General features: G+C 37.1%; 58 protein-coding genes and 4 pseudogenes (1 of these 62 running past the window's edge). 11 read left to right on the top strand and 51 right to left on the bottom strand.

Annotated elements, in window-relative coordinates; translation table 11 throughout:
- From ACFINU_RS02165 to ACFINU_RS02155, 3 genes are all read left to right on the top strand, one after another.
- Positions 1–212, top strand: partial view of a DMT family transporter gene (locus ACFINU_RS02165; RefSeq protein ID WP_375617754.1) — the 3' portion only. It extends 493 nt beyond the left edge of the window; 212 of the gene's 705 nt are visible here — the last part of the coding sequence; its start codon lies beyond the left edge, outside the window; the stop codon is at positions 210–212.
- 236 nt (positions 213–448) lie between these two features.
- A complete protein-coding gene (locus ACFINU_RS02160; protein WP_375667330.1) occupies positions 449–1,171 on the top strand; it encodes an acetyl-CoA carboxylase biotin carboxylase subunit family protein in 723 nt (240 codons plus the stop codon).
- Positions 1,172–1,236: 65 nt separating this feature from the next.
- Complete coding sequence (locus ACFINU_RS02155) at positions 1,237–1,698, top strand: hypothetical protein (RefSeq protein ID WP_375617752.1); 462 nt, start codon at positions 1,237–1,239, stop codon at positions 1,696–1,698.
- 270 nt (positions 1,699–1,968) lie between these two features.
- Here ACFINU_RS02155 and ACFINU_RS02150 read toward each other — a convergent pair whose 3' ends face one another.
- From ACFINU_RS02150 to ACFINU_RS02100, 11 genes and pseudogenes are all read right to left on the bottom strand, one after another.
- Positions 1,969–4,722: an autotransporter outer membrane beta-barrel domain-containing protein gene (locus ACFINU_RS02150; protein WP_375617751.1), complete on the bottom strand. Its 2,754-nt coding sequence runs from the start codon at positions 4,720–4,722 to the stop codon at positions 1,969–1,971.
- Positions 4,723–5,671: 949 nt separating this feature from the next.
- On the bottom strand, positions 5,672–6,121 hold the full coding sequence (locus tag ACFINU_RS02145) for a hypothetical protein (RefSeq protein ID WP_375617750.1): 450 nt from the start codon (positions 6,119–6,121) through the stop codon (positions 5,672–5,674).
- 163 nt (positions 6,122–6,284) lie between these two features.
- The gene (locus tag ACFINU_RS02140; RefSeq protein ID WP_375617749.1) at positions 6,285–6,686 is read right to left on the bottom strand and encodes a hypothetical protein; all 402 of its coding nucleotides are present in this window, start codon (positions 6,684–6,686) and stop codon (positions 6,285–6,287) included.
- A 363-nt stretch (positions 6,687–7,049) separates the two neighbouring features.
- Positions 7,050–7,450 (bottom strand): annotated as a pseudogene (locus tag ACFINU_RS02135) (hypothetical protein).
- The gene (locus ACFINU_RS02130; protein WP_375667328.1) at positions 7,447–8,190 is read right to left on the bottom strand and encodes a filamentous hemagglutinin; all 744 of its coding nucleotides are present in this window, start codon (positions 8,188–8,190) and stop codon (positions 7,447–7,449) included. Before ACFINU_RS02130 ends, ACFINU_RS02135 begins: the two are co-directional and overlap by 4 nt.
- 36 nt (positions 8,191–8,226) lie before the next feature.
- A pseudogene (locus ACFINU_RS02125) lies at positions 8,227–8,626 on the bottom strand (hypothetical protein).
- A gap of 113 nt (positions 8,627–8,739) precedes the next feature.
- On the bottom strand, positions 8,740–8,901 hold the full coding sequence (locus ACFINU_RS02120; RefSeq protein WP_375617748.1) for a hypothetical protein: 162 nt from the start codon (positions 8,899–8,901) through the stop codon (positions 8,740–8,742).
- A gap of 952 nt (positions 8,902–9,853) precedes the next feature.
- Entirely contained in the window at positions 9,854–11,236 is a 1,383-nt protein-coding gene (locus tag ACFINU_RS02115; RefSeq protein WP_375613124.1) for an amino acid permease, read from the bottom strand.
- Between the two features lie 448 nt (positions 11,237–11,684).
- Positions 11,685–12,044, bottom strand: a complete 360-nt coding sequence (locus ACFINU_RS02110; protein WP_375617747.1) for a hypothetical protein — start codon at positions 12,042–12,044, stop codon at positions 11,685–11,687.
- 398 nt (positions 12,045–12,442) lie between these two features.
- Entirely contained in the window at positions 12,443–13,981 is a 1,539-nt protein-coding gene (hutH, locus tag ACFINU_RS02105; protein ID WP_375617746.1) for a histidine ammonia-lyase, read from the bottom strand.
- Positions 13,982–15,282: 1,301 nt separating this feature from the next.
- Positions 15,283–16,059, bottom strand: coding sequence for a class I SAM-dependent methyltransferase (locus ACFINU_RS02100; RefSeq protein WP_375617745.1), 777 nt, complete (start codon positions 16,057–16,059; stop codon positions 15,283–15,285).
- Between the two features lie 418 nt (positions 16,060–16,477).
- Between ACFINU_RS02100 and ACFINU_RS02095 the strand changes: the two genes are divergently transcribed.
- The 4 genes from ACFINU_RS02095 (at position 16,478) to parE (ending at position 20,987) form a co-directional block, all read left to right on the top strand.
- Positions 16,478–17,104 carry a LemA family protein gene (locus tag ACFINU_RS02095; RefSeq protein ID WP_375617744.1) on the top strand — a complete coding sequence of 209 codons (627 nt, stop codon included), beginning with the start codon at positions 16,478–16,480 and terminating at the stop codon, positions 17,102–17,104.
- Complete coding sequence (locus tag ACFINU_RS02090) at positions 17,104–17,955, top strand: TPM domain-containing protein (RefSeq protein WP_375617743.1); 852 nt, start codon at positions 17,104–17,106, stop codon at positions 17,953–17,955. Before ACFINU_RS02095 ends, ACFINU_RS02090 begins: the two co-directional genes overlap by 1 nt.
- A gap of 146 nt (positions 17,956–18,101) precedes the next feature.
- Positions 18,102–18,839, top strand: a complete 738-nt coding sequence (lipB, locus tag ACFINU_RS02085; protein WP_375617742.1) for a lipoyl(octanoyl) transferase LipB — start codon at positions 18,102–18,104, stop codon at positions 18,837–18,839.
- Positions 18,840–18,920: 81 nt separating this feature from the next.
- Positions 18,921–20,987: a DNA topoisomerase IV subunit B gene (parE, locus tag ACFINU_RS02080; RefSeq protein WP_375617741.1), complete on the top strand. Its 2,067-nt coding sequence runs from the start codon at positions 18,921–18,923 to the stop codon at positions 20,985–20,987.
- Positions 20,988–21,004: 17 nt separating this feature from the next.
- On the opposite strand, the gene recJ is transcribed toward parE, so the two are convergent.
- Entirely contained in the window at positions 21,005–22,789 is a 1,785-nt protein-coding gene (gene recJ, locus ACFINU_RS02075) for a single-stranded-DNA-specific exonuclease RecJ (RefSeq protein WP_375617740.1), read from the bottom strand.
- Positions 22,790–23,084: 295 nt separating this feature from the next.
- Between recJ and rplM the strand changes: the two genes are divergently transcribed.
- The 3 genes from rplM to ACFINU_RS02060 all read left to right on the top strand — a co-directional run bounded on the left by rplM (position 23,085) and on the right by ACFINU_RS02060 (position 24,270).
- Positions 23,085–23,549, top strand: coding sequence for a 50S ribosomal protein L13 (gene rplM, locus ACFINU_RS02070; RefSeq protein ID WP_375617739.1), 465 nt, complete (start codon positions 23,085–23,087; stop codon positions 23,547–23,549).
- Positions 23,550–23,551: 2 nt separating this feature from the next.
- Complete coding sequence (gene rpsI / locus ACFINU_RS02065) at positions 23,552–24,037, top strand: 30S ribosomal protein S9 (protein WP_015856545.1); 486 nt, start codon at positions 23,552–23,554, stop codon at positions 24,035–24,037.
- A 155-nt stretch (positions 24,038–24,192) separates the two neighbouring features.
- The gene (locus tag ACFINU_RS02060) at positions 24,193–24,270 is read left to right on the top strand and encodes a hypothetical protein (protein ID WP_375606729.1); all 78 of its coding nucleotides are present in this window, start codon (positions 24,193–24,195) and stop codon (positions 24,268–24,270) included.
- A 77-nt stretch (positions 24,271–24,347) separates the two neighbouring features.
- On the opposite strand, the gene ACFINU_RS02055 is transcribed toward ACFINU_RS02060, so the two are convergent.
- The 7 genes and pseudogenes from ACFINU_RS02055 to ACFINU_RS02025 form a co-directional block, all read right to left on the bottom strand.
- Complete coding sequence (locus ACFINU_RS02055) at positions 24,348–24,713, bottom strand: response regulator (protein WP_273724078.1); 366 nt, start codon at positions 24,711–24,713, stop codon at positions 24,348–24,350.
- A gap of 543 nt (positions 24,714–25,256) precedes the next feature.
- On the bottom strand, positions 25,257–25,616 hold the full coding sequence (locus ACFINU_RS02050; RefSeq protein WP_375617800.1) for a hypothetical protein: 360 nt from the start codon (positions 25,614–25,616) through the stop codon (positions 25,257–25,259).
- A gap of 2,136 nt (positions 25,617–27,752) precedes the next feature.
- A pseudogene (locus ACFINU_RS02045) lies at positions 27,753–28,541 on the bottom strand (ABC-2 family transporter protein).
- Positions 28,525–28,857 carry a hypothetical protein gene (locus ACFINU_RS02040; protein ID WP_375617738.1) on the bottom strand — a complete coding sequence of 111 codons (333 nt, stop codon included), beginning with the start codon at positions 28,855–28,857 and terminating at the stop codon, positions 28,525–28,527. The pseudogene ACFINU_RS02045 and the gene ACFINU_RS02040 overlap by 17 nt, the downstream one beginning before the upstream one ends.
- Entirely contained in the window at positions 28,842–29,348 is a 507-nt protein-coding gene (locus tag ACFINU_RS02035; protein ID WP_375617737.1) for an ABC-2 family transporter protein, read from the bottom strand. The genes ACFINU_RS02040 and ACFINU_RS02035 overlap by 16 nt, the downstream gene beginning before the upstream one ends.
- Positions 29,323–30,342, bottom strand: coding sequence for an ATP-binding cassette domain-containing protein (locus tag ACFINU_RS02030; RefSeq protein WP_375617736.1), 1,020 nt, complete (start codon positions 30,340–30,342; stop codon positions 29,323–29,325). Before ACFINU_RS02030 ends, ACFINU_RS02035 begins: the two co-directional genes overlap by 26 nt.
- A 797-nt stretch (positions 30,343–31,139) precedes the next feature.
- Entirely contained in the window at positions 31,140–32,123 is a 984-nt protein-coding gene (locus tag ACFINU_RS02025; RefSeq protein WP_375617735.1) for an RluA family pseudouridine synthase, read from the bottom strand.
- Positions 32,124–32,329: 206 nt separating this feature from the next.
- On the opposite strand from ACFINU_RS02025, the gene ACFINU_RS02020 reads away from it, so the two are divergent.
- Positions 32,330–34,111 (top strand): glucan ABC transporter ATP-binding protein/ permease, encoded by a 1,782-nt coding sequence (locus ACFINU_RS02020; RefSeq protein WP_375617734.1) that lies wholly within the window; start codon positions 32,330–32,332, stop codon positions 34,109–34,111.
- Positions 34,112–35,351: 1,240 nt separating this feature from the next.
- Here ACFINU_RS02020 and alaS read toward each other — a convergent pair.
- The 32 genes and pseudogenes from alaS to ACFINU_RS01860 form a co-directional block, all read right to left on the bottom strand.
- Positions 35,352–38,018: an alanine--tRNA ligase gene (gene alaS / locus ACFINU_RS02015; RefSeq protein ID WP_375617733.1), complete on the bottom strand. Its 2,667-nt coding sequence runs from the start codon at positions 38,016–38,018 to the stop codon at positions 35,352–35,354.
- A 205-nt stretch (positions 38,019–38,223) separates the two neighbouring features.
- Positions 38,224–39,267, bottom strand: a complete 1,044-nt coding sequence (gene recA / locus ACFINU_RS02010) for a recombinase RecA (protein ID WP_273791424.1) — start codon at positions 39,265–39,267, stop codon at positions 38,224–38,226.
- A gap of 966 nt (positions 39,268–40,233) precedes the next feature.
- Entirely contained in the window at positions 40,234–41,559 is a 1,326-nt protein-coding gene (locus ACFINU_RS02005; RefSeq protein ID WP_375617732.1) for a replication-associated recombination protein A, read from the bottom strand.
- Positions 41,560–41,567: 8 nt separating this feature from the next.
- On the bottom strand, positions 41,568–42,962 hold the full coding sequence (locus ACFINU_RS02000; protein ID WP_375617731.1) for a DegQ family serine endoprotease: 1,395 nt from the start codon (positions 42,960–42,962) through the stop codon (positions 41,568–41,570).
- A 267-nt stretch (positions 42,963–43,229) separates the two neighbouring features.
- Positions 43,230–43,658: a 50S ribosomal protein L17 gene (gene rplQ / locus ACFINU_RS01995; protein WP_273791421.1), complete on the bottom strand. Its 429-nt coding sequence runs from the start codon at positions 43,656–43,658 to the stop codon at positions 43,230–43,232.
- A 24-nt stretch (positions 43,659–43,682) separates the two neighbouring features.
- Entirely contained in the window at positions 43,683–44,696 is a 1,014-nt protein-coding gene (locus ACFINU_RS01990; RefSeq protein WP_375611485.1) for a DNA-directed RNA polymerase subunit alpha, read from the bottom strand.
- A gap of 94 nt (positions 44,697–44,790) precedes the next feature.
- Positions 44,791–45,180 carry a 30S ribosomal protein S11 gene (gene rpsK, locus ACFINU_RS01985; protein ID WP_007347762.1) on the bottom strand — a complete coding sequence of 130 codons (390 nt, stop codon included), beginning with the start codon at positions 45,178–45,180 and terminating at the stop codon, positions 44,791–44,793.
- A gap of 113 nt (positions 45,181–45,293) precedes the next feature.
- On the bottom strand, positions 45,294–45,662 hold the full coding sequence (gene rpsM / locus ACFINU_RS01980) for a 30S ribosomal protein S13 (RefSeq protein ID WP_026500557.1): 369 nt from the start codon (positions 45,660–45,662) through the stop codon (positions 45,294–45,296).
- Positions 45,663–45,844: 182 nt separating this feature from the next.
- On the bottom strand, positions 45,845–46,423 hold the full coding sequence (locus tag ACFINU_RS01975; RefSeq protein WP_375617730.1) for an adenylate kinase: 579 nt from the start codon (positions 46,421–46,423) through the stop codon (positions 45,845–45,847).
- Positions 46,420–47,766 carry a preprotein translocase subunit SecY gene (secY, locus tag ACFINU_RS01970; RefSeq protein ID WP_375617729.1) on the bottom strand — a complete coding sequence of 449 codons (1,347 nt, stop codon included), beginning with the start codon at positions 47,764–47,766 and terminating at the stop codon, positions 46,420–46,422. Before secY ends, ACFINU_RS01975 begins: the two co-directional genes overlap by 4 nt.
- A 161-nt stretch (positions 47,767–47,927) precedes the next feature.
- Positions 47,928–48,395 (bottom strand): 50S ribosomal protein L15, encoded by a 468-nt coding sequence (gene rplO / locus ACFINU_RS01965; protein ID WP_375617728.1) that lies wholly within the window; start codon positions 48,393–48,395, stop codon positions 47,928–47,930.
- Positions 48,396–48,415: 20 nt separating this feature from the next.
- Complete coding sequence (rpmD, locus tag ACFINU_RS01960) at positions 48,416–48,622, bottom strand: 50S ribosomal protein L30 (protein ID WP_375611481.1); 207 nt, start codon at positions 48,620–48,622, stop codon at positions 48,416–48,418.
- Positions 48,623–48,653: 31 nt separating this feature from the next.
- On the bottom strand, positions 48,654–49,202 hold the full coding sequence (gene rpsE, locus ACFINU_RS01955) for a 30S ribosomal protein S5 (protein ID WP_375617727.1): 549 nt from the start codon (positions 49,200–49,202) through the stop codon (positions 48,654–48,656).
- A gap of 111 nt (positions 49,203–49,313) precedes the next feature.
- A complete protein-coding gene (rplR, locus tag ACFINU_RS01950) occupies positions 49,314–49,676 on the bottom strand; it encodes a 50S ribosomal protein L18 (RefSeq protein WP_273791414.1) in 363 nt (120 codons plus the stop codon).
- Between the two features lie 12 nt (positions 49,677–49,688).
- Positions 49,689–50,222: a 50S ribosomal protein L6 gene (gene rplF, locus ACFINU_RS01945; protein WP_375617726.1), complete on the bottom strand. Its 534-nt coding sequence runs from the start codon at positions 50,220–50,222 to the stop codon at positions 49,689–49,691.
- Positions 50,223–50,261: 39 nt separating this feature from the next.
- Positions 50,262–50,660: a 30S ribosomal protein S8 gene (gene rpsH / locus ACFINU_RS01940; RefSeq protein WP_375617725.1), complete on the bottom strand. Its 399-nt coding sequence runs from the start codon at positions 50,658–50,660 to the stop codon at positions 50,262–50,264.
- A gap of 14 nt (positions 50,661–50,674) precedes the next feature.
- Positions 50,675–50,980 (bottom strand): 30S ribosomal protein S14, encoded by a 306-nt coding sequence (rpsN, locus tag ACFINU_RS01935; protein WP_375617724.1) that lies wholly within the window; start codon positions 50,978–50,980, stop codon positions 50,675–50,677.
- 24 nt (positions 50,981–51,004) lie between these two features.
- Positions 51,005–51,562 (bottom strand): 50S ribosomal protein L5, encoded by a 558-nt coding sequence (rplE, locus tag ACFINU_RS01930; RefSeq protein ID WP_375617723.1) that lies wholly within the window; start codon positions 51,560–51,562, stop codon positions 51,005–51,007.
- Positions 51,555–51,869: a 50S ribosomal protein L24 gene (gene rplX / locus ACFINU_RS01925; RefSeq protein WP_375617722.1), complete on the bottom strand. Its 315-nt coding sequence runs from the start codon at positions 51,867–51,869 to the stop codon at positions 51,555–51,557. The genes rplE and rplX overlap by 8 nt, the downstream gene beginning before the upstream one ends.
- A gap of 12 nt (positions 51,870–51,881) precedes the next feature.
- A complete protein-coding gene (gene rplN, locus ACFINU_RS01920; protein WP_004855715.1) occupies positions 51,882–52,250 on the bottom strand; it encodes a 50S ribosomal protein L14 in 369 nt (122 codons plus the stop codon).
- A 144-nt stretch (positions 52,251–52,394) separates the two neighbouring features.
- The gene (gene rpsQ / locus ACFINU_RS01915) at positions 52,395–52,634 is read right to left on the bottom strand and encodes a 30S ribosomal protein S17 (protein WP_375617721.1); all 240 of its coding nucleotides are present in this window, start codon (positions 52,632–52,634) and stop codon (positions 52,395–52,397) included.
- Positions 52,635–52,645: 11 nt separating this feature from the next.
- The gene (gene rpmC, locus ACFINU_RS01910; protein ID WP_375606714.1) at positions 52,646–52,846 is read right to left on the bottom strand and encodes a 50S ribosomal protein L29; all 201 of its coding nucleotides are present in this window, start codon (positions 52,844–52,846) and stop codon (positions 52,646–52,648) included.
- 12 nt (positions 52,847–52,858) lie between these two features.
- On the bottom strand, positions 52,859–53,272 hold the full coding sequence (gene rplP / locus ACFINU_RS01905) for a 50S ribosomal protein L16 (protein WP_375611475.1): 414 nt from the start codon (positions 53,270–53,272) through the stop codon (positions 52,859–52,861).
- 36 nt (positions 53,273–53,308) lie between these two features.
- Complete coding sequence (gene rpsC, locus ACFINU_RS01900) at positions 53,309–54,019, bottom strand: 30S ribosomal protein S3 (protein WP_375617720.1); 711 nt, start codon at positions 54,017–54,019, stop codon at positions 53,309–53,311.
- Entirely contained in the window at positions 54,019–54,408 is a 390-nt protein-coding gene (gene rplV / locus ACFINU_RS01895) for a 50S ribosomal protein L22 (protein WP_273791407.1), read from the bottom strand. Before rplV ends, rpsC begins: the two co-directional genes overlap by 1 nt.
- A gap of 2 nt (positions 54,409–54,410) precedes the next feature.
- Complete coding sequence (rpsS, locus tag ACFINU_RS01890; protein WP_375617719.1) at positions 54,411–54,689, bottom strand: 30S ribosomal protein S19; 279 nt, start codon at positions 54,687–54,689, stop codon at positions 54,411–54,413.
- 15 nt (positions 54,690–54,704) lie between these two features.
- Positions 54,705–55,538, bottom strand: a complete 834-nt coding sequence (gene rplB, locus ACFINU_RS01885; RefSeq protein ID WP_375617718.1) for a 50S ribosomal protein L2 — start codon at positions 55,536–55,538, stop codon at positions 54,705–54,707.
- Between the two features lie 20 nt (positions 55,539–55,558).
- Positions 55,559–55,852, bottom strand: coding sequence for a 50S ribosomal protein L23 (locus tag ACFINU_RS01880; protein ID WP_273723987.1), 294 nt, complete (start codon positions 55,850–55,852; stop codon positions 55,559–55,561).
- On the bottom strand, positions 55,849–56,469 hold the full coding sequence (rplD, locus tag ACFINU_RS01875; protein WP_375617717.1) for a 50S ribosomal protein L4: 621 nt from the start codon (positions 56,467–56,469) through the stop codon (positions 55,849–55,851). Before rplD ends, ACFINU_RS01880 begins: the two co-directional genes overlap by 4 nt.
- A 2-nt stretch (positions 56,470–56,471) precedes the next feature.
- Positions 56,472–57,209 (bottom strand): 50S ribosomal protein L3, encoded by a 738-nt coding sequence (rplC, locus tag ACFINU_RS01870; RefSeq protein ID WP_273791404.1) that lies wholly within the window; start codon positions 57,207–57,209, stop codon positions 56,472–56,474.
- Between the two features lie 27 nt (positions 57,210–57,236).
- Positions 57,237–57,545 (bottom strand): 30S ribosomal protein S10, encoded by a 309-nt coding sequence (gene rpsJ / locus ACFINU_RS01865; protein WP_005773267.1) that lies wholly within the window; start codon positions 57,543–57,545, stop codon positions 57,237–57,239.
- 61 nt (positions 57,546–57,606) lie between these two features.
- A pseudogene (locus ACFINU_RS01860) lies at positions 57,607–57,671 on the bottom strand (elongation factor Tu); the annotation flags it as partial.

The following is a 57,671-nucleotide window of genomic DNA, read 5'->3' as shown; positions in this document are numbered from 1 at the left end:
CTTACTCTGCTTATGGCTTATTGTCTAAACGTTATCTTAAAAATTTACCTTTGCTTACCTCACTGGCTTGGATCACGACAATTTCTGCAGCATCATTTATGCCATTATTTATTTTTGATCCTGCCCCACTCTTATATCTTAAGTTAGAAGATATATTTAAAATATTGATTTTAGGAACTGTTTGCTCGGCACCAGTTTACGTATTACACTGAAAAGTTTTAGCCGAAGGAGGCGTATTATACGCCAATATTATCGGCGTATTATCCCCTTTTGCAGTGGTTGCATGTGAATGGATAATCGACTCGAGCCCTTCCCTCAACATTATCAAAATAATTGCTATGATGATGGCTGTTATAGGAATGACACTCTTATTTATAGATGCATCAAAGGTATCTACATGGCAACATAAACGCCATTCTCAAAACTCCAAATTTAATAAGGAAACAAAATGAAAAAACTCGCGTTAGTTTGCCAGCGCAATGCAAAATTACCATTTATATTTGAAGCAGCACAAGAAGCTAATATCGAATTAATAATGATCTATGATATCGCTGAAAGTGCTCCCACTCAACACCCCGCAGCAGTCACTTCAACTTGGCAACTTCCTGTTTTTGATAACCCAGAGCTAGCTCTAGACACTTTTGCAACAGGAGCAAAAGAACGCAATATTGCTGGGGTTATAACCCTTCGCGAAGAAGCTATCCTATGGACAGCTTTGGCTGCAAAAAAAATCAATACTCCAAGTATTGAACCAGAAGTAGCAGCATTAACCAGAAATAAATATCTCATGCGTCAAGCTTTTGCTAAAGCAGACTTAAGAACACCAGGATTCCTTTATATAGATAATCCAGAAGACCTATCACAAACACAAGCCTTGGATTATCCACTCGTTATTAAACCCGTCTCTGGATGGGCAAGTGCAGGCGTCATGTTAGCTAAAAATTCTGCCGAACTTCCTGATCTCATTAAAGCCGTATGGAATGTTCAGCATAAAGACGTGGCACGTTTTAATGATAAAAATAAACCTGTAGGTTTAGTCGTAGAACAGTATTTGCCAGGAAAAGAGTTTATCGTAGAATGCTTTGTTGATACAGCAGATGTACACGTTCTAAGGGACAGCCTGAGGGACCATGGTTTGAAGAAACAATTTATCGTCAACGCTGTGATATAGATGATCCTTTAATTATTGCTTTATGTGAGGCTGCATGCTCTGGAGTTAAAGCTCTTGGTATAAATATGGGAGCTGCTCATGTAGAACTACGCTTAGATGCCAATAACTTACCCTATATCATTGAGATCGGCACTCGTATAGGTGGATCAGGTGTCTCCCATTTTATTGTAGAACAAGGTACAGGAATTTCATTTGCAAAACTCTGTATGAATGCCGCTTTAGCTGAACAAAATTTAGATCTTCCTGATGTCCTCCCAGCTAAAAAAGTGGCTGCAAATTATATTATTCCTCTTCATGGGTATGGACGCTTCTCTGGATTTTTAGGTCTAGATAAGGTTGCACAGCATCCTCAAACCGCCAGAACTATCATTTTTTTTGAAACCAATCACATTTCACCACCTCCACCAGCATTTGGTGGATATCCTGGTTTTATTTTCTCTGTTCATAACTCAAACGAAGAAGCACGCAATTACCATAAATGGCTCGATGATACCTTAAGCATCATATGGCAAAATACTGATTTATAATGATAATTTAGCGTTATTCATATTGAACGAGAACCCCAATATCGTAGGATTTTCTCATTTTAAATCTGTTTATCAGATGGACAAATTTTTTAAAGCATTTGAAAAATGCTATAGTAGATAAAAATAAATCAACACGATATTTTCATATTTATTAAAACACATGATATCATTATTAAAAGAAGCAATTAAAATTCTGCACAAACAATGGTTTTAATTCCGATAGTAGAACAAGACTTTGAAAATCACATTTATTGTTTTTTAAAAAATTTATTAAAAATGATAGCGCAAACCACCAGAAAAATGAACTCCAGAAAAACCAGCCTTGGTTAACCTATGCTGATAGCTAAAATCACTGTGAAGTGTAACTTTAGAAGAAAACTGCGCATTGATACCCAAACCTGTTTCTAAGGAAGAACCGAAAGCACTCAACTGAAAAACATCTTTAAAATGAACAAATTGTTCTTTACCAAAACAATGAGCAAGATGAATATTGCCATAAAAAGAAGTGATACGATCCTTATCAGAGGCTGTAAATGTTTTACTTAAACGCCCACCAACACGCACAAACCATTGACTCATTTTTTTCATCTTAACATCAAATCCATCAATATCATGAAACTTATCAAATTGAAGATGTTGATAAATAAGCTGAAGTTGCGGATCAAAAATAAGATCTTTATATGCTGTCATAAACGTTTTACCAGCAGAAAACGAAACGTTCAAAGGATTTGCTTTTAATGTCGCCGTCTTACCCCAAACATGGCTACGCACATCCCCTTTAAACAAACCATAAGATAAAAGACCATCTACATAAAAACCAGTGTTGTGTTTCATACTACCGTATGACGTAAATGACCATTTATTAAACGTACTCTTTTGGCTTCGTTCCACGTTACGAGGTTGTAAAGAAAGCTTTCCATAGGTTCCCATAATCCCAAAAGATGTCGTACTATATGCGCGCTCTATTGTTTTGAGCAAAATATCTGTTTTTATAGCGTTATAATCAACATGACCATCGTACCCATATTTAAGTGTAGAAAGATCTGAGACATAACGATAACTCCCACCATAACCGTGGACAGATAAAGCAAAGTTCCCTTCAACTTTTAATAATTTACGAGGAATAGACCGCGTAGCTTGCAACTGCTTTTGTTGATGACCAATATCCATGAGCCCAACATGAAATAAAGCATTTGGTAACAAAAGATAAGTTGGAACTTGTGGAACAACCTCTCTGACCTTTAACTCGGAAGGGGGAATAGCAGACACCTCTAAAGCAGGCTGAATATATTTACTTTCAAGGCGAAAATCCCAAAAATCTCCATCTCCTTCAACCAATCTTTGAGAAGTTTGTGCATTTCCAAGAGCAGAAGCTGGACCATAAGCATGAAGATAATATTGGTAAGGCAAACCCTCTAATGCGATATAAGCACGATTTAACTGAAAAGAATCCTCTGCCGCTTTTCCAGAAACCTGAATAAGTGAAATACTATGAGCATTTTCACCGGTTGCTATCTCACCCTGATTTCCTGCAACAAATTGCACATAAACTGTTGTTTTTCCAGAAACATCACCATGTATTAAAAGCCGATCAGTTTTTTTATTATCGAGCAAACCATCACTACTGAGATGCGTATTGAGATAAATATCTGCCCTATCTTGCGCACTATAAACTTCTTTTTCTCCCTTCCCAATATGAAGTGTCTGATACTCCTGAAACATTGGAGTCTCAAAAGCAATAAAACTATCAGAAACTTTCACAAATGAAATAGACGAACTTGTACGGTTTGCAACTTGCAAATCGATCTCTCTTCTTTTTGTCAAAAACCATTTTGATCCCCCTGTTAAATAAAGCTCAGCAATAGAATCATCGGCAACACGAGTCCCTCCTATCAATGAAGAAGAATTAGCCAAAATCGCTACACTCCCCCCCTTTTCAACTGTTAATAATAAGTCACCAAAAATTTTTGTACCTTCTGTTACTCCAATATAACTACGACTGTTATTACTATGAACAGCTGTCCCATCTGGAACCTCAAAAATCGTCCTTTTCAAAAAGACAAGCCCCTGTTCATACGCGTCATTTTCCCCATCCCTCTCAAAATACATACCATGTTTGTTACCTATTGCTTTAATTGTTGAATCTTCAATATTAACCCGCGAAATTAAAATATTTCCTTCCCTGCCGTTATTGGATGGCGTGTTAGAATCTTGTCCAACTGTTAAAACATGAACATCCGTAGAAATAATATTCGTATTTTTTACATAAACAGAACCCTGATGTTTTACATTGAAAACTGTATGTGTACTTTTTTCATTTGTATTTTCTTTGTCTTCTGTTTTTTGATATTTTGAAGCAATGGTAACACCATCTAAAGTCGCACTCCCCCCTCTCCCCACATAAAGCGCAGCAGCATCATTCACATCAATAAATCCACTTTTCATCTGAATACCCGCATCAGCACTAACGAAAAGAGCACTCTCTTGACCGATACCCAAACCTTCCACTTTAATTTTTGTATTCGTTAACGTAACAGATGCTCCTCGCTTCTCTGCATAAGCAGCAATCTGAGAAGCCTCAATTGTTCCACGATTAACCTCAATCATTCCACTATCAGCTTTAAGACCTATTGATACATTTTTAAAAGCTGAATCGCTCAAAACAATTTTTCCCCCTCGTGATACAAAAACACCATAAATATCTTCTATACTCGCAGTAGCTTCAACCTCTACACGCGTTGCCTGAATAACTGTATTTGGCTCCTGCACTACTATAGCAGCAGGTAACATGAGAGAACGACCCTCCCCATTCTTTTCTTTAACAGGCGCCGTGAATTTATATACTTTATCACTAATTGTATGCTTTGAACCATCACTGCATCCGTAAGGTAATTTGTTTTCATCACATGACAGTGATGTATATGAATGAGAATGTGCCTCAATATTTATATTTAACAAAAAAGAAAAAATAGCTGCTGTAAAAAAGCACGAATACAAGTGATTGTTAGATACCTTGACTATCATTGTTTCTCAAAACTTTCTTTTTTCAACAAAAACAAAAAATGCTGGAAAAAAAATAAACCACAAATTAAACACAATAAGAGCAAAACAAACAAAATTATTTTATTTTTTTATGATAAAATCATAGCGTTCAATAATATGTTTTGTGTTTTATGTAAAGAAAGAACAAAAAGTTTAAAAATACCATTTAGGATGAAAATCCCTTTAAAGAAGGAATCTCAAAAACCGCTGAAAACTGTAATTACAAAAGTCCCAAAAACCAATCTTAAAAAAACGTGAAAAAATGCGAATTTTGAAGAGATATAATATTCAATTTATCTCACCACAAAAAAATAAAAATACAACAACATGAGAATAACTTTTAAGATTAAACGATTAAAACGTTTTAATAAAACACAGCACAAAAAGATACAATATACGAAATCTATAACCGCATCATCTCTTCAACCACAACAAAAAAACAAGAAATTGCACACTAATGTATAAGCTAATGTACACAATTTCTATATTAAAAATGCTAAATATCTAACAAAGAAATTTGAATAAATAAAAAACTTCTCCTAATACCCTATCATCAATGATTTGAATTAATAAATGTAATATTTTAGATCTTTTGATAAAATCTAAAATACAGTAAAACACTCACTATTCTGAACTTAAAAAACACCAAAATAAAATTTCATCAAAATTAGCTCTATGAAAGCTATCTGTTTATTATCGTTAAAGCAGATATTTTAGCAAAGCTATTATTTGCCATTCTTTATATTGAATAAATTTCTCTAAACAACAACTCACTATCCTCCGCTAGCATCATCTGACAACAACACTATTGCCAATCTCGTAGCTGATGAATATAACTACATTGGAGACAAAAGAGCTATATTTCTCTCTTCTCCCGTTTAATATTTTTATTTAATTATTGCTAGAAAAATCAACATTCTACTGTTTATGATCACTTATGCAAAGCTTTTTTTATTTTCTGGCGCTTTTTATCATTTTCAAAACGTAACATCAAATCTCGCTCTTGTTGTGTCGAATTGGTTACACCAAAAGTATCATTGTCCATAACCTGCTGATACCCTGCTACCATTAAATTAACTAAAAATGAATCACTTCGCGGCGTTGATGAAAAATAGATTCCCTTTGAAACTTGTAATTTGTACCGATAACCTGCTTTAGTCATGCACTCATAAACTGCTGCAAAATCACTTGCACGCGAATCCATATTTTTAGAAAAAGCGTAGATTGGTTTCCAACCACATTTTGACAGTGCTTGTTGGACCATAGACTTACTGACACCAGACTTTTCCCATAATTCTAACGTCGATGGGGGAGGTTTGCTAATACACCCAGCAGAGCTTAATAAAATTATAGCACTCAATAATTTCAATGTTTTTTTCATTTCCCCCCTCCGTCAATATTTACGATAGAAAGACTGATAAGTCTTCTAATATTTACTCACACGCAAAATGACTTTTGTTAGCATATAGATTATTGAAGAAACAATCCCACCCCCCATGGAAAAACAAGAATGTAAGGATTTTTGATTACAGCAGCCTCAATACTTAAGGTTGACATTCAGGTTGTTCTTTATGCTCTTGACAATGAGGACTATTCAAACGCCTCTCTACACTTCGCTGAGGAATAACTGCATCAGGCTGACAAATTGGAAGATTTTTATATTTCTCACACCACTTCATTCTTCCCAATTTATCTTGGAAACCTGCTTGGATCATACATGCATTCACAGACTCCTCAGCATTGAATTTCTCATCCGTACTTGTTTCTGTATCAAGACGACCATCAAAATGCTGTATTCCACATTCTAACAGAGCTTTTTTGATCTCAAGCTGATCAGTACCGGATTTTTCCCATGCATCTACAGCTGTTCGAGAAGGCTGCTCAGGGTAGCATCCAGCCATAACAAATAAGGTTATCCCGCTTAATAATTTTAAAATCTGCTTCATTTTCCTATCCTTGAGTAATTTTGAGATTACGAAACAATCTATAAATTATTTTACATGCTGTTTTTTATTTCCAAAACAATGATGAACATTATCAACCTATATTATTTTTATCTTTCTGAAGATTATGCCATAATTATTATATCAAAAATACGGTAAAATTATTACTAAAATCATATATCTATCAACGATATGCTTATAATTATTATCAATATTTTGATTACAACCAAAATAGATATTTTATATTATTGCGCCAACAGTTGTGGTACCCATAAATAAATAGCATTGACATGCTGAATTAAGCCCCCCGCGTACGGGTATGAGAAACATGAAGGTAGGGATTGTGATCGTCACAAACAGCAAAACTTAAGGTTGGCATTTGCGACTATTTTTATACTTTTTACAAAAAGGGCTGTTCACGCGCTTCTTGACACTGCGCCTCGGGATGACAGCGCCTGGACGACAAATGGGCAAGTTTTCGGCTCTATGATTCTCGCACCAAGTCCCCCCACTTTATCACGGAAACCTGATTGGAACATACAAGCTTCTATGGTTGCTATTGCATTGTAGCTGAGCTTTCTGCTTTCTGGATCAACATCATAAGGCGTTGGCATACCACATTCTAACAAGGCTTTTCCTACCTCTGTAAAATCAGTAACACCATTTTTCTCCCACGTAGCCACCTCTCCTGGAGGAGGTTTATCGATATTACATCCAGTTATAATTAACAAAGTTACAGTGCTTAATAATTTTAGAGTTTGTTTCATTTTTTACTCCTTGATTTACTTAAAGGAAATTGTTCACGATGAGATGTGCCATAAAACTTTTGGCATTTATAACCCACATCTCCAAGACAAGTATGGAAGCTTATGGGATTCATGATCACTCTCCTCCATTCTTTCCAAACGTTACTACCAGCAGGTATCGTCTCGTAGGTATAGCCATTACCGCCAATAATTCTGCTTACAAAGTCAAATCTATTCCCATCAAAACCAATAATGGTTTGTTTGCCATCACTCACATAACCTAACAGACCGTATGCAACTAAAACATTAAAGGCTGGTCCATAGAAATTGATATTCGTGTTGTCGGCTATCCCGCGAACACCTTCTTGTTTGAAATAATACAGCATATTCCCCAATGTTATGGTACCGCGGCTATGTCCATAAAGTTCCAACCCTGTAATACCATGGCTATACATCAAGTCTTTTGCTTCTTGTGTGGAATTAGTCAAACCCCAAAAGTTATTTTCCATAAACTTCTGGTATCCCGCGACCAGAAGTTCTGAGATAGCAGAATCGGCTTCTGGGAACACAACAAAATAAAGCGGATTATTTTTATCCTTCGCATGTTGCTCTGTATAAACAGCGGCTTCCTCTGGTGGAGTAAAGATGCCATTAAAGGACACATGCACCTTGCCATCAGAACCTTCTTGCAAATGCTGCTTTTCTTCATCCGTTAAATAATGAAAGAGAGGGAACAATCCCGCCATTCCAAGCGAAGGCAAGGATAGCGGATTGTTGCTTATCACTAGCTGCAAGATTTAAGGATAGCATTCATATTGTTCTGGATGCTTTTTACAAAAAGGGCTGTTTAAGCGCTTCTTGACACTGCGCCTCGGGATGACAGCGCCTGGACGACAAATCGGCAAGTTTTCGGCTTTATGATTTCCACACCAGCCCCCCTATCATATTTATCATGGAAACCAGCTTGAATCATACAAGCTTCTATGGTTGCCCATGCATTGTTGCTTAAATTTCTGTTTTCCGGAAACACATCATAAAGAGCTGGCATTCCACATTCTAAAAGTGCTTTTTTACCTCAAACCGATCCGCTCCTGATTTCTCCCACACCGTGAAGTATTCTTCAGGAGGTTTATTAAACTGGCATCCCATTATAACTAATAAAGCTATGCAACTCAATAATTTTAAACTTTGTTTCATTTTTTCCTCCTTAAAGGGACTTGTACTCGATTGAATGAGCCATGAACATACCGACATGCTTGGCTCGCATCTCCAAGGCAAGTATGGGGATTTATGGGATTTGTAGCCACTCTCTACCATTCTATCCAAACGTTACTGCCAGCAGGTATCGTCTCGTAGGTATAGCCATTACCGCTAATAATTCTGCTTACAAAGTCAAATCTATTCCCATCAAAACCTGTTTCACGCGTCTGTGAATGGCTGCTATGATGGTCTGTCATGCCAACAATCGTCATACTTTCTCCCATTACATTGATATCTTGACCGGAAATCAGATGAGAAGCAATAATCGTAGCATCTCATTGTACATCCATATCAACATTGCCTGTTGCCTCAAGGATAGAGAGAATTGTTGTTGTGTGTGTTTCAGAGCTATTGGAAGATTTCTCGTGTAAAAAGCCATTTTCCGATGATTGTTTTTGCTAGTCGTAGTGTTCTTGAGCACCTTTTATGGTAATATTGAATAATTTTGCACCGAAATACAGTTGCGGAGTGCATTTTGTCCGCCTCCACTTGTAATAAAAATTACTCTTGTATCAATATTAAAAAAATAAGTTTGATCCTTCCTCTTCTGAAAGCAATAACAATAAGAATCGTAAAACTGTCACACGTTCATTGTTCTCTTTAATTTACTCTTCTATGAGATTTTATTGTAATACCTTGCTGCTGTTTATTAAAGTTTTTGTAAAAACGATGACACAATGCCTCCTGTAACTTTGTTATCCACTATTTTCTACCAACGCCAATCCTCTTTGAGAAAAAATACATAAAGAACTTTATCTTCGCTTCTAAAAGCAATAGTAATTTTCTAAACAACAAAATTTAAACAACCAATTTTTTAAAGAGCTTAAAAAACAATTCTTACAATAACTTCTCTTGTGAAACAGAACTTCATTAATACGTTTAGAAAAAGATATCTGCCTATAATCATGTATCTGGTAAAATCTATTTGCACTGTTAGGCATTTTAACCTGAAAGACTTATATTGATGGCACAGTTCACCATCAAAAAAACGCCTAATATTTATATGATTTTGTCGTTACCGTAAGCAATGGCTCACAAAAACTTCCAAAGCAAAATAATAACGAGCAGATTTTTTCAATCTAGATTGTTCTAACCTTTAGAGAAAACAATCAAACACCTGTTCTCCTGATGACATCAGCTATTTGTTTTGAGTTTTTTCTCTATTCACATTTTATTCAGCTTCTTTTGCTTAAAATTATAAAGTTTAAGTGCATAGAAACAAATAACAAGCCAAGCAATCCAAATAACACCTATAATTAAAACTGGTCGTGTCTCATCAAAGTACCATAGGAGAATAAAAATAAAAACCATAAATAAAATAGAAAAAATCGATCCTATTGGCCAAAATGGAATGGGAAATTTTAAACCATTCTGAGCTTCTTTAGGCATCTTAATTCGCATAAAAAATTGTGAAAGTAGAATCATCATCCAAACAAAAACTGTCGCAAATGTTGCCATTGCAGCAATAAGAAAAAAAAGCTTTTCATGATAAAAATAATTAAGGACAGCACCAAGAAGAAAAATACCAAAGATCATCAAAATAACAAAAACTGGTATACCGTTTTTTGATAAATATTGAAACTTTTTTAAAGCATAACCTTCCTGCGATAAACCATGGATCATACGACAAGCACCATACATTCCACTATTCATTGCTGAAATAGCCGCTGTAACAACAACAATATTTAAAATATTTGCTGCATATGAAATCCCAAGATTTTCAAAAATGGATACAAAAGGGCTATCCATGAGACCAATCTCATTCCAAGGATAAAGAGACATTAAAATAGCTAACGTCATGACGTAAAAAAGCAAAATACGAACTGGAGTAGAATTAATTGCCTTTGAAATCGTTTGATGAGGGTTTTGAACTTCCATGACTGCCATGCCAATGATTTCTATGCCACCAAAAGCAAAAACAACAACACTAAAGCAAGCTAAAAAACCAAACCAACCATTGGGAAAAAGTCCACCATTTTTCCATAAATTATGAACAGTAACGGTAGAAAAATCTGCACCTTCACCCCACCCCCAAAAAATAATTGCTATTCCTAAAATAATCATCGCAATGATAGCGATAACTTTAATAGAAGATAGCCAAAACTCTAGTTCACCATAGACTTCTACAGCAGCTAAATTAATACCTGTGATGATTAATGTAATACTCAGTGCCCATACCCAAGGAGCAACATCAGGATACCAAAACCCCATATAAGTCGCAAAAGCTGTAATATCAGCCAAACCAACAAGAATCATCTCAAATACATATGTCCATCCCGTTAAAAAACCTGCTAATGGTGATATGTAATTTGCCGCATAACGAGCAAAAGAACCAGGCAATGGATTATGAAGTATCATCTCTCCTAGAGCCCGCATAACCATAAAAATAGCTAAACCAGCAATACAATAGGCAATCAAAACACTGGGACCCGCAAGCTTAATTGCCTGTGCAGACCCATAAAAAAGTCCTGTTCCAATAGCAGAACCAAGAGCTAAAAAAATAACTTGGCGCTTACTCATCCCTCTTTTCAGTTCATTTATTGCCATTTCTTTCCTTACTTTTTGAAATGCTGACAATCCACACCACGATAACAGCTCTATGAGAAATAAAACCTCATGTTTCTTTCACAAATATATTTCAAAAAACATCGAAGACCAGCCAGTCTAACACTTTGCTCTAAACAATGAAAAAATACTTTTATTGCGAATTATTCAGCTTTTATAGCCTGCAATTTCGTATTATTTTATTCAAATAAAATGATAATGAATTTTTTCATAATTGTCATTTAATTCATTTCGTATTCTCTAGTTTTTTACAGAGAAAATTAACCTTAATGTAATCTAAACTTTTAGGCTTCTATTTCAGTGTACTGAAATAGAAGCCTAAAAATTCATAACAAACACATTAACTATGCATACAATTAATTTTTTGTTACTTTAAGCTAACTTTCTTTGAGCTTATAAAAAAACTTTTTACGCCAATTGAATAGCTCAATTAATGATAATACGAATCTCGCAAGTTTTCAAAAGCATGAGAAAATCTATCTACAACCCATCTTTTAAGGACTCCAGCTGCCTTAACGACAAGCTTTCCAATGAAAAAAAAATATACGGTAAAAAGAGCATCTTTGATTGTTGGTCCGATGATAGCGTTCTCCTTACCTCTGGAAATTTGCCCTGAGATAGCAATAAAATCTTTGTTTTTCGCTGAAATAAGAGGCTCTTTCTCTTGGTCAACTATCATAATGAAAACTTCCTCTGGAAAGCTAACTCTCCTAAAATTTGCATGAATCTCAAGAATTTGAGAAAAAAAAAGAACTGTTATTGAAACACATAATTTAGCACTTTTAAACATTCCTTTCTCCTTTTTTATTATAAATATCAAAAATGAACTATAAAATTCATAAAGTATTAACAAATAAGAAGAATATAAAATAAAACTTTTATTTTTACTCTATACAATACATATATTATAATTTATATTTATATAAATATAATATCAAGAATATATAATTAGTGGATATTATTTAACTTATATTAAAATTTCTGATATAAATCAGAAAATATAGGTGCTTTAAGTTTATAGTTTCTATAAAATAACAAAATATCTAGTTAACTACAAAAATCAGATATATACAGTAAAAAATATATAATTTATTAAATAATTCAAATATAGTATCGCTACTCTATATTTTCATATGAGGAAGTTTTAAAATTCAATATCCGCCCTTCACATTGACCTTAAAACAAATACTATTGAAAACTTAATGAAGGAAAAATTGTTTCTGGTAAAATAGATAATAAGTGCCCTTCACGCACAAGTATATGTGCTTGATGAAGATCTGGAGCCAGATAGCGATCTTCCTTAAGAGAAGCAACATTTTTTCGTAGACATTCCATAACAGATTGCAAAAAAGTACTTGTTTTTAAAGGTGCACGATATTCAATTCCTTGTGCTGCAACAAGCGTTTCAATGCCAATAAGTGTAAAAAGATTTTCGCTCATTACCAATAACCGACGCGCTCCATGGCAAGCCATTGAAACATGATCTTCTTGATTGGCAGAAGTTGGGGTTGAATCAACGGAAGCAGGATGGGCCATTTGCTTATTTTCAGACATTAAAGCTGCCGCTGTTACTTCAGCAATCATAAAACCTGAATTAAGACCCGCATTATGTGCTAAAAAAGCTGGAAGTCCATAAGAAACTGCTGGATCAACCATAAGAGCAATACGCCGTTGAGAAATAGATCCTATTTCACATAAAGCAAGAGCAATCTGATCAGCAGCAAACGCTACAGGTTCAGCATGAAAATTCCCACCTGATACAACTTCACCATTCCTTAAAATCAATGGATTATCTGTAACAGCATTTGCTTCAATAATCAGTGTTTTTGCTGCTGCCAGCAAAATATCAAAACATGCCCCCATGACCTGTGGCTGGCAACGTATACAATAAGGATCTTGTACACGCTCATCCCCCCGTAAATGTGCTGCACGAATTTCTGAATCCTCTACAAGCTTTTCTAATGTTTTCGATACAGCAATCTGCCCATAATGTCCTCGTAAAATATGGATATCAGGATGAAATGGCGCCGTTGATCCCATGATGGCATCTGTCGTCAAAGCCCCTGCCAACAATCCACCACACAATGCCCGATAACCTCGAAAAAGACCAGCAAGTGCAAGGGCTGTTGATGTTTGAGTCCCATTAATAAGAGCTAGACCTTCCTTTGCCTCTAAAATAATAGGGGACAATCCCGCTTTCTCTAATGCAACCGCCCCACTCATACGAATATTTTGAAAAAATGCTTCTCCTTCTCCCATCATAACAGCCGCCATGTGAGCAAGTGGAGCTAGATCACCTGAAGCACCAACAGACCCTTTTTCAGGGATGACAGGAATGACGCCCTTTGCAAGCATATTTTCCAACAAATTTACCAATTCTAGACGAACTCCTGAAGCCCCTCTTCCTAAAGAGATAAGCTTTAAGCTCATTATCAAACGCACAATATTTTCAGCTAAAGGCTCTCCTACCCCACAACAATGGGACAAAATAAGGTTTCTCTGTAAAACAGCGACATCGTCCGCATCAATTTTAATGGAAGCCAACTTCCCAAAACCAGTATTAATACCGTACACAGGCTCACTTCCAGCAGCAATTTCAGCAATGCGCTGAGCCCCTTTCTCGATAGCTAAATGCGTGTCATTATGAAGTTTACTCACTTCACCATTAAAATAAATAGCTGCAAGCTCACTAAGCGTCACCTCGCTCGGTTTCAGTATAATAGCCATAATTTACTTTCTTTTTTTATCAAAGTATAACGTTTAGCATTATTGATCCTTCTATAAAACAAAAAAAACTATAACGACTCTTTAAAGCGAGAATGCTTTCTTAAAGGTATTCCTTACAATGGAGTTATTATCACGATAAATGAAAATGAAATATTGACAAGCTCAACCAAGGTCATGGATTTCAAAAATAGACAACACATTAATTTATAATCATAATCTAGCATTATTAATATTAAATGAGAGAGCGGAATATCTTAAGACTCTTTCATTCCAAATCTGTGTATGTTGAATCAATCAAAACCATTCGCTTGCACGTCATAAGCGAGATTGTCGTATGGATAAAACTGTACAAAAAAGGACTAAAAACTCCTCTTATAAACCATGTCAAGGGCTGTCGCAACACTGGGAAATGACAAAGTGTGTGATGGTGCAGGCTTATTCTTTTATGAAGCGTAAAGATGGAGAACTCAATGGATTTATCATCAAGCTATTCCTACTAAACTTATAAAAACCTTAAATAGATAGCTGCCACAATCTATCATGATTGCAAAAATTAAACTCTATAGAAAATTAAAAAACTTATTCAACACATCACAACAGAGAAAAAATTGAGCTTATTTGCCACTTCTAAAATTGTATTTAAAGCGCCAGATTAAACCTTGAAAAACACATCTTCAATAAAACCACATAAGACTCGGACTAACCCGTTATTTAAAATAGAAAATAAAAGAAGTTTTCTTATATCAAAAAAATTAATTAATATATTGTTTTTATATTATATCTTCTAAAAAGAGAAATGCTTCATATAGCATATTTATATTTTACTTTTTATTATATTCAATCTGAATTTAGAGATAATTTCAAAATGAGTTGTTTTTTTAAGGTTCTTCCAAGCCATTACCTTTTTTACTACAAATTTCTGATTATGATAATTTTTTGTACTTTTTCAGTTATTTTTGTCAAAATTTATTAAAAACACTCTCATTTAATAATAAAAAGCAATCATAAAAACAAAGAATTATAAAACATTTCTATTCAATCTACCTCTTTCCATTTTATAAAATAATCTGTTGTTAAACTGCAGTAAAGAAAGCGCTTCGATGCTATAATGCAGTGCATAAATTTTCTATTTAAACTCTCTCATATTAAATGAACAATGAAAATCAGCGGTAATAAGATGTCGATGTGAATGCTGAAGAAAAAAACTTTCCCCCTTAAAGTCTGCCTTAATAATGCGTTAATTTCCTGAATACCGCCTACTCAGATGTGCTAAAAGAGCAAAAGTAATCATCGATATCGGATTATCCTGCATACATATAGAGCTCACTTCGATACAAAAGCTCCAAATTGCCTTGCACTTCATATTTCTTTATCAATGCGACCAATTGCCGCAAATATTCTTCCCCATAGAAAGCAATAGCGCGTTGCGCTTGCGTTGAAGAGCGGCTCATTCCAATAAAAGCTTCAGATGGGATCATCATCGTCCAATTGTGCGTATGAAAAAAAATCTTTTCTGGATCTACCCCAAAGCCATCACTCATTTCCTGTAAAAAATCAAAATTACGATAATACCGAGAATAGTTCGGACTCATTTTCTCTAACAATGTCTCATAAGCCTCTAGAAATTCGCTATGCTGGAAATCGCGATTATTTTGAATAACCGCCATGACACCATTGACCCGAAGTTGATCTGAAACAGAACAAAGCAACTTAGAACGATCCATCCACTGAAAAGCTTGCGCTGCAATGACAAGATCAACCTCGCCAATTTGAGGCAATAGGTCTTCGGCACGGCCCTGATACCACTGCACCGTAGGAAATTTTTTTCGCCCCTGCTTAATCATATCTGCCGATACATCGATAGCATGATATTGGTGCTCATTTCCTAAAAATTTAACAATTCCCTCTAATGCGATGCCTGTCCCAGCACCCACATCCACAATGGACAAATACTTTTTGTTCTTAAAAGGATGGAGCATGGTTTTAAATAAAGTAAGGGGATAGCGAGGACGATAACGATCATAATCATTAGCCAATCCATCAAACTTTTCACTTTGCCGCTGAACACTTTCTATCATAGGACTTTCACCCTCCTTCTCAATTACTACCATACATAATAAAAAAGCCTTTTTTATCCAATGTATTAAAACTTCTAAAGGAGGAAAATAAGAACTGCCCTGACCTTCTATCTTTCCATAAGATTGATACTTACATTTTTCTCTTTTCCAATTGTTATCTGCACGTTGCGAAATCCAAAACTCCTACGAAAATAATATAATTTTCTGTAATAATAATTGATATAAATATTATTGATCTTTTATAAGATGACATCTATATTACTATTATTATTTTAATATCAACAAGTCACTTAAGCGTACCTAAAACGCATAGAGATATCAATTTATTGATAAATACGCCTGTTTATAAAGTTCAAAATACTTTCCACCAAGAAAATAAACCCTATATAATACATAAAATATCTGTGGAGACATCTTTATGTTAAATGTACAAACTTCTTCAATGTTTAAAATATTAAAAAAATTTCCAATCGTGATTTTTTTGGCATGGTTAGTGCCATTTTTAAGTGGGTGCGGATTTAATACGATACCAACAAATGAAGAAAAAGCACATGCAGCATGGAGTGAAGTGCTCAATCAATATCAACGTCGTACAGATCTCATTCCCAATCTTGTAGAAACAGTTAAAGCTTACGCAGCTCATGAACAAAGCGTTTTCACAAATGTAATTGAAGCACGCGCCAAAGCAACGCAAGTCAACATTAATGCAGATATGTTGAATAATCCAGAAGTTATGCAGCAATATCTCAAAAATCAAGCAAATTTATCAAGTGCACTTTCGCGGCTTATGGCTGTTGTTGAAAACTATCCGGATCTTAAAGCAAACCAAAACTTTCTTGCTCTTCAATCACAATTAGAAGGAACAGAAAACCGTATTTCCGTTGCACGCCGCGATTATATTGAAACAGTACGTGCCTACAATACTGCACTCAAAACAATGCCGACGATGATTTGGGCAAAATTCTGGTTTCGTGATGCTAAACCTATGCCAACTTTTACCATCGATACTGATAGCCAACAAACACCAAAGGTTAATTTTAATTAATGAAATCATTTCGATACTCTTTGCAACGTATTGTATTTCCAAAATTATGGGCTTTTATCTGCTCTCTGTATTTAGTTGCTGCATTGGGAAGTATCGCTTGTTCGCAAATAAAATTTCCTCATTTAACAGGTTATGTTAATGATGTGGCTCATTTGCTCGATAATGCAACCAAGGAAGACTTGACAAAAAAACTGGCAGCACTCGAAGAGAAAACGGGAGATCAAATTGTTCTTGTGACACTCCCTACTCTTTCGGGCAATGATATAGAAACATACAGCAATTCTCTTTTTCGTACATGGGGATTAGGCCAAAAGAAGATCAATAATGGTGTATTACTGGTCATTGCACCGAATGAACGCACAGCACGTATCGAAGTTGGATATGGTTTGGAAGGAGAGCTAACAGATGCTCTTTCCTCTGTCATTATTAATAGCTTCATGATTCCTAATTTTCGTGAAGGAAATTATCAAAAAGGAATTGCTGAAGCAGTTGATGCAATTATCAAAGTTATTACAGAAAGTGATTCTGATTTTACTTTTCGCATCAAAGAAAAAGCTAAAATCGTTGAAGAACAACGTAAACAAGCTGAAAAAGAAGAAATGATTATAAATATAATCATGTTTCTCATTCTCTTTATAGTCGTTGGTTTGCCCATTCTTGCAATGATTTTTGGTAAAAAAGTGGGTCCACAAAAGTATCTCTGGCTGGGGATCATCTTCACACCTTGGTTTCTTAACTTAAGTGCCGGTGGCAGATATCCTGGTGGAAGGTTCGGTGGTCCTCGAGGTGGAGGGGGATTTAGGGGTGGTGGTGGATCATCAGGTGGTGGTGGTGCAACAGGAAGATGGTAAAAGGAACGTCGATTTTTAAGCGTAGCAAATCTTCTTAAGATAAAATTTATGAACGTATTCTCTTTTATTCAACAATTCTATACCTTACTCTGTAATCACTTTTATTGATTACAAAATAAACTCAAACATCAAGATAAATATTACCAATGACATTTGAATTGAAACATACGGATCGTAATCACTTATCACATCATTTTAATGCAATTCTAGGAAATCCACCCGTTGAATGGAAGATAAGTGATCATCTAGTTGAGTATCCTAAAGCTCTGCGTTATATGCAAGAACGTGTAGAAAAAATTCTTGCAAAAACCGCGCATGAACAAGTTTGGCTTCTTGAACACCCTTCCCTTTATACAGCGGGAACGAGTGCAAATAAAAAAGATCTTTTGGCGCCTAATTTATTCCCTGTTTATGAAGCAGGACGTGGAGGTGAATTTACATATCACGGTCCAGGACAGCGTATTGCTTATATCATGCTTGATCTTAAACGCCGGAAACAAGACATTCGTGCTTTCATTAGTGCATTAGAAGAATGGATCATACAGATGCTTGCCAACTTTAATATTAAAGGCGAACGCAGAGAAGATCGCGTTGGTGTCTGGGTTAAACAGTCTCATTGCCCATCAAAACAAAATGATCTTTCTTCCGAAGATAAAATTGCAGCCATTGGCATTCGAGTGCGCAAATGGATAAGTTTTCATGGAGTTTCTATCAATGTTAATCCTAACTTAGCCCATTATTCAGGAATTGTTCCTTGTGGAATTACAAACCACGGTGTCACAAGCTTTCTTAATCTCGGTTGCCCTGTAGCAATGCATGATATTGATATTGCTCTCAAACACGCTTTTGAACAAATTTTTGGCCCAACAATCGATGTTTCCTAAGTGCATTGATTTTTAAACAAAAAACAGGCATAAAATTATTTTAATAAATATTTTATTTTATGAGGTGGATAGTTAAACGCTATGAGCGATAACAAAAAGGATCTTTTTAGTGTTTTTAATAAAGCCCAATCTCGGGTAAATACAAAAGAAAACACTCTGCAGTCTTCAATGAAATCAAACGCGATGATTTCAAGAAAAAGTGCAAAAGATACGCAAGAAGATGACTATAATGCCCTCTCTATTCGAGTTCTTGAGGGTTTAGAGCCCGTACGTTTACGCCCTGGAATGTATATTGGTGGAACAGACAGTAAAGCGCTTCATCATTTATTTTCCGAAATTATTGATAACGCGATGGATGAAGCTGTTGCGGGTTATGCAGATTCTATTGAGGTCTCATTAGATAGGAACGGTTATATAACCGTTACAGATAATGGACGCGGTATTCCTATCGAAAATCATCCTCAAATGCCTGAGAAATCGACTCTTGAAGTTATTATGACACAACTCCACTCAGGGGGAAAATTTGATGGAAAGGCTTATCAAACTGCAGGTGGACTTCATGGAGTAGGAATTTCTGTCGTCAATGCTCTTTCTGATGATATGGAAGTTGAAGTTGCACGAGAACGAAAACTTTACCGCCAACGTTTCTCACGTGGTATTCCTCAATCTGGATTGGAAGATCTGGGAGATGTTTATAATCGTCGTGGTACGCGCGTTCGTTTTCATCCTGATCATGAAATTTTTGGTGAAAAAGCAGCTTTTGATCCAGAAAAAATCTATAAGATGACATGCTCCAAAGCCTATCTTTTTGGTGGCGTAAAAATTCGCTGGTCTTGTGATCCCGTCATACTTGAAGGCGCAAAAAATATTCCTGAAAAAGCTGTTTTTCATTTTCCCGATGGGCTTAAAGACTATTTACTTTCGTCACTAAAAGATAAATCTCGAGTAACGTCAGAAATTTTTTCTGGCAAAACACAACACAATAATGGCCATGGCTCCGTTGAGTGGGCTATCGCTTGGCATGGTGGTGATTCTTGTGTGCAATCTTACTGCAATACGATTCCTACAGGAGAAGGCGGAACACATGAAATAGGATTACGTCAAGCTCTTTTGCGTGGATTGAAATCCTACGCTGAGTTAATAGGAAACAAGCGCGCAACGATTATTACGTCTGACGATATTATGATTTCAACAGCCGCAATACTTTCAGTCTTTATCAGTAACCCTGAATTTGTTGGACAAACAAAAGATCGATTAGCAACCATTGAAGCACAGCGTATCGTTGAGAATGCAATCCGCGATCCTTTTGATCATTGGTTAGCAAATTCCCCACAAGAAGCAACAAAACTTCTCGATTGGGTTATTGAACGTGCTGAAGAACGTGTTAAACGACGCCAAGATAGAGAAATAAGTCGAAAAACTGCTGTCCGTAAATTACGTCTGCCCGGTAAACTTGCAGATTGTAGCCAGAACCATGCTGTGGGTGCTGAACTATTCATTGTTGAAGGAGATTCTGCAGGAGGATCTGCTAAACAAGCAAGAAATAGAGCAAACCAAGCAATTTTACCTCTTCGTGGTAAAATCTTAAATGTCGCCAGTGCTGCACATGAAAAAATGAACTCAAGCCAAACAATTAGCGATCTTATCCTTGCTCTTGGATGTGGAACACGCTCCAAGTATCGTGAAAAAGATCTCAGATATGAACGTATTATCATCATGACAGATGCTGATGTTGATGGTGCTCATATTGCGTCACTGCTCATTACCTTCTTCTTTCAAGAAATGCCTGACCTTATTCATCAGGGACATTTATATCTTGCCGTCCCCCCCCTTTATAGAATATCACAAGGAGGAAAAGTTGCTTATGCTCGTGACGACATTCATAAGGATGAATTGCTCAAAACTGAATTTACTGGAAAAGCTAAAATCGAAATCGGGCGTTTTAAAGGGCTGGGTGAAATGCGCGCAGAACAACTTAAAGAAACGACTATGCATCCTCAAAAACGTACATTGCTTCGTGTTTCTATTGATGCCGTGGAAATGCAAGAAACGAAAAAGACTGTAGAAAGTCTCATGGGAACAAAACCAGAAGCACGATTTCGTTTCATACAAGAAAATTCTACTTTTGCTTCTAATCTAGACATCTAATGTAAAAAATATCCCTTTCAAGCCACTGCGGCTGCGTCAATCACGCGCAGCTGCGGATTGATCGTTCCATTCCAATAATTCAAACTAAGATGACCAGCTAAATGAATCATTTCACCAATATTTTCAAAAAGAAAATCACCAAGCGATGTCCCTACAGCACGAAAAGCTATTCCTTGTAGTTTTTTTCCTTCAACATTAGATACAATGAGGCGAAGATGTCCTTTACCAACTTCAGATAGATTCACCAGTCGATGAGAGGGAAGAACAAAAACAGGTGTTGCATTCCCTGCCCCAAATGGCCCTGCTTTTTCAAGCAATTCAAACAGCGCTTCATTAATACCAGAAGCAGAAAGAGAACCATCTATACTAAGAGATTTTTTTGCACGCAACTGTGAAACCATTAAAGAAACTTTTTCTTCTAGCCATTTTCGAAAAATTTCAATTTTTGTTGATTGAATTGTAATTCCTGCTGCCATACTATGTCCCCCTCCTTTTTCTAATAAATTTAATGTAACAGCTTCACGAACGAGTGCTCCTAAATCTATACCATTAATTGAGCGTCCCGACCCTACGCCATTTCCATCTTCTTTCAAAGCAATAGCAAAAACAGGGCAAAAAAAACGCTCTTTGAGACGGGAAGCAAGAATACCAATAATTCCCGGATGCCATTCTTTATGAGAAATCACAAGTGACAATGGTATTTCTTGATCTTGATAAAGAGAAGAAATGTAAGATTCCGCTTGTGCTAATTGAATGTTCTCCATTTCTTGGCGTTCTTGATTAAGCCGATCTAATTGTTCTGCTATTCTGTCCGCTTCATCTTTATTCTCACAGCTAAGCAAACGTGCTCCCAAAGCTTGATCACCAATGCGCCCTCCTGCATTAATTCTAGGACCTAATAAAAAACCTAAATGAAAACTATTAAGCGGTTCCCCTATTCGTGCAACCTTTGTTAAAGCTGTTATTCCTAGATTATGCATAGAACGAGCAACTTGAAGCCCTTTTATCACAAAAGCACGGTTAACCCCCTGTAATGGAACGACATCACATATGGTTGCCAATGCAACAAGATCAAGCATACTTAAAAGATCAGGCAGCGGTCCTTGGAATTGTTTTTTCCGCAGCAAATGGTGAACCCAAGCTAACGTAACAAAAACAACGCCAGCTGCACATAAATGCCCCTGTTTAGAAAAATCATCAGGACGATTAGGATTGACAAGAGCAACAGCTTCTTGATGAATCTCTGACATTTGATGATGATCTAAAATCACAACATCAGCACCAGCAAGCCTAGCTGCTTTTACGGCATCTGGACTGTTTGCGCCACAATCAACAGTGATAATTAACCGAGCGCCTTCTTGCACAAGCATGCTCATTGCTTGTTCATTCGGACCATAGCCTTCAACAATACGATCAGGAATATAAATTTTGACTTCAATACCAAAATAACGAAAAAAACGCGCTATGAGTGCCGATGAACAAGCACCATCAACATCATAATCACCAAACACAGCAACCTGTTCTTGATTGAGAAGAGCCTTAACAATACGCTCTGCAGCGCATTGCATATCCCTAAAACTTTCTGGATCAGGCATAAGCGTACGCAATGTTGGATTAATAAAAGCAACTGCCTCAGCTTCATCCACATCTCTTGCTGAAAGTACTCGAGCTAACTGATCTGGAAAACCAAATTTTTGAGAAATAGCGCGCGCATTATTTATCCCTTGAACATCAAGGGCATCTAACCAAGCTTGACCACAAGCAGAAGATTCAACATTGAGAAAATAACGAGACCACTGCATTATTACTTATTTTATAATGAAGAACGATAAAATACAATCATGCGTTAAAGATAAAATAGTCTTTTGCAACATTCATTTTAAATTTAAATGGTCCACAAACTTCTTTAATGTGGTATTACAATACCTTTCTCATAACATGTTGTTTTATAAATTTTTTATTTTCTCTTGACGTCAATCAAAAGACATTATACCAGAACAAGTGGTATACGTTAAATATTTCGCTATGGTAACAATTTTCAACGCAAAACAGTAAAAATTCCCTTATATTAAAAGGGTTCTAATAAAGGATACTTCTATGGCAACTTTTTCACAAAAGCCAACTGAAGTGGTGAAAAAATGGGTTATTATTGACGCAGAAAACCTTGTTTTAGGTCGTCTTGCCACATTTGTTGCTAACCGCTTACGTGGCAAACATAAAGCTACATTTACTCCACATGTTGATGATGGTGACAACGTTATTGTCATTAATGCAGATAAAATAGCTCTCACTGGCAAAAAATATACGGATAAAAAATATTATTGGCATACCGGCTATATTGGTGGAATCAAACAACGTACAGCACGTCAACTTCTTGAGGGGCGTTTTCCCGAACGCGTTATTGAAAAAGCGGTAGAGCGTATGATTCCTCGTGGACCTCTTGGTCGCCGTCAATTGAAGAATCTACGTGTTTACGCTGGAAGCCAACATCCACATGAAGCACAACAGCCTGAATCTCTTGACGTTGGTGCTTTAAACCGCAAAAACAAAAGGATTGTTTGATTATGGCTGAAATTAATTCTCTTTCTGAGCTTAGCATAGTAACAAGTATTACAGAAACACATGAAAATGTTGTTCCTGTTCACGTGCAAAAGCTTGATTCACAAGGACGTGCTTACGCAACAGGAAAACGTAAAGACGCTGTTGCACGTGTATGGATTAAACCAGGTTCTGGAAAAATCACGATCAACAATAAGGAATTTGACAAATATTTTGCTCGTCCTGTTCTTAGAATGATTCTTCGTCAACCAATTGTTGCAACAAATAGGGATACCCAGTTTGATATTATTGCAACCGTTGCAGGCGGTGGTCTTTCCGGACAAGCCGGTGCAGTGCGCCATGGCATTTCCAAAGCTTTAACCTATTACGAACCAGAACTTCGCTCAATCTTGAAAAAAGGTGGGTTTCTTACCCGTGATAGTCGTGTTGTTGAACGTAAAAAATACGGTAAAGCAAAAGCACGTCGTTCTTTCCAATTCTCAAAGCGTTAATTTCAATTTTTGCAATGCATAAAGCCTCGGACAAAAACGGGGCTTTTTTAAACTGCTAAAACAGACTTTTAGATGAATGTAGGAACAAATCTATACCGATTAAAAAAAACAAGAATGCAGAACAACCTCTTCTCTTAAGATAAAAGGCAAGAAAAATAGACCGAAAAAATTCAAAACTTCAGTTTCAATTTTTAAAATCTGTTTTACTAACTTGTAATATATCGACGTGCTAAAGCACAAAAATATTTACGCGACAACTTTAGCAATCTTATAAGCTTTTCAATATTTTTCTATCATCACTTAACAAGCTTTAGTCCAAGAAATGCTTTACCATTGTAATAAAATGAGGGACAGAAATAGGCTTTGACATATATTCTTCACATCCACTGGCACGAATTCGCTCCTCATCGCCTTTCATAGCAAAAGCTGTTACAGCAACAACGGGGATTGATCGAAGTTCTTCATCTTCTTTTAATTGTTTAATAACATCTATTCCAGAGACTTCTGGCAACTGGATATCCACAAGGATAAGAGATGGCATTGATGAACGCGCCAAATCTAATGCCATAAGACCATTACGCGTTTCAACGGTTTCATAACCACTCGCTTCTACAAGATCGCGAAATAACTTCATATTAAGCTCATTATCTTCCACGATCATGACTTTTTTTGACATTCGTATAACTCCACCCTTCTCAGATAAAATAGAGAAATAGAAATGAATCCACATTCTCTTTGCTTAAGATAAAATGATAAAATGAATTGTAAACCACAAAGAGATTAAAAGATTCCAATAAAAGCATTTTTGCAAATATTTGTAAGACGCATCGCTATACTTATTCAGTTCATCAACATAAAACCCACAAATAGTCGTAAGATTGTGTGACCTTGTATTTTTTGAATTGATATACAAAGTTTATGGATATCTCAATTAATGCATTCGCGTTTTCATCATAAAAAAATATCAACCACAAACTTAGCTCAAACGCGTATTTTGAAGAGGAAAAAATTTAAGTAAATTTAAAAAGCAACTGATTCGCTGAATTTAATGCGCCATATACTGGCATCCACAAAACAATATCTTAATGATATAAAAAGATAAACTTATCAATGTTATTAAGAGTAAAAAATAAATAAACCGTGATTAAATAACACGGTTTATTTAATATAAAACATTCAAATAACAGAATAATTCAAATTTGATCAAGGATAATATCTTTTAATTCAAAGCCCATGAACTATGAGCAAAAGCATCGAATGTTCTTCCACCTGTCTCTCTGTTAGGACTGGGCGGCTTTCTAGTAAAGAAATATACAAAATATGCGATTAAAGCAAAAATCGCTGTCTCCATCCCCATTAAACCCGCGACTTTTTGGACATTTTTCTCACCCCCTTGTCCTTCAAACTGGCTAATAACCATATCAACAGCTTTAATAACTCTATTTTCCTGTGTCATTACAGAAATAAAACCAGCATTTTGAAATCTACCATTTAAAGAATCAGCATTGGCTCTTAAAATCTGTGAAAAGAAAATCGCTACTGCAACAAAACATACTATACAATGCTTGAATATTTTCATCATAACCACCTAATTACAATATTTAATAAAATAAATTTTCTTTACCGCCCCCTCTAAATAAAAAACATTCCATCATCTATCGATAAAGTATATTTATCTTCTTATAATAAAAATATAATACAAAATTTAATTAATAACTTTATTTTAATTGTTGTTTTTGTATTATATTACACCTATAATATATTCGTTACATGTTTATTTAATAATTGTCAATTATTTTATTTGTACTTTACATTATGTAGTTTAATGATAAAAATATATTAAAATAAAATTATTTTATTGTTTTTATTATAAATTTAGCTTTATTATCATAAATATTATTATGATTTTATAATATAAAAAAATATTAATATGTTGTTTTTTAGTTACACATAATATTTTTATTTTTTGTATAATATAGTAAAATAAATATTTTTATAAAATAATTTTTCCTTAGTATATATTGAGAAAAAATATTTGCCCCAGCTACAATTAGCGTAAGCACCAGCTTAATTCTTTGATTGAAAAAGCTAAATTAGGTAATATAAGGGATAACTTTGGTGAATGCGCTAAATCTAATGCCATAAGCTATTACACATTTCAACGATTTCACAGCCATGCGTTTCTACAAGAACGTGGAATAATTTTAATAAAGTTCATTGTCTTCCACAATTATAACTTTCTAACATTAATATAATTCACGACTTTAAGATAAAATAGAGAAATAAAAATTTAAATAACGTTGATATGGATAGATTATTTGCTAGCAAACAATCTTCTCTATTAAATCAGAGTGTTCACTACTATGATATTGTAATTTCAATCACGACAATACTTCAATAACAGACTAAAATATAGATTCACTATAAGCTTAAAATAAAAATTTTGGAATTGATCATACATACAATGAATGAACCGTAAAATACAAAAGTAATCATAACACTAGAAAGTGAAAAAGCTTATCACTCTTGTTCACTATTCCTTCCTCTCTCATTTTTTCTGTGTTATTTTTAAAGTCTTGTAAAAGATATGAATTACATACAAAAAAATTTAACCCTTTGTAATCTCTACGCCATCAATCACATTAGTTTTATTAATGATAAGCAATAACATCTGTATAGCTCTAAGCTTAAATAGCAACACCAGATTAAAGTATCATTTTTATTTATTGTAAAAGAGTATGTAAAACTTCATTTTACTCTTATCATTGTTAATGAAAAATTGAAAAATGAGCTTATTAATATTTATTAAATAGAAAATAATTTTTTACAAAATAATATTTTATTTAATTACTTTTTAAAATAACCTATTTAAAATAATATAAATATATTATGTTTATATTGCATGCGTTTAAATTGTATATTTTTAATTAAATAATAATATTTATAATAACACTAAAATATTACATAATAATTATCTTTCTATTAAATAGAATAAGGAATTCACAAGAAAATCAAGTATAATTCTATTTGTTTACAAGAACAACAAAGAAATATATTTAATTATGTTATTGAACTCAGTTGCGTTGCCATCGTTTTTTCCTGCTTGGCTTAGTGGATCCTTTTATTTCCAAGCAATTATTAACTGAATTTTGACTGCTCAGCATACTGAAAAATCTCTATGTGATTGTTGTCTTGATAATTGCTATCATGTTGTTTAGCGAAGTTCTTAGCTTTCTATCGGGCAACTTAAAAGCTTTATTCTGTCAATTTTCTTATTGTTTAAGCAAAAACTCATCCATGTAATAATATATTGAATGCACCAACAAAATCCGCACGAATAACCACATTCTGCACATATAAAAATTACCCATCTTTGACAATTTTTTAGTACTATAAACGCAACAAAAATAAATTTTGCTCGGAGGAGAAAGCACTACTAATATTGTACACCATCTTACCATTGGCTTGTGTCATCAAGCAGACATCTAAACTCAAACTAATCTAAAACCAAGAAATTTAACTATCTGATTTTTATTGTAAATTCTTTGCTCATAGCTATAGAAATACAACCGATTTTATGCATGAATATGTCTAATAAAAAATCCTCATGTGTAAATTTTACATGACTTATACCGCCAGCATAAATAACGATATTTTACAGTACGATAGAATTTTCACTCAATTTTTTATTTTTATAATCATGATGACTTTTATATTATCCCCCTAATCCATTAAATTTACGCATTGTTTTCTTATAACTTATGAAAGTCATGACCATGGAAAGAAAAGCGCTCAACAGAAGATATCCAATATTCTATTCGTCTTTACCAAGCAACAATGACACAGGCAAGGAAGCAGAAAAAGCCATGGGAAGCATAAACAAAAGCCATTTTACGATGCTTAAAGGATAAATTCCTATTGGCACAAATGAAAGCTCGTAAATCATTTCATGAAAATATTCGACAGGCATCTTACGGCTAATAATAAATGTTATAAAATTGAACATCATGAAAAAACAAATATTGACGATAAAAACACAAAATATTGCAACAATAAAAGAGATCCATCTTAGCTTAAGATCAGAAATATTCGGTAATGATACAAATAAATAGGCACTAACATAAAGGACAAAGAGCTTGATCAAATTAAGAGGTTTACACCAACCAAACAACATCAACAACCAGATTGAAACGGGCTTTATCAAGTATGGTTCAATTTTACCATCCGCTACTTTTTCAAAAAACGTTTCAATAGAATTAGTAAAAATATTCAAAAATATTCCAAGTAAAACAAAGACAACAAAGATAAAATGGATTTCATCTCTGCTATAGTTACCGATCTTTCCTGAAAAAGAAGATATTCTATCAATAAATATGAATTGAATAAAATAATAGCATAGAGAAAGCATAAACTCCCCAGCCAAATTCTTACCATAAACAATCTGTCGGCGGATATTCAGACTGATAAAATGAAGGATGATTTTCATCTCAACCACCTGCTCCATTATATGCTTTCATCCCTTTATTCCAAGCAATATAAATTAAGAATAAAAAACACAAAATATAAGTAAAACTTCCGAAAATAAACTGCTGAAACAACGCTAAATTTTGCGTCGCGAAAAACTCGGCAGGAGCTGATATCATGAAACGATAAGGATTAAATTGCATAAGCGGAATAAGCCACACCGGCCAAAAAGATGGTGGTAAAAGAACACCCCCAAGAAGCGCTGAACTGAGAATACTGAAAGAAAGTAATATATTGTACTCAATCACCCAAAAGCTTAATAAGGCAATTCCAAAAGAGATTAAAAAACAAAGCAATTGTGATAGAATAACAACCAAAAAAAGAACAGAAAAGCGATGACCAATCCCAGAATATTTTCATAAAATAAAACAAGCTTAACAACAAAAAGAGCCAATAAGGGAATGCTATATAATACACTCTCCCCTAAAAAAGTAAAAAGCATTTGTGTCATATAACTAAAGGGCTTTGTAAGATATACTTCTAATTGACCTTCTTTAACATGATGAGAGAAAAACTTAATCACATTATAACCATTATTTAAGCGACCTAAGACTAAAGCAAAAGCATAATAATACATCATATCATAAAAGCTAAAGCCATTTATGGTGTTGCCCGTATCAGAGAAAAGTGCATTCCATAATAGAAGTTGAATAACAAATGGCGAAAGTGTCCCAATGATAATATCGGTAAAAAACATTGCTCTATCACTTAGAACAGTCAGTAATCCATTCTTGGCAAAAAGAAACATACCAAAGCAGTGGTTAGATAAATTCTTTAAATTTAACACGGAGCATCTCTTCAAGCGAGGGAGTGGATACAGAGAACGTACAGTTCAATTTGGTTGTAATTTCGCGTACAAAACGCGCAAAATCCTCACGGGGCAACGAAACCTCCAGCGAGCATTCTTCAGCGTTAAAGTACTTATCTTTTAAAGGAGTAGATAATTTCAACGCAATCTCATCAATTTTTTCTACAACAGCTGAAGGTGCCGCCAAGTGTTCACAAAAAAGTGTCATTCTCACCAAAGAAGGAATGACATTTTTAAGCGCATGAAGATTACCATGAAACTGTTTCTTTCCTTTATGCAAGAGAATAATATCATCGACGTATCCATCAATATCTCCCATATCATGACTTGTGATGATATACCCAGTGCCACGCTCCCTTTTCAGTTTTTTAAGAAGCTCCCTGATTTCATGCTTAGATGTAAGATCAAGACCAATACTTGGCTCATCGAAAAACAACAGTTTAGGTCTAAAGGAGAGATTAAATGCCAATTCACTTTTCACTCTCTCACCCAGACTAAGTATCCGCACTGGCTTATCCATAATATGCTCAAGACCCAGTAACTCAGCGATCTCTTTAAGATCACGGGTAAAAGAGGCGCGTTCAAGACCATATAATGGTTGAACCATATCCAGACTGTAGCGTAAGGGCAAATCCCACCATAAACAATTCTTATGACCAAAGACCACACCCAAAGACTTGAACAGATTTTTCTTCGCTTTATAAGGATCAACACCAAGGACTTTAACACATCCCTCATCAGCGTATTGTATACCAGAAAGTATTTTAATCAGTGTCGATTTACCCGCTCCGTTAGGGACAAGAATTGCTAACGATTGCCCTGAAAAGAGGGTGAAACTCATATCTTTTAACACATAATGATTTGTATAATCCGGCTTGAAGAGAGAAAACACCTTGTTTTTAAAACCAATTTCTCTGTCAATGTTGCGATATATTTTTGAGACGTTATTAACGTCAATCAATAATGATCCCATCAGTCACTCCTAATTTCAACTTATCCCCCCTTTGAATGTTCCCATAATAAATATCTGTTTTTGTTCACTAGAAAAAACAAAAGTGTTCAAGCCCTCCCTAGAGCAATAAAACGCACCTGACGTTTTATCTCCAATTTTTTGTCTAGATATTTTTTCAATGTGATGAGTTCACTTCAATGAAGCATTAAGATACTAAAAACTTATTTCTTCTTTTATGAAAGATAATCTTTTGGATAAACTAAGTAAGTAGAAAAATAATTGGTCATTGAAAGGAGAGCTTTGCTAAGAAGGCTTCATTGTGTAAGCAAAGATACAAAGCATAAATCTATACTATAAGCATATCAAACCACATTGATAACAAAACAAAAATCCTTGACAACAGGAATTTTTTGAGAGGCTACTTTCCCTCAGCATTACTATAAAATGCCTCCATTATTCCCCATGAAAAAACTAAAATTGCTTTCACTATTTTAGTAAATATCTTTCAGATTTTATCTAACTCATCTCCCTCAACAGACACGCCTCCCCAATATATGACCTCTGTAGATAATTCAAAGGAGCAGCTTCATAAACTCAGATTATTAAACGATACATCATATCCAAAAATAACAATACAATCAATTATGGATAAAGATCTGTAGAAAGAAAGCCATGATATTCGAAAATTTCATCACTCAAAAACACAATTTTCTCATAGCAATTGACTTATCAAAAACTTTCTTCAAATGATGCCCTATTCATCTTATCAAATTTATAGACAAAATTTGTATCAATCAAAAAGAACAAATGAAGTTTGTTTAGTTGATTTCAGCATCACTCTCATTAAAAGATAAAAGATTAAAACTTTGGACCATATGAGGTGGTAAAGGTGCAACAATGTCCAATATTCCTCCTGAAGGATGAGGAATACGAATACGACGTGCATGAAGATGAAGACGATTTTGAATTCCTCCTGGTAATGTCCAATTACTATCAGAAAAAAAATACTTTGTATCGCCAATGATAGGATGATCCATATGGGCAGCATGCACACGAAGCTGATGTGTTCTCCCTGTATAGGGTTCCATTTCAAGCCACGAAAGAGCCCGCCCTCGCGTATCTAAAACGCGATAGTAGGAAACCGCATGATGTGAATCTGGCTCTCCATGTTCACAAACACGCATTTTGTCACCTTGTGCAGTCATTTCCTTAACCATCCACGTTGAAATTTTGTCCTGCTTTTTTTTAGGCACACCCCGAACCAACGCCCAATAAGTCTTTTTTGTTTCTCGCGCTCTAAAAGCAGCAGTTAAGGACTGAGCAGCTCCCCTTGATCGCGCAACAATAAGCACACCCGACGTCTCACGATCAAGACGATGAACCAAACGCGGCTTTTCACCTTTTTTATTGCGCCATACCTCAAGCATACTATCCATATGACGTGTTAAACCAGAGCCTCCTTGTACAGCCAACCCAGCTGGTTTATTAAAAACAAATACCTTTGGATCTTCATAAAGCAGCATTTTTTTCAAAACGGTCCCATCATCCTGCCCACGAAGTGTTTTATCCGTTATTGAAAGATTTTCCTTGTCATTAATAGGGAGAGGTGGAATACGAACAGCTTGCCCTATACAAAGACGCGTATCGGCTTTAACACGTCCACTATCAACCCGTATCTGACCAGAACGCAACAATTTTTGCAAAGCTCCAAAACCAAGTCCTGGATAATGCACTTTAAACCAGCGATCTAAACGCATTCCATTTTCATCTGCCTCAACTTTTTTTATTTCTATGCCTGCCATGAAAATTCCCTTACCTGCTAATTTTATTGATCTATTTTTGCGCCTTTATAAACACAAAAATTCATATTTTAGTTGGTCTTATCACACCATATTACAGTTAGTATCCAAAATTTCCTTTTCTTAACGTCCAAATTTTATTAGCTAAAAACTAAGCGTTGTAAAAATCAACAGCCTTTACGCTTAATAGCGAATGGAGATAATTAACCGTGTCCTTATTCAAAACCTATGCACGTGTTCTCACTTACCTAAATAGAGAAAAAAATGCATCCCTTTTAATCTGTACCGCTAATGTTATATTAGCTATTATCACTATTGCAGAACCTATTTTATTTGGACAAGTTATTGATTCTATTACAGACAAAACAGCTATCATCCTTACTCTTGCCATTTGGGTTTGTTTTGGACTTTCACATATTATTGCTTATGTCCTTGTTGCTCGCGGTGCTGACCGCTTAGCCCATAGACGCCGCTTAACGGTTTTAACGGAATCTTTCGAACGTATCATTGCCATGCCTTTAATTTGGCATCAACAACGTGGAACTTCCAACGCACTCCATACACTTTTGCGCGCAATAGATTCCATGTCAACCATATGGCTTGATTTTATGCGCCAACATCTCTCAACGCTTGTCGCCTTATTGGTTCTTATCCCCATAGCGTTTAATATGAATTGGCGTCTTTCAATAGTCTTGGTTGTGCTTGCCATCATTTATGTATTAATTGCACGTTTAGTGATGCGAAAAACAAAAGACGGGCAAGCCGCTGTAGAATGCTATCATCATAACCTTTTTAAGCATGTCAGTGATTCAATCTCTAATGTTTCCATTGTACAAAGTTATAACCGAATAAAAGAAGAAACTTCCATACTGCATCAACATACAAATGCTCTTCTTAAAGCACAAAATCCTGTTCTCAATTGGTGGGCGCTCGCCAGTGGCTTAAATCGAATGGCTTCAACAATTTCAATCGTTTGTGTTCTTCTCCTTGGAGCTTTTTTTGTTGCAAAAGATCAATTACGAGTAGGTGAAGTCGTTGCTTTTGTTGGATTTGCACAACTCATGATTAGCCGCCTAGACCAAATGAGCAGTTTTATTAATTGTGCAATATCCTCACAAGCAAAACTGCAAGAATTTTTTGAAATGGAAGACTCAACCTTTCATATCAACGAACCGCAAAATCTTCCTTCCCTCCAAAATGTTAAAGGCGCCATACAATTTCATCACGTGACCTATCAATTCCAAAATTCTTCTCAAGGTGTTTTTGATATTTCCTTTGAAGTTAAAGCAGGACAAACTGTTGCGATTGTAGGACCAACAGGGGCTGGAAAAACAACATTGATCAATCTGTTGCAGCGCGTATACGACCCTACCCTTGGGCATATCTCCATTGATGGAATAAATATATGCTCAATCAATCGCGAATCTTTACGCAAATCTCTAGCAACAGTATTTCAAGACTCGGGTCTTTTCAACCGTACTATTCATGACAATATTTCAATAGGAAAAGCGAGCGCAACGAATGAAGAACTTTATGAAGCAGCAAAAATAGCAGAAGCTCACGATTTTATTCTAAAAAAAGCTGATTGTTATAACACAATAGTGGGCGAACGAGGATCTCAATTATCTGGTGGAGAAAAACAACGACTAGCAATTGCACGCGCTGTTTTAAAAAATGCCCCTATTCTCATTCTAGATGAAGCAACAAGCGCTCTTGATGTTGAAACAGAAGCACGAGTCAAAGATGCTCTCGATTGTATAAGCCATAACCGTACTACTTTTATTATAGCACATCGCCTCTCAACAGTACGCAATGCTGATGTGATACTCTTTCTGGATCATGGTCACTTAATGGAAAAAGGAAACTTTCAAGAATTAATCGATAGAGGGGGACGTTTCTCTAAATTTTTAAAGGCAAGTGGTTTAACAATCAAACCACCAAAAAGAGAAGGAGAAAATGTTATCCCCTTACATGAAGCCATAGCATCATAAAATTGATACTCTTTTCAAGCAAAAAAATCCTCCTCAGAATAACAAGAGTGCTTATATATGATACAAGTAAAAAGATTTCTAAAAATACCACAATCCATTTTAGGTATTTAAGAAAAATATTAAAACAGTCTAGTATTTTCTCTGCTATTGCAATTTTACTAGATTGGGACAAAAATATTTCCCTATATCTGTGAATATTGACGAGTATACATTCTCATTTAGGGAAAATGTAAAGATAAAAACAATTTCCAGTTTTACCGTCTTCTTTTTACTCAGCTTTACGAATTTCAAAACGAACTAAAGAAATATCTTTTAAATAATGAATATTATGTATTGCGTTGCACTTTGTTTATCACTTTCTTTATAGTCCTTTCATAAAGAACAGAACATCATTGTTTTGCACATTCATATGACTTTTTTTAAGAAACATTTCTCAATGCTTTTAAGCCCATTTCACAACGACATTCGTGAGTGGTTTTGATTAATTTAACATACACAGAATTTGAAATAATAAAATCCTACGAATATTAGTAGCTCTTGTTCAAAAGATAAAACGATAAATTATCATTATAACTCAATGTATTAAAGCAATTTTATTATAAATAAATTAGATGTTAATCTAAATATTTAGACTTATGTTATATTCCTTTGATTTATATTGATAATTCATTACTTTATAACTTGAAATAAAGATTTATAAAGATAGGAGAATATTCCTTTCAAGACCTTTTAATAATAAACCAAAAAACTGTTTTCTTGTACATAACAAGCAAAATGAAAATAATAGCTCTAAGATATAACAACGCTTTTATAAGCCTTTTCAAGGAAAGAAATTTTATTCATTTAAAAACTAATCGAATAATGATAGCTTATAACTTTATAAAGATAATCGTATGCAATAAATCTTGTATTTTTCCTTTCATAAAAAGAGATGTTTCTTCAAAAAATCTATAAGAGCAACACAATAACTAGTCTTCCTAGTAAAAGAATACACAGCAAAGCATGAAGTGCTGCATAATCTATCTTATCTTAAAAAGGTGACTCCTGAAACGCTTGGAAGCTATAAAGCCAAATGATAAAGTGGTGATAAAGACAAACACTGTTTTTATCTTTACAATTGTATTTTCCCCAATTACGCTGTATCTGCATTTCAGAAATACACCAGACAGATATTCATGATACATAGATACCAACCCAATATAACAATGTAAAAAACACCTATGCAGAATGATTTCATTCTTTAATTTTTTTCAAGAAAATCTTTTAGTGCCGAAAATGCCTCATCAGCTTTGTTCCCCTCAGGACCACCAGCCTGCGCCATATCAGGACGGCCACCTCCACCTTTACCACCCAGCATCGCAGAAAGAATACGAACGAGATCTACAGCATTTAATTTATCCGTTAAATCATCCGTAACACCGACAACAGCACTCCCTTTTCCATCCTCCGAGACACTAATAAAAGCAACCACTCCAGATCCAATTTGTTTTTTCTCAGAATCGACGAGCGCCTTAAGATCCCGTGGTAAAATATTTTTAACAACGCGTCCGGTAAAAGAAAACCCATTGATGATGATAATATCACCTTGGCTCCTTTCTGTTATTCCACCACTCAACATCATTTTCTTGCGTACATCATTCAATTCTTTTTCAAGTTTACGACGATCATCAAGCAAAATTCGCACCCGTTCTTCCACGCCAACAGAAGAAGTTTTTAAAAGATCAGCAATTTCATGAATACGTTCATCTTGGCGGCTAAGATAAAGACGTGCTTCTTTGCCTGTTAAAGCTTCAATACGCCGCACTCCAGCTGAAACAGAACTTTCAGAAACAATATGAATCAAACCGATATCACCTGTTCGCTCCACATGTGTCCCTCCACAAAGCTCAATTGACCAACGCTTTTTTAATCTTCCCTGTTCAAGTGGCTCCCCCATAGAAACAACACGAACTTCATCACCATATTTTTCACCAAACAATGCCATGGCTCCTTCAGAAATGGCATCATCTACAGCCATGAGGCGCGTTATCACTCTACTATTTTGCAAAATAATCTCATTGGTTAAATCTGCTATTTTTTTCAATTCTTTTGGTGAAACGGATTTTGGATGGGAAAAATCAAAACGCAACCGATCTGGCGATACAAGAGAACCCTTTTGTGTAACATGGTCCCCCAATGTTTGGCGTAAAGCTTCGTGTAACAAATGAGTAGCAGAGTGATTCGCACGAATTTTCTTACGACGAACAATATCAATCATTAATTCTACACAATCAGACCTCGATGCCTGACCAGATTTCACCTCCCCAATATGGATAAAAACACCATCGCCCTTTCTTTGGGTATCATGCACCTTAAAAATAAAATTTTCACCAGAAATGATACCGCTATCACCAATTTGCCCACCAGATTCACCATAAAAAGGTGTCTGATTAACAACAAGCATAGCTTTCTGACCTGAAAAAATATGATCAACAATTTTACCATCACACACAAGAGCTGTAAGAATACCTTTCGCTGTCTCAGTTTCATAACCTAAAAATTCTGTGGCCCCCACTTGATCACGAACAGAAAACCAGATTTTCTCTGTTACAGCTTCTCCAGAACCAGACCAATTGGCACGTGCTTCCTCTTTTTGGCGTTCCATCGCTTTATCAAAAGCACCAACATCAACAGAGATTCCTCGACGACGAAGAACATCTTGCGTCAAATCAAGCGGAAAACCATAGGTATCATAGAGCTTGAAAGCAACTTCACCATTCAAATAGTCCCCTTCTTTAAGATCGGTACTTGCTTCGTTCAACAAACCAAGTCCTCGTTCAAGCGTTTTACGAAAACGTATTTCTTCTAACCTTAAAGTTTCTGAAACCAAAGATTCAGCACGCACCAACTCAGGATAAGCTTGTCCCATTTCGCGAATTAAAGCAGGCAAAAGTTGCCACATTAAGGGCTCTTTAGCACCAAGAAGATGCGCATGACGCATAGCACGACGCATAATACGACGTAAAACATATCCTCTTCCTTCATTAGAAGGAAGCACACCATCAGCAATCAAAAATGCAGATGAGCGAAGATGATCAGCAATGACACGATGGCTGGCAATAAAATCACCCTTTGCCTCAATCCCTGTAATTTCTTCTGACGCGTCAATTAATGCACGAAAAAGATCAATGTCATAATTATCATGAACGCTCTGTAAAACAGCTGCAATACGCTCTAACCCCATACCGGTATCAATAGAAGGATGAGGTAAGTTAACACGTTCTTCCTTGGAAACTTGCTCATACTGCATAAAAACAAGATTCCAAATCTCAATAAAGCGATCCCCATCTTCATTAGCACTTCCAGGAGGACCGCCCCAGATTTCATCACCATGATCATAAAAAATCTCCGAACAAGGCCCACAAGGGCCTGTTTCTCCCATCGACCAAAAATTATCAGCCGTCGCAATACGAACAATTTTTTCATCTGGAAGACCAGAAATTTTACGCCAAAGTTCAGCAGCAACATCATCACTCTGATAAACTGTCACCAACAATTTATCTTTTGGCAGGCAAAATTCCTTTGTTAAAAGATTCCATGATAAAAAAATAGCTTCTTCCTTGAAATAATCACCGAAAGAAAAATTACCCAGCATTTCAAAAAATGTATGATGGCGCGCCGTATAACCAACATTATCAAGATCATTATGCTTTCCACCCGCACGAACACATTTTTGTGCCGTTGTTGCCTGCGTATAAGAAGGTTGTTCAAGTCCAGTAAAAACATTTTTAAACTGCACCATCCCTGCATTTGTAAACATAAGTGTAGGATCATTCCGCGGAACAAGCGGACTAGAAGAAAGAACTTTATGCCCATTACGATGAAAATAATCCAAAAATATTGACCGAATATTATTAACACTATTCATGTTGACACCTGCTCAATACAGCACAAAACCATAAAAGAAAAATCCCCCTCATTAAATCCTCTTCGACACGCATAGAGTCAATTTAATCAAAAATGGAATATTTGTTTTAAAAAATTGAGAAAAAAATGACTGCGTATTTAAAAACTCAAACAAAAAAACAGAAAAATCTTAAAGGAAAAAAATTATAGACGAAAAAAACGCCCCATCAAATGGCTTCATCACTTTCTATATTTTCTGACCCTGCATTTTCTAACAATTCAATCGCAATCAAACCAGCATTTTGGCGCAAAGCTGCTTCAATCTCTGTAGCTATTTCCACATGTTCACGTAAAAACTGCTTTGCATTCTCACGCCCCTGCCCTAAACGCTGAGAATTATAAGAAAACCATGCACCAGATTTTTCCACAACACCAACCTTGACACCCAAATCAATCAATTCACCTACTTTGGAAATACCTTCACCATAAATAATATCAAACTCAACCTGTTTGAATGGAGGTGCCAATTTATTTTTCACTACTTTAACGCGCGTCTGATTACCAACGATTGAATCCCTATCTTTAATGGATCCAATGCGACGAATATCTAAACGAACAGAAGCATAAAACTTTAAAGCGTTTCCACCCGTTGTCGTTTCAGGAGAACCAAACATCACACCAATTTTCATGCGAATTTGATTAATAAAAACAACCATACAGTTAGAGCGAAAAATTGCTGCGGTTAATTTTCGTAACGCTTTACTCATTAACCGAGCTTGCAATCCGGGCAAAGCGTCACCCATTTCACCGTCAATTTCTGCTCGCGGTGTTAAAGCTGCGACAGAATCCACAACAAGCACATCAACGGCACCAGAACGAACCAACGTTTCTGTAATTTCCAATGCCTGTTCACCGGTATCTGGCTGAGAAATGAACAAGTTTTCTAAATCAACACCAAGCTTACGCGCATAAATAGGATCAAGCGCATGCTCTGCATCAATAAAAGCACAAATCCCACCACCTTTCTGTGCCTCAGCAATAGCATGGAGAGCCAATGTTGTTTTCCCAGAACTTTCTGGTCCATAAATCTCAACAATACGCCCCTTCGGTAATCCACCAATCCCTAAAGCAATATCCAAGGATAACGACCCTGTTGGAATTGTTTCAATCTCAACAACCTGCTCTTTTTGCCCAAGACGCATAATCGAGCCTTTACCAAAAGAACGTTCAATTTGTGAGAGAGCAGCATCGAGAGCTTTTGTTTTATCCACGATTATATCCTTGACCGAATCCATAATAACCTAAAACTTTAGTGTACACTGTACTTTTAATTTAACTAAAGGCTTGAGTTTAGATTTTCACAGACTATTTCCATTCCTATCTCCACATTATGTCCATAAACATTCATGACCATCACAATAAAGAATTGGCATTGTTATCTTATGCCACATAATAAACTCCAATAAAGTAATATCTCTATGGGAGCATAGTTAACATATTTATATCTCTCTAGAAAAGGAACAATTTAATTTTAAACACAATGTTCTACAACCCTTCTGCTTATCCCTTTGATTAAATACTTGAGAAACTAAGAATTCTCCTGCTATTGATCACACAAAAAACGCATCATCAATCAACCTCATACCCTATTGCATCGAAGAACAAAACGCTATTGTGTTGCATATTCATGCACTTGATTTAAGAAACATCTCTCAAAACTTCCAAGCTCACTTCGTGACAACAACTATGAATGTGGTATACTGTAAGACCCTTTGACGCCACCATCTTTACTCTATAGAAGGAGCAAACTGGCACCATCACACTATTTATCATCCCCCAATGTTGCGACAGCTCTCGGCACTTGAGACGATTCATAAGAGGGATTTTTAGTCCTTTCTTGTACAGTTTTTATCACACGCTAATCCTGCTTGTAACATGCAAGCGAATAACTTGATTGCTTCAACAAATAACAAACTTGGGATGAGAGAAATTTACGGTATTTGAAACTTTCATTCAACTTACGAAACAGTCAATTATCATTATAAGCCAATATATTATTTAATAAAAACCAAAAAAATAAAGCAGCTTAAAAGTTGAATGACATATTTAAATTGGAAAAAATATGCAATTTTGGAGATATCAAAAAAAATCTCTACAAGCAATGCAATAAATGTTTAAAATATAAGCTAAATTTCTCATACAATAACATAAGAGATCAATAAAAAACGTATTTCAACTCAAATTTTATTTTGATCTTTACGTTTTTTGCGCAACTGTTGCCACCACTCAAGACGTTTCACAATTTCACGCTCAAAACCACGCTCAACTGGTTTATAATAACTCTGACGCCCAAGTTTTTCGGGAAAATATTCTTGTCCTGAAAAAGCATCTGGTTCATCATGGTCATAACAATAACCACTTCCATACCCTTCTTCCTTCATAAATTTCGTAGGAGCATTAAGAATATGCTTAGGAGGTGGTAAAGAGCCATTTTTGCGTGCACAACGCAGTGCTGCTTTATACGCAAGATATGCTGCATTTGACTTTGGCGCAGTTGCAACATAAAGACATGCTTGCGCCAAAGCCAATTCTCCTTCTGGTGATCCTAAATAATCAAAGGAATCTTTTGCTGCATTACAAATGACAAGAGCTTGAGGATCCGCCAAACCAACATCTTCAACGGCCATACGAACCAATCTTCGCCCAATATAGAGAGGATCTTCACCAGCATCCAACATACGTGCCAAATAATAAAGCGCAGCATCAGGATCAGATCCACGAACGGATTTATGCAACGCTGAAATGAGATTATAATGCCCATCTCGTCCTTTATCATAAATAGGCGCACGACGCTGAATAACTTTTTGCAAAGCAACAACATCAAGAATCTCTCCCAATGGTGCAATAGACCAAACTTCCTCTGCCAATGTTAACGCAACCCTCGCATCACCATCAGACATCTCTATCAAAACGTCTCTGGCATCATTATCCAAGGGAAGAGTTTTTCCCTCCACTTCTTCAGCACGCCTCAAAAGCATGTCCAAACTTTCATGATCATGAGAAAGAAATATTAAAACACGTGCACGCGAAAGAAGGGCAGCATTCAGTTCAAAAGAAGGATTTTCGGTTGTTGCACCTATAAGTACCACAGTACCCTCTTCCATCACAGAAAGAAAACTATCCTGCTGTGCACGATTAAACCGATGAATTTCATCAACAAAGAGAAGTGTTTTATCCCCAGATATAAAACGCCTCTGCGCAACTTCAAAAATCTTTTTAAGTTCAGAAACTCCTGTAAAAATAGCAGAAACCTGTTCAAACGCGAAATTTGTTTCAAGGGCTAACAAACGTGCAACGGTCGTTTTTCCCGTCCCTGGAGGTCCCCAAAAAATCATCGATCCAATTGAGCCTGTTGCCGCCATACGTGAAAGCAAACCATCCTCTCCAATCAAATGCTTTTGTCCCACAACATCATTGAGAGAACAAGGGCGCATTCTTTCTGCTAGTGGCTGATTTTTATTAACTTGAAAATCAAACGACGAAGTAAAAAAATCTTTCTTCAAAAAAAACCTCAACGAATAAATTGGCGAATATACATACCATCACGTTCATATTCCAATTGCCACATATTTGAGCGACCTTGCATAAGAACCTTTTTCAACTGATGAACTGTTTGAATTTTATGGCCATTTACAACACGTAGAATATCTCCTGACTGAAAAATTCCAGCAGCATTGCTCATTTCCTCAAGATTGGTAATCACAACCCCTTTTGCAGATATAGGAAGATGAAAACGTCGACTATTTTGCGGTGTTAAATCTAACACCTCAGCACCAGCAAGAGGACTGTCACCCGTAATTTTTTCAGATTTTAAAAATGCAGTTTCTGATATCGATGAAACTGTTATTTGTGTTTTTAAAGTTTTTCCACTTCGTAAATATTCCAAAGCAAGACTATGCTCAACGTCAGCTGTCATCAAACGATACCCAAGACTATCTGGGCTGTCAACGCGTACCCCCTGCACACTCAAAATAACATCACCTACTTTCAATCCAGCTTTTTCAGCAGGACTATCTTTGATAACTTCAATAATCAGAGCACCATAGGGACGTTCTAAACCTAAACCACCAGCAATATCAGGTGTAACATTTTGAAAAGAAGCCCCAATATAAGGCGGCACAAAATATTTTCCACCGCGTTTAACAGTATCAAGCATTACTTTTACAAGATTAACTGGAATAGCAAAACCAATCCCTACAGAACCACCGGAACGCGAATAAATAGCCGTATTAATTCCGATTAACTGACCTTTCATATCAATTAAAGCGCCACCAGAATTCCCTGGATTAATGGCTGCGTCTGTTTGAATAAAAAAGTCAAAATCAGAAATCCCAACACGTGTACGCGCTTGCGCTGAAACAATACCACTTGTAACTGTTTGACCAACACCAAAAGGATTACCAATAGCAAGAACAAGATCACCAACTTCAACAGTATCAGAATTTCCCAAAGAAAGAACTGGAAATTGAGCATCTTTTTCCTTAACTTCAAGAATTGCAATATCAGTTGCTTCATCTTTGAGCACGACCTTACTCTCAAACTCCCGTCCATCAGAAAAAGCCACTTTAATTTCGCTTGCATCTTTAATGACGTGGTAATTTGTAACGATCAAACCACGTGCATCAACAATCACCCCTGATCCTAATGACGATTGCTTACGAACAGGAAATTTATTTTGAAAACGACCAAAAAATTGCTCAAAAAATGGATCGCCTTCAAAAGGTGATCTAGCTCTAATTTGTCGAGCTGCATAAATATTTACAACAGATGGAACTGTCTTTTTAACTAAAGGAGCAAATGAAAGAGTGATTTCTGTTTGTGTTTGAGGAACATGAGCATATACATGATCAAATGATATCTGCATCATAATTACAAAAAAAATCCGCACCCAAAAAGAACACCTCATAATCCACTCCTTATAAAATCAGCACATTCTGTTGAAGATTAATAGAATAAAAAAATGTATCCCCGCAAATTAAGGACCTCTATTAATATTTCATAATAGAGAATAAAAACAACCTATTTGAACAATAAATATTATAAAAATAAGATAATTCAATATTCTATAATTTTCTCTTTGCACCTATTTCTCAACTAAAACAAACTTAAAAATGCTCACAAAAAAACCGCCCAAGACAAGGCGGCCTTTAAAAATCCAACAGAATAAAAAACTCTACGAAGATGTTCCCTTTTCATTCTCAGAAGCTTCCATGCGAGCACGATCCCCAGCACCCTTCGCTTCAACATCACGATCAACAAATTCTATAACAGCCATGGGCGCATTATCACCGGTACGAAACCCCGCTTTCATAATACGCAAATACCCACCGTTGCGTGATGCATAACGTGGCGCAAGCGTATCAAATAATTTCGCAACCTTTCCTGCATCACGAAGTGCTGCAATAGCTTGCCGACGCGCATGCAAACCACCACGCTTACCAAGAGTAACAAGTTTTTCAACAATAGGACGAATTTCTTTAGCTTTTGGAAGCGTTGTCACAATCTGCTCATGCTCGATCAACGAAGTTGCCATATTTGCAAACATCGCTTTACGGTGACTGGCAGTACGGTTCAACTTGCGTCCTGACTTACTATGGCGCATAAGCCCTCTCCTTAAATTCTAATTTTAATATTGATCTTCATAACGTTTTGCAAGATCATCAATGTTTTCAGGCGGCCACGCAGGAATCTCCATCCCAAGATGTAAACCCATACACGCCAAAACTTCTTTAATCTCATTCAACGATTTTCGACCAAAGTTCGGTGTCCGAAGCATTTCAGATTCTGTTTTCTGAATCAGATCACCAATATAGACAATATTATCATTCTTAAGACAATTTGCCGAACGAACTGAAAGTTCTAATTCATCCACTTTTTTGAGAAGAGCAGGATTAAAAGAAAGCTCAGAATCAGCCTCTTCAACAGGCTCCTTCTGTGGCTCTTCAAAGTTAATAAATAAAGATAATTGATCCTGAAGAATGCGTGCTGCAAAAGCAACAGCATCCTCACCATTAACAGCACCGTTTGTTTCAATCGTGAGCGTTAATTTATCATAATCGAGAACTTGACCTTCGCGTGTATTTTCTACTTTATAAGATACCTTACGGATCGGTGAATAAAGACTATCAATTGGAATAAGCCCTATACGTGCATCATCAACACAATTACGATCAGATGGAACATACCCCTTTCCTGTGTTGACAATAAATTCCATACGAATTTCAGCTTCTTCATCAAGAGTACAAATAACATGATCTGGATTTAGAATTTCCATATCCCCAACTGTACTGATATCTCCCGCTTTCACAACACCAGGCCCCTCTTTATAAACGACGACACGTTTAGGACCTTCTTCTTCCATACGAAGCGCAATTTCTTTTATATTCAGAATAATATCCGTAACATCCTCACGCACACCTGGAATCGATGAAAATTCATGCAAGACACCGTCAATCTGCACAGCAGTAATAGCAGCACCACGAAGAGAAGATAACAAAACGCGACGAAGCGCATTTCCTAACGTTAAACCAAAACCACGCTCAAGAGGTTCAGCAATCACACTTATAATATTTGGATTATCATGTGCACATGATTCAACCTTATTGGGTTTAATAAGTTCCTGCCAGTTTTTCTGGATCATATTTTTATTCCCGTTCTTTAGTTCCGTTACCATTCAATCGTAACGACCAATGTGAACATCAGAGAAATCTCCGACAACAAAAAACAACACCCAATTAAACACGCCGCCTTTTCCGCGGACGACATCCATTATGAGGAATTGGTGTTACATCGCGAATAGAAGTAATGACAAAACCAACAGATTGCAATGCTCGTAGAGCAGATTCACGCCCTGATCCAGGTCCACAAACTTCAACTTCCAAAGAACGCATACCATGCTCTTGCGCTTTTCTTGCACAATCCTCCGCAGCAACTTGAGCAGCAAAAGGTGTCGATTTACGCGCACCTTTAAACCCCTGAGCTCCCGCAGATGACCAAGCAATTGCATTACCCTGAGCATCAGTAATAGTAATCATTGTGTTATTAAATGTTGAATTAATATGAACAACACCCGATGAAATATTTTTACGTTCGCGACGACGAACACGTGTGGCTTCCTTGGCCATAATTTCCCTTTCAACGATCTCATCACTGCCGTAACATCAGCAGCTCCACCTTTTTTCCTTGTCAAACAAATCAAACAAGAAAAAGAATATATAAAAACCTTCCACAAAGGCCCTTATTTCTTCTTACCGGCGATTGCCTTAGCCGGACCTTTACGCGTACGAGCATTCGTATGTGTACGCTGTCCTCGGACAGGCAAAGACCGGCGATGACGCAATCCTCGATAACAACCAAGATCCATCAAACGCTTAACATTCATAGCAACCTCACGACGAAGATCACCTTCAACTTGATACCCCTGATCTATTGCCTCACGAATCTGCAGCACCTCAGCATCTGAAAGCTCATGCACACGACGCCCCAAAGGAATGCCAACTCTTTCAATAATTTCTTGAGCAAATTTTGGTCCAATCCCGTGGATATATTGAAGCGCAATAATTACACGCTTATTTGTCGGGATATTGACGCCAGCAATACGAGCCACGCCTACTCTCCTTAGTTATTTTTGACAAATTGTTATAAAATACCTGATATACCTTACAGAAAAAAATAGACTCAGAAAAAAATTCTTCCGAATCCTATTATTTCACTAAAATAAATTAAATTTACTTTTGATAGATTTCATCTCAAAAGTCAACTCTTTTCATTTATTTCTAAAAAAAAATCTCATGAAAGAAACCCTCTAATCATACGTGTCACTTCAGCAACACCAATCATTCCATCAATAACCTTCAACATTCCCCTCTCTGAATAAAATTTTGATAAAGGAGCTGTTTTTTCACGATATTCTACTAATCTTTTTGCAAAAGCAACAGGATTGTCATCTAAACGAACCTGTCCACCAGCCGCTATTGTTTCTTCAACGCGCTTCTTCATACGTTCAATCAACACGTCTTCATCAACACACAACTCAATAACAGCATTAAGCTGCGTATTTTTTGAATCCAGTATCTGTTGCAACGCTTCTGCCTGTCCTACAGTTCGCGGATATCCATCCAAAACAAAACCGTTTACACAATCAGCTTCATCAATCCGATCTGATACGATTTGATTAACAATACTATCAGGTACCAAAGCACCAGAACTTATAATAGCTTTAGCTTTTTTACCAATCTCCGTTTCTTTGGCAATCACCTCACGCAACATATCCCCTGTTGATAAATGAGGAATGCTATATTCCTCAGTCAACATTTTTGCTTGCGTACCTTTTCCCGCTCCAGGAGGACCTAAAAGAATAACTCTCATCGATTCCTTCTACCTCCACGAAGTTTTGATTTTTTTATCAACCCTTCATATTGGTGGGCAACAAGATGCCCCTGAATTTGAGCAACCGTATCAAGTGTAACAGTAACAACAATCAACAAGGATGTTCCCCCAAGATAAAAAGGAACCTGTAATGCAGATATCATAAATTCAGGTAACAAACAAACCAAGATAATATAAAGTGCCCCCACAACAGTAATACGCGTCAAAACGTAATCAATATATTCGGCTGTACGCTCACCTGGACGAATCCCTGGAATAAAACCAGAATGTTTTTTCAACTGATCTGCAGTATCACTTGGATTAAACACAATAGCTGTATAAAAAAAGCAAAAAAACGCCATTAAAAATGCATAAACAATCATATAAAGTGGCTGTCCATGACCAAGAGCATAAGAAATCTCCTGAACCCATTGTGGCATTTTATCAGAAAAATTATTAATAGTGGCAGGCAATAATAATAAAGATGAAGCAAAAATAGGTGGAATAACACCAGCAGTATTCAACTTTAAAGGAAGATGCGACATATCTCCTTGAAACATTTGATTACCGACCTGACGTTTCGGGTATTGGATAAGAATTCGCCGTTGCGCACGCTCTATAAAAACAATAAGCCCAATAACCAAAACAGCAATAAGAACGATTCCTATTAAAAGAAAAGTTGATAAATCAGCCTGACTATGAGCTGTCAAAAGCTGAGCAAAAGTAGAAGGAAAGTTGGCTACAATCCCTGTAAAAATGATAAGAGAAACCCCATTACCAATACCACGTGACGTAATTTGCTCGCCAAGCCACATAAGAAACATCGTTCCGCCAACAAGCGTAATAACAGAAGAAATACGAAACATAAGACCTGGTTCTAAAACAATTTGAAGCCCCGACCCTATACCGCTTTCAAGCGCAACCGCAATACCAAAAGCTTGTAGGATTGCCAATACGACTGTTACATAACGCGTATATTGATTGATAATCTTACGACCTAAATCCCCTTCTTTTTTAAGAGTTTCCAAAGAAGGAATAATAGATGTTAACAATTGCACAATAATAGATGCCGATATATAAGGCATGATACCCAGCGCAAAAATAGCCATACGCCCAACGGCACCTCCAGCAAACATATTAAAGAGTCCTAATACACCCGACGCGTGATGTTCAAATGTTTGACGCAAAGCATCGATATTGATACCTGGAAGAGAGATGTAAGTGCCAAAACGATATACAAGAAGCGCCAACAGAGTAAACCAGATACGTTTCTTTAATTCAGTTGCACGCGAAAAGGTGCCGAAGTTTATATTGGAAGCAAATTGCTCTGCTGCTGATGCCATAAAACGTCTCCACTTTACACTCCAGTTCTTTAAATCACAGAAGTATAATCCTAAAATTCATATATGCATACATAAACAAATGCAGAACTTAAACAATTCTCCACAAAAGATCCCACAAAACAGATATCATTCTTCTTTAGGTCTCTATTCATATTAAAAAATTATCGAGCAATATCAGGAAGAATAACCTGACCACCCACTTTTTCAATCTTAACACGAGCAGCTTGTGAAGCACCAGAAACATGAAAGGTAATCTTAGTTTTCAAATCACCAGCAGAAAGAAGACGAACCCCATCTTTTTCACGACGAATAATACCAGCCTCTTTCAAAGAAACCATATCAACAGGCTTTTCAATATTCAACTTACCTGCATCAACTGCCAACTGAATACGTCCTAGTGAAACTTCATTGTAGGTTTTAGCAAAGAAATTCCTAAATCCACGTTTTGGCAAACGACGATAGATAGGCATTTGCCCACCTTCAAAACCATTAAGGGAAACACCAGAACGTGACTTTTGCCCTTTTACACCACGACCACCAGTCTTACCCATACCGGAACCAATACCACGCCCAACACGCTTACGATTTTTTGTTGCGCCTTCGCAATCACGCAGTTCATTGAGTTTCATATCTAATACTCCCGCAACCCTTAACCTTCATCTATAACGCGAACAAGATGCCGAACCCGAGCAATCATACCCCGCACACAAAGTGTATCATCTAAAACGCGCCGACGACGCATTTTATTTAGTCCAAGCCCCTTTAAGGTTGCACGCTGAATCTGTGAGTTTCGAATAGGGCTTCCAATTTGTTCCACAGTCACAGTTTTACCACTCTGAGATTTTTTCTGAACCATTTCCTAATTCCTTTTCTGATAATCTCAGAAACTACCCTTCTAGGTCGACTAAATGGCGACGACGCGCCTGCAAAGTCGAATACTTTATACCACGTTGAGCAGCAATATCTCTAGGATGCACTTGATGTTTCAATGCATCAAATGTTGCACGAACCATGTTATAAGGATTCGACGATCCTAGTGATTTTGCAACGACATCCTGCATACCAAGAGCTTCAAAAATAGCACGCATCGGTCCCCCAGCAATAATACCAGTACCAGCAGAAGCCGAACGTAGCAAAACACGCCCAGCTCCGTGACGACCTTCAAGATCATGATGCAATGTACGCCCAGACCGAAGCGGAACATAAATCATCCCACGTTTTGCAGATTCCGTTGCTTTACGAACGGCTTCTGGAACTTCACGGGCTTTACCATGTCCAAAACCCACACGCCCTTTTTGATCTCCAACGACAACAAGAGCGGCAAAACCAAAACGCCGACCACCCTTTACAACTTTAGCAACACGATTGATATGAACGAGCCTATCGACAAATTCATTATCGCGTTCTTCTCTCTCACCACGTTCTTTTTGTGCCATTCCTCATTCCTTTTTCTTTTCCGGAAGCACGATAACAAAGTCCCTCATCAAACTGGAAGAACTTAAACGAAATACTCTAAACTCTCCTTACTCATTCATAAATAAGAAATTTTAGAAATTCAAACCACCTTCACGAGCAGCTTCAGCTAAAGCTTTGACGCGACCATGGTACACATACGCTCCACGATCAAAAACCACCTCATTAACACCCGCTTTCTTCGCACGCTCAGCAATTAACTTACCAACAGCAAAGGCCGCCTTTTTATCAGCACCACTCTTTAACGATTTTTTCAAATCACTTTCAAGAGTAGAGGCTGAAACAAGTGTACATCCCCGCAAATCATCGATAACTTGAGCATAAATATTCTGATTTGAACGATAAACACTAAGCCGAGGACGATCATGAGAAACCATTTTAATTCTACGACGAACACGCCTTGCACGACGTTGGATAATGTCCTTAGATGAAACCATAATACAAAATCCTTATTTCTTTTTACCTTCTTTACGGAAGATACGTTCATCTGCATGCTTAACACCTTTACCTTTATAAGGCTCAGGCCTACGATACTCACGAATCTCCGCTGCAACTTGTCCAACTTGCTGTTTATCAATTCCAGAAACAACAATTTCCGTTGGCTTAGGAACAGTCACAGTAACACCCGACGGAACTTTATAAACCACATCATGCGAAAAACCCAGAGATAGTTGAACATCCTTACCCTGCAAAGCAGCACGATAACCAACCCCATTAATCTCCAACCTCTTTTCAAAACCATCTTTCACACCACAAAAAATGTTCTCAATCATTGAGCGCGACATACCCCATTTAGAACGCGCATCTTTTGACTGATCCCGCGGCATAACTGATATGATATTGTCCTCAAGTTTGACTAAGACTTCATCATTGACGACGTAACTCAGCTCACCTTTTGGACCTTTTGCCTTAACCAGCTGACCTTCAACAGTAGCAGTAACTCCAGAAGGAATTGAAATGGGTTTCTTTCCAATACGAGACATTGTTCTAACCTACTTTTTCTTCCGTTTTCTTGACATAACTTAGAAAACACGACAAAGGAGTTCTCCACCAACATTCTGTTCACGCGCCTCATGATCTGCCATGACGCCTTTAGGAGTCGATAAAATCGAAATACCAAGGCCATTTGCCACCTGAGGAAGTGACTTAGCAGAAACATACACACGACGCCCTGGCTTTGATACACGTGAAATCTCACGAATAGCAGCCAGCCCTTCAAAATACTTCAATTCGATTTCAATTTCAGCTTTTCCATCACCTAAATTAATTCGATTATATCCGCGAATATAACCTTCCGACTGAAGAACATCAAGAACGTGTGCACGAAGCTTCGAAGCTGGAGTAACTACTTTACCTTTTTTACGACCAAGTGCATTACGAATACGTGTTAACATATCACCAAGAGGATCTGACATAGACATTAAATAATCTCCTCTTACCAACTAGACTTTACAATACCAGGAATATAGCCAATAGAGCCAAGCTCACGCAACGCAATTCGCGACATTTTTAATTTACGATAATAAGCCCGCGGACGACCTGAAACCTCACAGCGATTACGAATACGAACTTTCGAAGAATTACGCGGCAACTCTGCCAACTGAACAGAAGCTTTAAAACGTTCTTCAAGAGAAACCTTCTGATCCATAACTATTGCTTTCAAACGTGCACGACGAGCAGCATAGCACTTTACCATCAACTCACGACGCTTATTTTTTTCAACGGCACTTACTTTGGCCATAATTTCACCTCACTACGCTTGCCGTTACGAACGAAAAGGAAAATTAAAAGCACGCAATAACTCACGAGCTTCATCATCCGTTTTTGCTGTCGTACAAACAATAATATCCATGCCCCAAATTTGATCAACTTTATCATAGTTGATTTCTGGAAACACAATGTGTTCTTTAATACCCATAGCAAAATTGCCACGACCATCAAAACTCTTTGGATTTAAACCACGAAAGTCACGAACCCGCGGAAGAGCAATCGTCACAAGACGATCTAAAAACTCAAACATACGATCTTTACGCAATGTAACTTTAGCCCCAAGAGGCATTCCTTCACGAACCTTAAAGGTCGCAATAGAATTACGCGCACGCGTAACAACAGCCTTCTGACCCGTTATTAGCCCTAAATCCTCAGCAGCAAGGGAAGGTTTCTTGGAATCAGCAGTTGCTTCACCTATCCCCATATTTATTACAACTTTATCAATCCGCGGAATTTGCATTGCATTTCTGTAATTAAACCTCTCTTGAAGCACTTTACGAATCACTTCAAAATAATGCGCTTTCATACGCGGTATTTGTCTTTCCTCAGCCATTAATCAACTCTCCCGAACGCTTGGCAAAACGAACCTTATTACCATCTGCATTCACACGAAAGCCTACACGTGTAGGCCTACCATCTTTAGGATCAGCAATCGCCAAATTAGACAGATGAATCGGAGCTTCTTTAGAAATAATTCCAGCTTCTTGCTTCTGCGTTTGACGTTGATGACGTTTAATCATATTAATCCCACGAACAAAAGCCTTATTCTCTTTTGGACTAACCTTAATTACTTCACCACTACATCCTTTATCCTTACCGGACAAAACAACAACTTTATCACCTTTTCGAATCTTCTGCATAACATTTACTCCTTACAGAACTTCAGGAGCAAGCGAGATGATCTTCATATGATTCCTACCACGCAATTCACGGGGAACAGGTCCAAAGATACGAGTACCGATCGGCTCTTTTTTATTATCCACCAAAACCGCAGCATTACTATCAAAACGAATGACACTACCATCTGCGCGACGAATATCCTTAGCAGTACGAACCACAACAGCTTTCATAACATCACCTTTTTTAACACGTCCACGAGGAATTGCATCCTTAACCGAAACAACAATAATGTCACCGACCGAAGCATATTTCCGCTTTGAACCGCCTAACACTTTGATGCACATGACACGACGCGCTCCAGAATTATCAGCAACGTCGAGGTTTGTTTGCATCTGAATCATGACTGGCCACCTTCTCTTAATACATATATCCGATTGTACCTTTTACACACTCGGATTTGCCTGCCAAATAACGATAAAGTTATCGCCTTCAAATTTATCAATGATAACCACACTGTTAAATTCTAAAACAATAAGCTTAACTCATTACGCTACATTGTCTTTTACAACAATCCAACATTTATCTTTCGAAATTGGTCTAGATTCTTGAATAGAAACTTGATCCCCAATCTTAAATTGGTTGTTTTCGTCATGCGCTTTATAATTTTTAGACTGCCGAACAGTCTTCTTAAGAAGCGGATGAGAATAACGGCGTTCAACTTTGACAACAACAGTCTTATCATTTTTGTCGCTAATAACAACACCCTGCAAAACGCGTTTAGGCATCTCTTATTTCCTTAAACCTTACTTTCACTTATCTTTTGACGAAGAAAAGTTTTAATACGCGCAATATCACGACGAACTTGTCTAACGCGCGCAGTCTTTTCTAATTGACCTGTTGCTTTTTGAAAACGCAAATTAAATTGCTCTTTCTTTAACTTAGCCAATTCATCTTTCATTTGGTCGAGCGTTTGCGCCCGTAATTCTGTGGCTCTCATCGCTTAACCTCACTATTCAGCAATACGCTGGATGAAACGCGTTTTTATAGGCAACTTTGCAGCACCCAATCTTAGTGCTTCACGTGCAACATCCTCCGGAACTCCATCAAGCTCAAACATGACGCGCCCAGGAGCAACACGTGCAGCCCAATAATCAACACTTCCCTTACCTTTACCCATACGAACTTCAGTCGGTTTAGATGTAACCGGAAGATCTGGAAAAATACGAATCCACACACGACCAGAACGCTTCATATAACGTGTAATCGCACGACGGGCCGCTTCAATTTGACGAGCAGTGACCCGCTCCGGCTCAACAGCCTTCAAACCGTAGGCACCGAAATTCAAATCCGTACCACCCTTCGCAAAACCGTGAATACGGCCTTTGAACTGTTTACGGAACTTTGTGCGCTTTGGCTGCAACATTGTTCTCTACTCCAAATTTTAGTTCAATCTCAAAAACTAAGCATTTTCGCGGCGACGATTCGATGAAGAACCAGATTGATCAGCTTCCGTAGAACGACGTTCTGAAGCCATCGGATCATGCTCAAGAATCTCACCCTTAAAGACCCAAACTTTAATACCACAAATACCATAAGCAGTCTTAGCTTCTGCTGTACCGTAATCAACATCAGAACGCAAGGTATGAAGTGGAACACGACCTTCACGATACCATTCCATACGAGCAATTTCAGCACCACCAAGACGGCCAGAACAATTGATACGAATACCTTCCGCACCAAGACGCATAGCAGACTGAACAGCACGCTTCATTGCACGACGAAAAGCAACACGACGCTCTAACTGTTGAGCAATTGATTGCGCAATAATTGTCGCATCAATCTCCGGTTTACGAATCTCCACAATATTCAATGAAGTTTCAGCATCCGTCATTTCTGATAGCTTACGACGAAGCTTTTCGATATCAGCACCCTTTTTACCAATAATCAAACCAGGACGTGCAGAATGAATCGTAATACGACACTTTTTATGAGGACGCTCAATAACAACCTTAGAAATAGCTGCCTGTTTAAGCTCCTCAAGCACATATGAACGAATTTTCAAATCTTCATGAAGAAGGCGCCCATATTCACCACTATCAGCATACCAACGAGAGTCCCAAGTCCGATTAACACCAAGACGAAGTCCTATTGGATTGATCTTCTGCCCCATTACGCGGCCTCCACTTTTTCGGTAACTTCACGAACAATAACAGTAAGATGCGAAAATGGACGTTCAATTCTACTAGCACGCCCTCGACCACGAACATGAAAGCGCTTCATCACTATCGACTTACCAACATAAGCTTCCGCCACAACAAGCGAATCAATATCAAGATCGTGGTTATTTTCTGCATTTGCAATTGCTGATTCAAGCGTTTTTTTCACAGTAGCAGCAATACGCTTGCGTGAAAACATCAAATCAGCGAGCGCTACATTAACTCTTTTACCACGAATCATTGCAGCAACTAAATTAAGCTTCTGCGGACTAACACGAATTGTCCGCGTGACAGCTCTTGCTTCATTATCTTTAAGCTGGCGCGAAACTTTAGCTTTTCCCATTCCTACTTCCTCTTCGCTTTCTTATCGGCACCATGACCATAATAAGTTCGGGTAGGAGCGAACTCACCAAACTTATGCCCAACCATCTCTTCAGAAACAGAAACAGGAATATGCTTATTACCGTTGTAAACACCAAAAGTTAAACCAACAAATTGCGGTAAAATAGTAGAGCGACGACTCCATATTTTTATAACTTCGTTGCGCCCACTTGAACGTACCTTCTCTGCTTTACCAAGAAGATAGCCGTCAACAAACGGACCTTTCCACACTGAACGAACCACCTCAGACTACCTTTCTCATTTCTTGCGTTGATGACGCGTACGCATAATAAATTTATCAGTAGCTTTATTGGAGCGCGTACGCTTACCTTTCGTAGGTTTACCCCAAGGAGATACTGGATGGCGCCCCCCCGATGTACGACCTTCACCGCCACCGTGTGGATGATCAACGGGGTTCATAGCAACACCACGAACATGTGGACGCTTACCACGCCAACGTGACCGACCTGCTTTACCATCATTAATATTCCCATGATCAGGATTTGAAACAGCGCCAACAGTTGCAAAACAGCTACTCGGAACCAAACGCTGCTCACCAGAATTTAAACGAAGAATAGCCATGCCATGATCTCGTCCAACCAACTGCGCATAAGCACCTGCTGAACGTGCAATCTGCCCTCCTTTTCCTGGCTTCATCTCAACATTATGAATAATTGTACCTACAGGCATATTAGCAAGAGGCATAGCATTACCTGGTTTAACATCCACATTTAAACCAGCCATAACAGAATCACCGACACCAAGACGCTGTGGTGCAAGAATATAACTCAATTGCCCATCCTCATAGCGGATTAAAGCAATAAAAGCGGTACGATTAGGATCGTATTCTAAACGCTCAACCTTTGCTGAAACATCACGTTTAAGACGCTTAAAGTCGACAAATCGATAACTACGTTTATGTCCACCACCCTGAAAACGAGCAGTAACACGACCGCGATTATTACGTCCACCCTTTGAAGACAAACCTTCTGTTAACATCTTTACAGGTTTTCCCTTATAAAGACAAGAACGTTCCACAATAACAAGCTGACGCTGCCCAGGTGTCATTGGATTAAATTGCTTAAGTGCCATTATTCCTATCTCCGAGCCTCTTAAAGACCTGTCGAAACGTCGATAGTCTGACCACTGGCCAGAGTTACGATCGCTTTTTTGACATCACTCTGCCGACCAACTATACCTTTGAAACGCTTCACTTTACCCTTACGGACTATCGTGTTAACTGCTTTAACTTTTACGCTAAAAAGCGCTTCAATAGCAGCCTTAATCTCAGGCTTCGTCGCTTTCGGCGCGACATTAAAAGCAACTTGATTATACTCAGAAATCATAGTCGCCTTTTCAGTAATAACTGGACTAATAATTATATCATAATGGCGAAGATCTGTCATTTAAAACGCTCCTCAAGAGCCTCAATAGCTGCTTTTGATAAAACAAGTTTGCTGCGACGCAAAATATCATAAACATTAATTCCCTGAATAGGCAAAATGTCAATATTAGGGATATTAGAGGCTGCACGAAAAAAGTTAATATCAATCTCTTTACCACCAATCAAGAGAGCGTTATTAAATCCAAGCTTAGAAAAATGAGAAACAAGCATTTTCGTTTTAGCATCCTTAACAGTCAACTCATCCACAACAATTAAATCTTTTGCTTTTAATTTTGCAGATAAAGCAAGACGTAACCCAAGAGCACGAATCTTTTTAGGAAGATCATGCGCATGGCTACGAACCACCGGTCCATGTGCCTTACCCCCACCTCTAAACTGCGGTGCACGTGCAGATGAATGTCGAGCACGCCCAGTTCCTTTCTGCTTAAACATTTTTGCCCCTGTTCGCGACACATCAGAACGACCTTGGGATTGATGACTTCCCTGCTGACGACGTGCAAGCTGCCAACGAACAACACGTTGCAAAATATCCTCACGCGGTACAAGATCAAAAATAGCTTCAGAAACCTTTAATTTGCCAGCTTCATTACCATCAAGAGTTTTAATTACAAGATCCATTATTAGGCTCCCTCAACTTCAGAGGTTTCCGTCACCGGAGTAACCATTTCCGCTTTCTCCTTCACAAGACGGCGAATACCAGCAGGCTTTGGAGCATTATCAGGAAGACGCTTCTTCACAGCATCCCGTATCAAAATCCAAGAACCTTTAGAACCAGAAACAGCACCACGCACTAAAATTAAACCACGCTCACTATCAGTGGAAATAACTTCAATATTCTGTGTTGTTACACGCACTTGCCCCATATGGCCAGCCATTTTTTTGCCTTTAAAAACTTTACCAGGATCTTGGCACTGCCCTGTAGAACCATGAGCACGATGTGTGATCGAATTACCATGGGAAGCACGATGCCCACCAAAGTTATGTCGTTTCATAACACCAGCAAACCCCTTACCAATACTGGTACCAGTCACATCAACTCTTTGTCCTGGAACAAAATGTTCCACTGTAATCTCAGTACCAACATCAAGAAGATTGTCGGGACTGACACGAAACTCTGCTATTTTGGCTTTAGGCTCAACAGAAGCCTTAGCAAAATGTCCACGAAGAGCTTGTGAAGTATTCTTAACCTTAGCAAAGCCTACACCTAATTGAACAGCAGTATAACCATTCTTTTCAACTGTACGCTGAGCAACGACTTGACAATTCTCCAAACGAAGTACCGTCACCGGCACATGCTCACCAGCATCATTATAAATACGGGTCATGCCCAGCTTCTGTGCTATTACACCTGAACGCATCGGGTCTGTTCCTTCTGTCCTCAAACCTCAGAGCTTAATTTCTACATCCACACCAGCAGAAAGATCGAGCTTCATAAGCGCATCCACTGTTTGCGGCGTTGGATCAACAATGTCAAGAAGACGCTTATGTGTTCGCATCTCAAACTGCTCACGACTTTTCTTATCGATATGCGGTCCACGATTGACCGTAAACTTCTCAATCCGCGTCGGAAGCGGAATGGGACCACGGACATTTGCACCGGTACGTTTAGCAGTCGATACAATCTCACGCGTCGACGTATCAAGAATTCTATGATCAAACGCTTTCAAGCGAATGCGAATATTCTGACTGTTCATGCTCTTTATTTCCCTGTTATACAAAGTGCCTTCAATAATCAAAGCACTCAACAAGCATTATTTATTCAATGATCTTAGAGACGATACCGGCACCAACAGTACGACCACCTTCACGAATAGCAAAAC

This window comes from Bartonella sp. AC130YNZD, assembly GCF_042196865.1.
Classification (GTDB): domain Bacteria; phylum Pseudomonadota; class Alphaproteobacteria; order Rhizobiales; family Rhizobiaceae; genus Bartonella.
Note: the sequence above shows the minus strand (reverse complement) of the source record. Positions and strands in the feature narration are given on the sequence as shown.

Bases quoted from the DNA above. Each gene is read 5' to 3' on its own strand.
- alaS (WP_375617733.1), bottom strand. From the start codon at position 38,018: ATGAATAGTGTTAATAATATTCGGTCAATATTTTTGGATTATTTTCAT.
- rplN (WP_004855715.1), bottom strand. From the start codon at position 52,250: ATGATTCAGATGCAAACAAACCTCGACGTTGCTGATAATTCTGGAGCG.
- rpmC (WP_375606714.1), bottom strand. From the start codon at position 52,846: ATGAGAGCCACAGAATTACGGGCGCAAACGCTCGACCAAATGAAAGAT.
- rpsC (WP_375617720.1), bottom strand. From the start codon at position 54,019: ATGGGGCAGAAGATCAATCCAATAGGACTTCGTCTTGGTGTTAATCGG.
- rplF (WP_375617726.1), bottom strand. From the start codon at position 50,222: ATGTCTCGTATTGGAAAGAAACCCATTTCAATTCCTTCTGGAGTTACT.
- rplE (WP_375617723.1), bottom strand. From the start codon at position 51,562: ATGGCTGAGGAAAGACAAATACCGCGTATGAAAGCGCATTATTTTGAA.
- rpsH (WP_375617725.1), bottom strand. From the start codon at position 50,660: ATGTCTATGTCAGATCCTCTTGGTGATATGTTAACACGTATTCGTAAT.
- rplV (WP_273791407.1), bottom strand. From the start codon at position 54,408: ATGGGAAAAGCTAAAGTTTCGCGCCAGCTTAAAGATAATGAAGCAAGA.
- ACFINU_RS02055 (WP_273724078.1), bottom strand. From the start codon at position 24,713: ATGTCAAAAAAAGTCATGATCGTGGAAGATAATGAGCTTAATATGAAG.
- recJ (WP_375617740.1), bottom strand. From the start codon at position 22,789: ATGCAGTGGTCTCGTTATTTTCTCAATGTTGAATCTTCTGCTTGTGGT.
- secY (WP_375617729.1), bottom strand. From the start codon at position 47,766: ATGGCATCAGCAGCAGAGCAATTTGCTTCCAATATAAACTTCGGCACC.
- ACFINU_RS02030 (WP_375617736.1), bottom strand. From the start codon at position 30,342: ATGGGATCATTATTGATTGACGTTAATAACGTCTCAAAAATATATCGC.
- ACFINU_RS02115 (WP_375613124.1), bottom strand. From the start codon at position 11,236: ATGGCAATAAATGAACTGAAAAGAGGGATGAGTAAGCGCCAAGTTATT.
- ACFINU_RS02150 (WP_375617751.1), bottom strand. From the start codon at position 4,722: ATGATAGTCAAGGTATCTAACAATCACTTGTATTCGTGCTTTTTTACA.
- rplB (WP_375617718.1), bottom strand. From the start codon at position 55,538: ATGGCACTTAAGCAATTTAATCCAATGACACCTGGGCAGCGTCAGCTT.
- ACFINU_RS02110 (WP_375617747.1), bottom strand. From the start codon at position 12,044: ATGTTTAAAAGTGCTAAATTATGTGTTTCAATAACAGTTCTTTTTTTT.
- ACFINU_RS01990 (WP_375611485.1), bottom strand. From the start codon at position 44,696: ATGATCCAGAAAAACTGGCAGGAACTTATTAAACCCAATAAGGTTGAA.
- lipB (WP_375617742.1), top strand. From the start codon at position 18,102: ATGACATTTGAATTGAAACATACGGATCGTAATCACTTATCACATCAT.
- ACFINU_RS01880 (WP_273723987.1), bottom strand. From the start codon at position 55,852: ATGACAGATCTTCGCCATTATGATATAATTATTAGTCCAGTTATTACT.
- ACFINU_RS02050 (WP_375617800.1), bottom strand. From the start codon at position 25,616: ATGAAAATATTCAAGCATTGTATAGTATGTTTTGTTGCAGTAGCGATT.
- ACFINU_RS02120 (WP_375617748.1), bottom strand. From the start codon at position 8,901: ATGACGATTGTTGGCATGACAGACCATCATAGCAGCCATTCACAGACG.
- parE (WP_375617741.1), top strand. From the start codon at position 18,921: ATGAGCGATAACAAAAAGGATCTTTTTAGTGTTTTTAATAAAGCCCAA.
- ACFINU_RS01975 (WP_375617730.1), bottom strand. From the start codon at position 46,423: ATGAGAGTTATTCTTTTAGGTCCTCCTGGAGCGGGAAAAGGTACGCAA.
- hutH (WP_375617746.1), bottom strand. From the start codon at position 13,981: ATGGCTATTATACTGAAACCGAGCGAGGTGACGCTTAGTGAGCTTGCA.
- ACFINU_RS02155 (WP_375617752.1), top strand. From the start codon at position 1,237: ATGGGAGCTGCTCATGTAGAACTACGCTTAGATGCCAATAACTTACCC.
- ACFINU_RS02000 (WP_375617731.1), bottom strand. From the start codon at position 42,962: ATGAGGTGTTCTTTTTGGGTGCGGATTTTTTTTGTAATTATGATGCAG.
- rplM (WP_375617739.1), top strand. From the start codon at position 23,085: ATGGCAACTTTTTCACAAAAGCCAACTGAAGTGGTGAAAAAATGGGTT.
- rplD (WP_375617717.1), bottom strand. From the start codon at position 56,469: ATGGATCTTGTAATTAAAACTCTTGATGGTAATGAAGCTGGCAAATTA.
- rpsQ (WP_375617721.1), bottom strand. From the start codon at position 52,634: ATGCCTAAACGCGTTTTGCAGGGTGTTGTTATTAGCGACAAAAATGAT.
- rplR (WP_273791414.1), bottom strand. From the start codon at position 49,676: ATGGTTTCATCTAAGGACATTATCCAACGTCGTGCAAGGCGTGTTCGT.
- rplO (WP_375617728.1), bottom strand. From the start codon at position 48,395: ATGAAACTCAATGAACTGCGTGATTGCGAAGGCGCAACAAAAAATCGT.
- ACFINU_RS02095 (WP_375617744.1), top strand. From the start codon at position 16,478: ATGTTAAATGTACAAACTTCTTCAATGTTTAAAATATTAAAAAAATTT.
- rplQ (WP_273791421.1), bottom strand. From the start codon at position 43,658: ATGCGCCATAGTAAGTCAGGACGCAAGTTGAACCGTACTGCCAGTCAC.
- rpsE (WP_375617727.1), bottom strand. From the start codon at position 49,202: ATGGCACAAAAAGAACGTGGTGAGAGAGAAGAACGCGATAATGAATTT.
- rplX (WP_375617722.1), bottom strand. From the start codon at position 51,869: ATGCAGAAGATTCGAAAAGGTGATAAAGTTGTTGTTTTGTCCGGTAAG.
- rpsI (WP_015856545.1), top strand. From the start codon at position 23,552: ATGGCTGAAATTAATTCTCTTTCTGAGCTTAGCATAGTAACAAGTATT.
- ACFINU_RS02025 (WP_375617735.1), bottom strand. From the start codon at position 32,123: ATGGCAGGCATAGAAATAAAAAAAGTTGAGGCAGATGAAAATGGAATG.
- rpsJ (WP_005773267.1), bottom strand. From the start codon at position 57,545: ATGAACAGTCAGAATATTCGCATTCGCTTGAAAGCGTTTGATCATAGA.
- rplC (WP_273791404.1), bottom strand. From the start codon at position 57,209: ATGCGTTCAGGTGTAATAGCACAGAAGCTGGGCATGACCCGTATTTAT.
- ACFINU_RS02100 (WP_375617745.1), bottom strand. From the start codon at position 16,059: ATGATAGAAAGTGTTCAGCGGCAAAGTGAAAAGTTTGATGGATTGGCT.
- ACFINU_RS02090 (WP_375617743.1), top strand. From the start codon at position 17,104: ATGAAATCATTTCGATACTCTTTGCAACGTATTGTATTTCCAAAATTA.
- ACFINU_RS02160 (WP_375667330.1), top strand. From the start codon at position 449: ATGAAAAAACTCGCGTTAGTTTGCCAGCGCAATGCAAAATTACCATTT.
- ACFINU_RS02140 (WP_375617749.1), bottom strand. From the start codon at position 6,686: ATGAAGCAGATTTTAAAATTATTAAGCGGGATAACCTTATTTGTTATG.
- rpsK (WP_007347762.1), bottom strand. From the start codon at position 45,180: ATGGCCAAGGAAGCCACACGTGTTCGTCGTCGCGAACGTAAAAATATT.
- rplP (WP_375611475.1), bottom strand. From the start codon at position 53,272: ATGTTGCAGCCAAAGCGCACAAAGTTCCGTAAACAGTTCAAAGGCCGT.
- ACFINU_RS02145 (WP_375617750.1), bottom strand. From the start codon at position 6,121: ATGAAAAAAACATTGAAATTATTGAGTGCTATAATTTTATTAAGCTCT.
- rpsN (WP_375617724.1), bottom strand. From the start codon at position 50,980: ATGGCCAAAGTAAGTGCCGTTGAAAAAAATAAGCGTCGTGAGTTGATG.
- rpmD (WP_375611481.1), bottom strand. From the start codon at position 48,622: ATGGTTCAGAAAAAATCTCAGAGTGGTAAAACTGTGACTGTGGAACAA.